This is a genomic window from Gordonia sp. PDNC005, from assembly GCF_016919385.1.
In the GTDB taxonomy this organism is placed as follows: Bacteria; Actinomycetota; Actinomycetes; order Mycobacteriales; family Mycobacteriaceae; genus Gordonia.
Genome location: NZ_CP070351.1, coordinates 969,260 through 1,026,930 on the forward strand (window position 1 = coordinate 969,260; position 57,671 = coordinate 1,026,930).

The following is a 57,671-nucleotide window of genomic DNA, read 5'->3' on the forward strand; positions in this document are numbered from 1 at the left end:
AAGGTGATGGGCTTCGGGCACCGCGTCTACAAGAACGGCGACTCGCGCGTCCCGACGATGTACGACGCGCTCGTCGAGGTGGCCGATCATCTCGACGACCACAAGTGGCTTGGCATCTATCGGGAACTCGAACAGGTGATGGTAGGCCGCACCGGCATCCGGCCCAATCTCGACTTCCCGACAGGCCCGGCCTACCACCTGATGGGCTTCGACATCGGTGCGTTCACGCCGATCTTCGTCATGAGCCGCATCACCGGGTGGACCGCTCACATCACGGAGCAGGCCGCGTCCAACGCCCTGATCAGGCCGCTGTCCGCTTACTCCGGACCACAGCAGCGCCCGCTTCCCGCCTGAGAGCGGCGTCCAGCCCACCTGCTCGAGAGAGGCAGCGAAGAGTTTCATGTTCGACAAGATCCTGGTGGCGAACCGCGGTGAGATCGCGGTCCGCGCCTTCCGAGCGGCGTACGAACTCGGTGCGAGCACCGTCGCCGTCTACCCCGCGGAGGACAGGCACTGCATCCACCGCGGCAAGGCCGACGAGGCGTATCAGATTGGCGAGCCCGGCCATCCGGTGCAGGCGTATCTGAACGTCGAGGAGATCGTGCGGGTGGCGCGCGAATGCGGCGCCGACGCGGTGTATCCCGGCTACGGGTTCATCTCCGAGAATCCGGACCTCGCGGGAGCCTGTGCGCGGGAGGGCATCACGTTCGTCGGTCCCAGCGCCGATGTCCTGCGCCTCACCGGCGACAAGCAGCAGGCGGTGACAGCGGCCCGCGCGGCGGGACTGCCGGTCCTGGCCGGATCCGCACCGTCGTCGAATGTCGACGACCTGCTCGCCGCTGCCACCGACATGACCTTCCCGGTGTTCGTGAAAGCGGTCGCCGGCGGCGGTGGCCGGGGCATGCGTCGCGTCGGCGAGATCGCAGAGCTCGCCGAGGCGGTCGGGGCGGCGTCGCGTGAGGCGGCCGCCGCGTTCGGCAATCCGACGGTGTTCCTCGAACAGGCGGTGGTGAATCCCCGCCACATCGAGGTGCAGATCCTCGCCGACTCGCACGGTGACGTCGTCCATCTCTACGAACGGGACTGCAGCCTGCAGCGCCGACATCAGAAGGTCGTCGAGATCGCGCCCGCGCCGAACCTCGACCCGGCGCTGCGTGAGCGGATCTGCGCGGACGCCGTCGCGTTCGCGCGCCAGATCGGCTACTCGTGTGCGGGCACCGTCGAGTTCCTCGTCGACGAACGCGGTCAGCACTTCTTCATCGAGATGAATCCGCGCATTCAAGTGGAGCACACGGTCACCGAGGAGATCACCGACGTCGACCTCGTCGCCGCGCAGTTGCGGGTGGCGGCGGGAGCGTCCCTCGCCGACCTGGGTCTGCGCCAGGACACGATCGCGATCCGCGGTGCCGCACTGCAGTGTCGCATCACCACCGAGGACCCGGCGGCGGGCTTCCGCCCGGCGACCGGGAAGGTCACCGCGTACCGTGCACCGGGCGGCGCGGGCGTCCGGCTCGACGGCGCCGCGGCCCTCGGCAGCGAGGTGACCGGACACTTCGATTCGATGTTGGTGAAGCTGACTTGCCGCGGCGCGGACTTCGACACCGCGGTCCGACGAGAACGTCGTGCGCTCGCCGAGTTCCGGATCCGCGGCGTCACCACGAACATCAGTTTCCTGCAGGCGGTGCTCGACGACCCGGACTTCCGTGCGGGCCGGATCACGACGGCGTTCATCGAGGACCGGCCCGACCTGCTCACCGCGCGCGTCGACGACGACAAGGGCACCAAGCTGCTGTCGTATCTGGCGGATGTGACAGTTCACAAGCCGTACGGCGAACTGCCGACGCCCGTCCACCCGCACACCAAGCTGCCCGCGCTCGACCGGTCGGTCCTCGCATCACCGCCTGCCGGTTCCAAACAGCGGCTCGACGGGCTGGGCCCCGCCGGATTCGCACGCGCGCTCCGCGAGCAGAAGGCCCTGGCCGTCACCGACACCACGTTCCGCGACGCTCACCAGTCTCTGTTGGCGACACGCGTCCGGACCAGCGGACTGTCGGTGGCCGGGCCGTACGTCGCGGCGACGACACCGGAGCTGCTGTCGGTGGAATGCTGGGGAGGCGCCACCTACGACGTGGCCCTGCGATTCCTGAAAGAGGACCCGTGGGATCGGCTGGCGCGCCTGCGGGAGGCGATACCCAACATCTGCCTGCAGATGCTGCTGCGCGGCAAGAACACCGTCGGCTACACCCCGTACCCCACGGATGTGACAACGGCGTTCGTGCGTGAGGCCGCCGATACCGGCATCGACATCTTCCGCATCTTCGACGCCCTGAACAGCGTCGACGCGATGCGTCCGGCGATCGACGCGGTCCTGGAGACCGGCACCACGGTGGCCGAGGTGGCGATGAGTTACACCGGAGACCTCGCGAACCCCGCCGAGGACGTCTACACCCTCGACCACTACCTGCGGTTGGCGGAGCACATCGTCGACGCCGGCGCGCACGTGCTCGCGATCAAGGACATGGCCGGTCTGCTCCGTCCGGCCGCGGCTCGCACCCTGGTGTCGGCGCTGCGATCGAACTTCGATCTGCCGATCCACCTGCACACCCACGACACGCCTGGCGGCCAGTTGGCGACGTATCTCGCGGCGTGGGAAGCCGGTGCGGATGCGGTCGACGGTGCGAGTGCCGCATTGGCGGGGACGACGAGTCAGCCGTCGCTGTCGGCGATCGTGGCGGCGGCCGCGCACACCGAGTACGACACGGGACTAGACCTTGGTGCTGTGTGCTCGATGGAGCCGTATTGGGAGGCGGTCCGTCGCGAGTATGCGCCGTTCGAGTCGGGCATCCCCGCGCCGACGGGCCGGGTGTACACGCACGAGATCCCGGGCGGGCAGCTGTCGAACCTGCGACAGCAGGCGACGTCGATCGGTGTCGGCAACCGCTTCGAAGCTGTCGAGAACGCCTATGCGGCGGCCAACGAACTGCTGTTGCGTCCGGTGAAGGTGACACCGTCGTCGAAGGTGGTCGGCGATCTGGCGATCGCATTCGTCGCACAGGGTGTGACCGCAGAGCAGTTCGCGGCCAACCCGGCGGCGTACGACATCCCCGACTCGGTAATCGGCTTCCTCAACGGGGAACTGGGGGAGCCGGCCGCCGGTTGGCCCGAGCCGCTGCGATCACTGGTCCTCGCAGGCCGCGAACGCCGCAGTGTCGTGACCGAACTGACAGTGGACGATCTCGATGCGCTGAACACGGGCGGAACCGTCCGCAGGCAGGCGCTGAACCGCTTGCTGTTCCCCGGCCCTACGGCCGACTACCTCGACCACCTGGCGAAGTTCGGCGACACGTCCAAGCTTCCGGCGCACCAGTTCTTCTTCGGGCTGCAGCCCGGTCTGGAGCATCGGGTGAAGTTGCGCCCGGGCGTCGACCTGCTGATCTCGCTGGAAGCGATCAGCGAGCCCGATGACACCGGCGTCCGTACCGTGCTGCTTACCGTCAACGGCCACCTGCGGTCGGTGTTCGTCCGGGACCGCGGTGTGGACGCGGTCGTCGCGGCCGCCGAACAGGCGGATAAAAACAATCCGAGCCATGTCGGCGCACCGTTCGCCGGTGTCGTGTCGGTGACGGTGGGCGTGGGGGACACGGTCGCCGCGGGGGCGGTCGTCGCGACGATCGAGGCGATGAAGATGGAGGCGTCGATCACGAGTCCGACGGCGGGAACCGTTCGGCGAGTCGTGTTCACCACCGCAACCGAGGTGTCGCCGGGCGACCTCCTGGTGGAACTCGGCTGAACTCCGTCCGCCGCGGTCCGGCTCACCAACGGACCGCGGCAGACGACGACTGTGGCCCGCGAGAATTCTCGCGGGCCGCAGTCGTCGTGTGGGCCGGTCAGCGCACGGCGGCCGCGGCCTGAACCATGTTGGTCAGCGCTTCGGTCACCTCGGCCGTGGTGCGGGTCTTGAGTCCGCAGTCGGGGTTCACCCAGAGACGGTCGGCCGGGACCGCGGCCAACGCCTCCCGCAGTGAAGCGGCGATCTCGTCGACGCCCGGCACGCGCGGCGAGTGGATGTCATAGACGCCCGGTCCCACCTGCGTCGCGAAGCCGATCGCGTTGAGGTCCGCGAGCACCTCCATGTGCGAGCGGGCCGCCTCGATGGAGGTGACGTCGGCGTCCAATCCCGCGATCGCGCCGATGACCTCGCCGAACTCCGAGTAGCACAGGTGCGTGTGGATCTGCGTCGCGTCGGCCACGCCCGCCGTCGACAGGCGGAACGACGTGACGGCCCAGTCGAGGTACGCCTCCCGGTCGGCGGCCCGCAGCGGCAGCAGTTCACGGAGGGCCGGTTCATCGACCTGGATGATCGTGGCACCCGAGCGTTCGAGGTCGACGGTCTCGTCGCGGATGGCGAGCGCAACCTGGTTCGCCGAGACGGCGAGCGGCTGATCGTCCCGGACGAACGACCACGCCAGGATGGTCACCGGACCGGTCAGCATGCCCTTGACAGGCTTGGACGTGAGCGACTGAGCGTAGGAGATCCAGTCGACGGTCATCGCGGCCGGGCGCACCACGTCGCCGAAGAGGATCGGCGGACGGACACAGCGCGAGCCGTACGACTGCACCCAGCCGTTCGCGGTGGCGAAGAACCCGTCGAGCTGCTCGGCGAAGTACTGCACCATGTCGTTGCGCTCGGGCTCGCCGTGCACGAGCACATCGAGTCCGATCCGCTCCTGCAATGCGATGACATCGGCGATCTCGGCGCGCATGCGCTCGACGTAGCCGGCCTCGTCGATCGCACCGGTGCGCAACGCCTGACGCGCCTTGCGGATGTCAGTGGTCTGCGGATACGAGCCGATCGTGGTGGTCGCGAGAGTCGGCAGGCCGAGCGCGGCGTCCTGGATCACGCGGCGATCGGCGGCGGCCGTACGGGTCGAGTCGGCGCTTGTCAGAGCAGCGAGGCGGCCGCGGACGGAGTCGACGTGCAGACGCGGATCGCCTGAGCGGGATGCCAGCGCGGCACGTGCGGCGTCGAACTCGGCAGCCTGGTAGGCCCGGCCGTGCGCGTAGGCCCGACCCAATGCGGTGACCTCGCCGACCTTCTCCTCGGCGAACGCCAGCCAGCCGTGCAGCGCCGGGTCGAGACCGTCCTCGCCGCGCAGCGTGTAGGGGACGTGCAGCGTGGAACAGGACGTGGACACCGCGAGCGTGCCGACGACTCCGCGGATCGACTCGAGGCGGCCCAGCGCCGCGTCGAGGTCGGTACGCCACACGTTGCGGCCGTCGACCACACCCGCGACGACGTGCTTGTCGTCGAGACCAGCAGCCAGCACGGTCTCGACGGACCCGCTCACCAGATCGACGCCGACACCTTCGACGTCGGTCCGTGCCAATGCGGCCAGGGCGTCGCCCGCATCGCCGAAGTACGTCTGCACGAGGATCGACGGGCGATCCGTCGCCGCGGCCAGTGTGCCGTAGACGCGTTCGGCCAGTTCAGCGAGACCCTCGTGGGAGTCGGTCACCAGGATCGGCTCGTCGATCTGCACCCATGACGCACCCGCGGCAGCCAAACGCTCGAGCAGGTCGACATACAGCGGGATCAGCTCGTCGATGCGCGACAGCGGGTTCGCATCGTCCGCCGTCGCGGGCTTGGACAGCCCGAGGAACGTGATCGGCCCGATCACCACCGGCCGGGCGGGGACGCCTTGCGCCCGGGCTTCGGCGAGCTCGGACAGCACCTTGGTCGGATCGAGTGCGAACGTGATGTCCGCGCCGATCTCCGGCACCAGATAGTGGTAGTTCGTGTCGAACCACTTCGTCATCTCCAGCGGCGCCACGCCGTGTGAACAAGGCCCGCTCGCTTCGCTTCCGGCGCCGTCTGAACCGCGCGCGGCCGCGAAGTACGCGTCTAGCGGGTCGTCGATCGACGCGACGCGTGTCGGAAGCGCTCCGAGGAGTACAGCGGTGTCGAGGATCTGGTCGTAGTACGAGAACGTGTTGACCGGGATCGAGTCGAGTCCGGCGGTCAAGAGTTGGCGCCATCCGTCGCGGCGAAGGACTGCGGCGACCGATTCGAGAGCGGCACGGTCGGACCGACCGGCCCAATAGGCTTCGACTGCGCGCTTGAGCTCTCGATTCGCTCCGATACGCGCCGTGCCCGGCACGGTCGCGTTGAAGGGGGATGTTGTCGGATGTGTCGTGTCGAGGGACATGACTGTTGTATCTCCTGCATGCGGTGCGGACGGCCGTCGCCCTGCGGGAGATGTCACGAATGGACGGTCCGTCGAACGACGACCGTGCACTCGGTGTCATCGCCCAATCCACGAGGCGGACAGCCACCGGGCGCGGCGCGCCCAGTACAACCGGCAGGTCTTCGGGCTCGTCGGCGGGCGCGTGGGCGCACCTACTGGCCGTCGCTTCCCAGACCCGGATGTTCACGGGTCCAGTGCGTGTGACGGCGGTCGTTCCGACATACCGCTGCGGGACAGCTCCGGTTTCTCACCGGATTCCCTCTTCGTGACGACGCCGGGGCGGCACCACGTCGACGCTCGACGGCGACACAGGGGCTCCATGGTGAGCGCTGCCGAGCGAACCGATTGCGGCCACAGTCTATCGACGTGCAATCGCGAATCCATCATCGAAGGATGACGTGGGTTTAACCCTGGCGTCATGGACGAAAGGTCATCCTTGGCGTGCCTTGAACCTGGGATTCAGCTTGTTGATGACGTACACGCGTCCGTGTCGCTTCACCACCTGTGCGCCGGGTTGGTTCTTCAGCGACCGCAGCGATGATCGGACCTTCATGGTTCCTCCTCTATAATGAAAATGACAATCATTACTATCACATGGAGCGTCGCCGCTGTGCTCCTCGTACCCAGGGAGGATGTCGAGATGCGACATCGTCCGTACGGTCGGGACCATGTCTACTCAAGTGATCGCATTCGAATGGACAGAAGCGAACCGCGCGTGGCTGATCGAGACGCCGGTCAGAATCGCCTGCTACGTCGTCGCCGCGTTGGTGATCAGATGGCTGCTCTTCCGGGTGATCGATCGAGCGACGCGGCCCAGATCGCGCACCGCGCCCGACGAACGTCCAGGGATGATCAAAGCCCTCCGGGATCGGACTAACAGGACCGCCCCCAGGGTGGTCGCCCGACGGGCGCAGCGCGCCAAGACCATCGGGTCGGTGCTCAAGTCGACCGTCTCGGTGGTCGTCGTGGTGTGGTTGGCGCTCTCGATCCTGTCCGAGCTCGACGTGAACATCGCCCCGTTCATCGCGTCCGCCGGAATCATCGGACTCGCGATAGGTTTCGGTGCCCAGCACCTCGTCGCCGATTTCGTGTCGGGAGTCTTCATGATGATGGAGGACCAGTACGGGGTGGGCGACATCGCGGACTTCGGCGATGTTGTCGGTGAGATCGAATCGGTCGGACTGCGGATCACCACCGTGCGCGACATGGACGGGACCCTCTGGTACATCCGCAACGGTGAGATCGAACGCGTCGGCAACATGAGTCAGGACTTCGCGGTCGCCCGCGTGGAGGTGCCGGTCGCGACCGACGTCGACCTCGACCGTGCCCAAGACGTCGCTCTTGCGGCGGCCGTCGACGCAGCAACTGAGGGGGCCGTGGTGAAGAACGTTCGCGGGGAGCCGGAGATGCTGGGCGTTCAGGAGGTCACTCCGTCACACGCCGAGCTGCGGCTCACCGTCAGGACCGAGCCCGGAGCGCAGTGGTCTGTGCAGCGTCACCTGCGCAGCAGGATCCTGCGCGCGTTCGACACCGAGGGGATACGACTGCCGCTCCAGCCGTGGGTCGCACCCGGGGCGCCGACACAGGCCTGACAGACGACGAGCGGCCCTCCACCGAAAGAGTGAAGGGCCGCTCCCGTCTGGCAGAGCTCCGAACTACGTCGTGATCGCGCCGATCAACTTCGGACGCAGTTCCGCCGCAGCGATGACCTCGTCGACCGAACCGACGCGGACCGCGCGGTTGATGTCGTGGACGGCGTCGAACTCCGCTGCCATCTCGGAGATCTTCTCGGCCCGCACCGAGGTGCGGAGTTCGTCGAGTTCGGCTGCCAGGGTCGCGCGGTCGGCGCCCGTGGCCTCGGTGACGCGTTCTGCGAGGGCCTCGACGCGGGGATCGTTCGCGGTACGTACGCCGACCTCGCCGGAGAACACGACGGCCGCGGCGGGTGCACCGCCGAGCACCGACGCGAACGAACCGTCGATGGCCAGAACGGTCATGTTCGGGTTCAGCGCCTTGGAGAACACGACGAACGCACCGCCGTGGTAGCGCGAGATTACGCAGAAGACGATCGGGCCGTCGAAGTTGATGATCGCGCGGCCGATCTCGGCGCCGTACTCGAGCTGCAGCTTGCGCAGCGACTCGGGCGAGCCGTCGAAGCCCGACAGGTTCGCCAGGACGACGACCGGACGGTTGCCGCTCGCCGCGTTGATGGCCCGGGCGGCCTTCTTCGAGGACTGCGGGAACAGGGTGCCGGCACTGAACGTGTCCGGACCGTCGGTCGGGAGGAAACCCCGACGGTTGATCGGCGTCGACTCGATGCCGATCAGGGTCACCGCGTGACCGCCCAGGTGGGTGTCCTGCACAACGACCGTCTCGGCGTCGGCCATGCCTGCCCACCGTTCCAGCGCGGGCATGTCCTGGTCGACCACCGCGCGCATGACGGACCGGATGTCGAAGGGCTTCTTGCGGTCCGGGTTGGCGGTCGCCGAGAAGATCTCGCCGACCGTCGCGAAGTCGCTGCCCTCCAGATCGTGCGGGAAGGCCGAGATGTCACGGTCGATCGGGTCGGAGCTCGTCGCACCGCGCGGTCCGGCCTCACCCGGCGCGACATAGGTGTGGTCGTAGTGGCTCATGACGATCTCGATGGCAGCGGCGGTGTTCGGCGCCCAGTACTGGGCCTCGCCATTCGGTCCCATGATGCGGTCGTACCCGCCGAGCCCGAAGTTGTCCTCAGCCGACACGCCACCGGAGAAGTCGAGCGCCTGCTTGCCGGTCAACACCATCGACGAATCGGGTGTCATCACCAGAATGCCCTTGGTGTGCATGAGCATCGTCGCCTCGGCGTTCCAATAGGCCTGACCCCCGACGTTGATGCCGCTGACGACGATGTTGATCTCGCCGCCGTCCTGCGTGAACTCGACGATCCGCTTGAGTGCGGCCGCCACCCAGTCGAGGTTCTCGGTGCCCGAGTCCATCTTGACTGCAGCACCGGACGAGATCGCGTACCACTCGACGGGAAGCTGCTGCTCCTCGGCGAGATCGAGAGCTGCGATGTAGCGGCGGCACTCGGGTTCGGTGAGGGCGCCGAGCGCCTTCGTCGGATCGCCGAGCATGACCACACGACGAACCCCTTCCGGGTACTTCGCCGTAGGCGTGCTCACCGTGCCGACGACGACTGCCGCGGTGTTGCGGCCCTTCGCACGATCGACCGGTTCGAGTGCGCCGTCGTCGTTCAGGTCGTACTCGGTGAAGTCGCCGAGCTGCTCGACGAGTTCGTACGGGTAGGCGGTGCCGCGGCTGGTGGCCTTGAGGACCTTCTGGCGGTACGCGTCGATCGGTTCGACGGGATCGTTGCTCGGATCGCCGACGGTGACCAACGGGCGGCCGTTGTCGTCGAACGTCACATGGATCGCGACCTTCGTCAGTTCACGCGTGTCCCGATCGCGCTGGCGGGCGATCAGCAGCACCTCTTCCAGGCCGGCGCCGTCGACGGACTGGGTGCGGACCGTGTGCGCGACGATCTTTCGGACCTGCTCGCGCGACACGTCCAACGGCGGCCAGATGTACATGACGATGCGGTTGGTGTTGAACCGCTTGCCGCGCGGGCGCTGGGCCTGCGCCGAGCGGATGGTGTCCACACAGGTGGCGAAGGTGGTCTCCGCAGTCGGCAGGGTCAGCAGCCCGTCGTCGTCGGTCACCGCGGTCAGGTCGCGGATCTGGGCGAACGCGATGAGCCGGTCGTCAGCCGGGTTGGCCTTGGCGACGGCGCGGAACAGGTACACCTCTTCGTCGTCCGACGACGACATGCGGGTCAGGTCGAACTTGCGGAGACGTTCCATCTGCATCCGGCGTGCGATGTGCGGATGGAGCCCGCGGATGAGACGGTCCTCGGCGAGACCGGTGGCCGCCGGACGGAACGTGAAGTGGTGGTGCATGGTGGCGCCGCGGGAGCCCGCGACGGTCGCGGTGATGCGGCGAACCCGCTCGGGCAGCAGCTGGGCGCTGATGACCTCGTACAGTGCGGTTGCGAGACCGTCGAAGTCGTCGGGCTGGTTCTCCCAGCGAACGTACACGTCGGCGTCCACGGACGGCGTCTGCGCTGACAGGTCGGCGAGACCGGAGAGCGCGGTCGGCAGGTTCTCGAAGCTCGTCGCGATCGAGGCGAGCGCCGATCCGTCACGTTCGGCGACGACGAAGGTGCAGCCTCCGTCGCGATGCGAACGGACATCGGTGAGGCCCTTGTTCCCGTAGTAGCGCCGCGTGAGGACCTCCAGCATTACCGTGTCGTCGAGGTCGTCGTGCTCAAGACGATCGGACAGGATGCTGACCAGTGGAACGGTGCTGCGGACCATCTCCGAGATGCGCTCGGCCCGGTCGGATGCGGCCGGGTTCGCGTCGAGGTGTGCAAGATCGGCGCGGACCTTCGCGTACACGTTCTCGCGGTCGCGGAGCAGTCGCGGCTGGCCGTACCAGGTGAACAGGACACCTCGCGCCAGGTCGGCGACGGCGGGGAACCGCACCTGCGTGGCGTCGACGAGACGTTCCAGGGCGCGGCCCGCCGATTCGACGTTGCCGTCGGCCGACGCCGGGGCCGGTTCGGTCAGCCACTTGCGCAACACAGTGGTGATCACCTTGACGGTGTCGGTGGGACGCTGCATTGCCAGGAAGATGCGGAAGACCGCCTCTTCGAGATCGGGCGTGCGGTCGAGCTCGTCCACGCCGTAGTGGCCGAGTGCGTACGAGAGTCGAGTCTGGAAGCGCGCGGGGACGCCTGCGACGTCGACGTCGAGACTCTGCAGGTAGGTGTGGAAGTTCTCGCGGGCGCTGTGGACACGATCCTCGCTGCCGACCGCGTCCGACGGTCGGCGCTCGCTCAGCGCGGCGATGTCGGCGAACACCGAGATCAGTTCGGTCTCGCCGTCCTGCGGCACATAGCCCGACGCGACGGCCGTTTCGCGGGCGGCCAGGTAGTCCGACAGCACCCGGCTGTTGTCGTCGGGGTCGACGTCGAAGCCGAGAAGCAGACTGCGCAGGTCCTCCAAGCCGCGGCCGAGGAGGTCGTCGGTCTCCACGAGTTCCGGTTACGCCGGAAGGTCGATGACGGCGGCGCTGCCGGTGTCGGCGGCCGCAGCATCGTCGTCCTGCAGTGGTTCCAGGCGGAGCAGGGGCGCGCCGGTCTCGACCTGTGCGCCGACGGACACGGCGCACTCCTTCAGTCGCGCCTTGAACGGTGCGCGGAGCACGGTCTCCATCTTCATCGACTCGAGGACGAGGATCGGGTCGCCGGCTTGGACTTCGGCGCCGACCTCGAGCGGTGTGGCGATGACGAGTGCGGGCGCGGGGGAGCGGACCACGCCGCCCTCGTCACGGCTCACCCGATGGGTCACACCGTCGACGTCGACGAGGTGGATCGGGCCGTGCGTGTCGGTGAGGATGCGGTAGCGGACGCCGTCGACGGTCACCTGGCCTGCGTGCTCATCGAAGCGTTCGAGTGCGACGTCGGCGGTCCGGACGTCGTCGCCCGCCTCGACGACCACACGGAAGCGGTGCGCGCCGATGCGGGCCACGCGGACGCGGTACGCCGCGCCGCGCAGTTTGAAGTCGAGCGGGCGTCCGCTCTCGTGCAGCACCTGCGGTCGGCCGCCGGCGGCGGTCACCAGGAGTCGGGTCCGTTCGGCGGTCTCCTCCTCTTCGTAGGCGTCGATGGCGGCTGCGGCGAGTGCGATCGTCGAGTGCCGGTGGGACACGAGACGACCCTCTTCACGAACGCGGTCGATCCATCCGGTGTCGGCGGACGCGTCGATCACCTCGGGCTGAATGAGCAGATCGAGCACGAAGCTCTTGTTGGTGGCACCGCCTTCGATGATCACGCCGGTTCGGCTCATGGCACGGCGCAGGCGGCCGAGGGCCTCGTCGCGGTTCCGGCCGTACGCGATCACCTTGGCGATCATCGAGTCGAAGTCGGCGGGGATGGTGTCGCCTTCACTGACGCCGGTGTCGACGCGGATGCCGGGGCCGGTGGGCAGGTCGAGGCGCGCGATGCGGCCGGGGGCGGGTGCGAAGTCGCGGTCGGGATCCTCTGCGTTGAGGCGGGCCTCGATGGCATGGCCGCGTTCGACCGGCTTCTCACCGTCGAGCTTGCCTCCAGAGGCCACGTGCAACTGCGCTCGGACCAGATCGAAGCTGTTGGTGAGCTCGGTGATCGGATGCTCCACCTGGAGACGGGTGTTGACCTCGAGGAACGCGAACAGCTTCTCGCCGGGGTGATACAGGAACTCCACAGTCGCGGCACCGCGGTAGCCGACGGCATTTGCCAGGCGCTCGGCGGATGCCTTGACCTCGTCGGCCTGCTCGGGGGAGAGAACCGGGGACGCCGACTCCTCGATGACCTTCTGGTTGCGACGCTGAACTGAGCAGTCGCGGACCCCGAGCGCCCACGCTGTGCCCTGGCCGTCGGCGATCACCTGGACCTCGACGTGCCGTGCACCGGTGACCAGACGTTCGAGGAAGACGACGCCGCTGCCGAATGCACGCTCTGCCTCGTCACGGGTGCGCTGGTAGGCGTCGACGAGTTCGGAGTCGTCGGTCACCTTGCGGATGCCTCGGCCACCGCCGCCCGCAGTCGCCTTCAACATGAGCGGGTAGCCGATGTGCGCGGCCGCGGTCTTCGCGTCTTCGAGGTTGTCGACAGGGCCGTTGCTCCACGGCGCGACAGGCACACCGACTTCTTCGGCGATGATCTTGGCGCCGATCTTGTCGCCGAGCTTGCGCATGGCCTCGGCCGACGGTCCGATGAACGTGACACCGACCTCGTCGCACAGTTCGGCGAATGCCGGGTCCTCGGCGACGAAGCCCCAGCCCACCCAGGCCGCGTCGACGCCGGTCTCGATGAGAGCGCGGCGGAGAACCGCGAGGTCGATGTACGGACGGTCTGCCGCTGCGCCGAGCTCGTAGGCGATGTCGGCTTCACGGACGTAGGTCGCGGTCCGGTCGACGTCGGTGTGGAGAGCGACCACTTCGATGTTCTGACCGGTCTCCGCGTTCAGGTCTCGTACGGCGTTGATGAGGCGCATGCCGGCCTCGCCTCGGTTCACGATCGCGATGCGGTTGAACACGCAGGGACTCCTTGAAGGTGTGGGGAAGGGCGCGGGTGAGCGCACAGTACTGCGTTAATTATCCCGGTTTCAGTGTGGCGGCAACCACCATTCGGGATGTGACAAGAATCCCGTACTCGCTGGTAGGTTCCGACAAATACGGCGAAATAGACGTACTGAGCGGTAGCTTTTCAGGCTTCGTTCGGACGAAACGCTCAGGGAGTCTGGAGGACCAATTCGCCGACGGTCAGACCGAGCGCGCCCACCGCGAAACGGGTGATCGGACCGACGGCTGCGTCGAGCGCGTCGGCGTGTCCGTCGCGGTGGATCCCGGCTAGGACGTCGCCGTCGACGCCGATCAATGCAACGGCTTCGCCGGTCGTGGGAATGCAGACCGCCCACACGAACCGCGTCTCGTCAGCCCAGCCGGAGTCGGTGCCCGCGATGTACGCCGCCGCGTCCTCGATCGACAACAGTTCGAGAGCCGGAACGTCAGAGAGCCGGTCGTCGTCCCGCAGAGCGCGCAGATACCACGCGCCCGCGTTGACTTCGACCGGCTCCATGAGTTCTAGAACTACTTGGCGTACTACTTGATCTCGAGGAGGGCGGTGCCCTGGGTGACGGCGGCGCCTGCCTCGACCGACAGTCCGGTGACGGTGCCGCTCTTGTGAGCAGTCACCGGGTTCTCCATCTTCATGGCCTCCAGGACGACGACCAGGTCGCCCTCGGCGACGGTGTCGCCTTCGTTGACGGCGACCTTGACGACGGTGCCCTGCATCGGTGCGGTCACGGCGTCGCCGGACGCTGCCTTGCCGCCGCCCTTGGTGCGGGTGCGGGCCTTCGGCTTACGACGCACAGCGCCGTTCGCCGAGCCGCCACCGAGGTTCAGGTCGCCCGGCAGCGACACCTCGACACGACGGCCGCCGACCTCGACGACGACCTTCTGACGCGGAGCGGAGTCGTCTTCCTCGATCGGCTGGCCACCGGTGTACGGCTCGATGGTGTTGTCCCAGTCGGTCTCGATCCACTTGGTGTAGACGTCGAACTTCTCGACCCCATTCTCGTCCGTACCGCCGATGAAGGCGGGGTTGGACACGATGTGGCGGTGGAACGGGATGACCGTGGCTAGGCCGTCGACCTCGAACTCGGCGAGCGCGCGACGCGAACGCTCGAGAGCCTGTTCGCGGTTCTCGCCGGTCACGATGAGCTTGGCGAGCATCGAGTCGAACTGGCCGCCGATGACATCGCCCTCGCGGACGCCGGAGTCGACGCGCACGCCGGGGCCGGTGGGCTCTCGGTAAACGGCGACGGGGCCGGGTGCGGGGAGGAATCCGCGACCGGCGTCCTCACCGTTGATGCGGAATTCGAAGGAGTGACCGCGCGGGGTCGGATCCTCGGTGATCGTCAGTTCCTTGCCTTCGGCGATGCGGAACTGCTGACGAACGAGGTCGATGCCCGCGGTCTCCTCGGTGACCGGGTGCTCCACCTGCAGGCGGGTGTTGACTTCGAGGAACGAGACGGTGTCGCCCTGGACCAGGTACTCGACGGTGCCCGCACCGTAGTAGCCGGCTTCGCGACAGATGGCCTTGGCTGAGCTGTGGATGCGGCCGCGCTGATCGTCGGTCAGGAACGGCGCCGGGGCCTCTTCGACGAGCTTCTGGAAGCGGCGCTGCAGCGAGCAGTCGCGGGTGCCGGCGACGACGACGTTGCCGTGCTGGTCGGCGATCACCTGGGCTTCGACGTGGCGAGCCTTGTCGAGGTACTGCTCGACGAAGCACTCGCCGCGTCCGAATGCCGCGACGGCCTCGCGGGTGGCCGACTCGAACAGTTCGGGGATCTCTTCGATGGTCTGTGCGACCTTCATGCCGCGACCGCCGCCGCCGAATGCGGCCTTGATCGCGACCGGGACGCCGTACTGCTCGGCGAATGCGACCACCTCGGCCGCGTCGGCGACCGGATCCTTGGTGCCTGCGGCCATCGGGGCCTTGGCGCGTTCGGCGATGTGACGCGCGGTCACCTTGTCGCCGAGGTCGCGGATGGACTGCGGCGACGGGCCGATCCAGGTGATGCCCGCATCGATGACGGCCTGAGCGAAGTCGGCGTTCTCCGAGAGGAATCCGTAGCCGGGGTGGATGGCGTCGGCGCCCGACTGGGCTGCGGCGTCGAGAATCTTGTCGAACACCAGGTACGACTCGGCGGACGTCTGACCGCCGAGTGCAAACGCCTCGTCGGCGAGCTGCACGAACAGTGCGTTCGCGTCGGGCTCCGCGTACACCGCGACGCTGGCGATGCCTGCGTCCTTGGCTGCGCGGATCACGCGGACCGCGATCTCGCCGCGGTTGGCGATCAGAACCTTCTTGATGGTCGTCTGTGCGATAGACACTGGCTCTCCTGTGGGCGGGCCCGCCTGCGGGCCGTCGTCGTAAGCGTGCGCGTCGCGCGCGGGATTCCTCCACGTGTGGCGCTCTGCACGGTGTCCGCGGGGTGTCGGACACCATGATTTCCGTCAGTGAGCGTAACCCACCGAGCAATCGCTCGGTCGACCGACACCTAGAAAACTTAGGACTCGTTCTACCTGTCGTCCGCCGTACTCGCGAGTAGATCGGCGAAGTCGTCGAGAAACGGCACGACTCGACCGGGCTGTTCGGCCGGGTACCGGGAGTGCATCCGCAGGCCCGACGGCGTCCGGTTGACCCACACGTACATCTCGTCGCCCGCGTACGAGTGGCTGCGCAACACTTGCGCACCACCCGCATCGGCGACATCGGCCGTCGGTGTGCCCCGCGAGTCCATGAACGACACGACGAACTTGGGCACAGGGGTCTCGCCGAGCAGTTCGGCCACACGAAGGAACGGGAGTGTGGCTCCGTGCCTTCCAGTCCGCAGCGCGTCGGACGCGAGGCGGGTCGCCTCGCTCATGTCAGTCTGATCGTCGATGGGAAACGCGATCGGCGCCAGACCGACGAACCATCCGAGGGAATGCTGCCATCGGAGGTCGCTTCTGGTGTGCCGCGGCATCACACAAGAGAACTCTGAATCGGGTGCCCTGCGGTGGTAAGCGAGGGCCAGCGCCGCGAGAACGCCGGCGACGAGGTTGCCGCCGGCCGCCGCACACGCCGTCTCGAAACGGCGGGTCGACGCGTCGTCGAGCAGACGCGCGGTACGCGACGCCTGCGCAGGGTGCTCCACCATGAACGGGTCGGGTGAGTCGCCCACCGTGGGACGCAGTGGAGCGAAGAACGGCGCACCATGGACCTCGATGAACCTGCGCCAGGTCTGTACGGCCGGATGCGAGGCGCCGGCGTCGTCGGCGGCTCGCCGCTCGGCATCGGAGAAGTCGATGTAGCTGCCTGTGTCCGGGAGCACCGCGGTGCGTCGGTCGCGTTCGGCGCGATACAGCTCGGTCAGTTCGTACTGCGCCGTGACCAGGGAGTAGCCGTCGACCAGGGAATGGTCGGCGGCGAACAGCAGGGTGAACGAATCGCCGCGAGCGACGGTGGCGAAACGGTACGCGGGCCAGTGCAGGGGAGCGGTCGCACGGTCGAACGATCCGGCCACCTGTTCAAGCAGCATCGTCGATTCGGTGTACCAGCCGATGCGAGTCATCTTCAGCCGAACGGTCTCGGGTGGCGTCGAGTACCGTTCAGTGCCGTCACGTTTGAGGACCACGTGCGTGCGCAGCACCTCGTGTCGGGAGATCCACGCGATCAGCGCGGCACGAATCGCCGGAACCGACATCGGTTCGTCGAAGTTGATGGACAGGCCGAGCCACGACTCGCGGCCGCCCTCGCGTTGGGTTCGTGCCCGATGTTCGAACGCGTCGCGCAGGTGCTGCTCGTGGTTGTGCGAGGTCTGCCGGTCGTCGCGCTGCCAGTTGCCGAGCCCGCCCTCGACGGTGGGAATCCACTCGACGAGTCCGCCGGGTTCGACGGGCGCGTCGAGGATCTGGAGAAAATCCATTCGTCTGTGCGGCCCTTCGTCTCGCTCCGCTCGTCAGGTCGGCGCTCAGGCGCCGGTCTGCTCGGCCACCTGACGCTTGATACGCGCCAGCATGCCTGCCATTCCTCGGAGTCGAAGCGGACTGATCACCGATGCCAGACCCAGATCGTGAAAGAAGTCCGACGGGACGTCGGAGATCTCCTGTGCGGACGCGCCGTCCAACCCCTGATGCAGGATCGAGGCGAAACCGCGGGTGGTCGGAGCCTCCGGCGGAGCGCTGAAGTACAGCTTGACCGACGACGAGTCGGCTGCATCGACCGAAAGGAAGATCGGCGACTGACACTCGGGGACCGGTTCCATCGCCTCGGTCTGCATCGACTCGGGGATGTCGGGCAACTCGCTCGAGAACTCCAACAGCAGCGTCACCTTGTCGGAATCGGCGAGCGCTGAGAAGTCGTCGACGATCTCGGCGAGCGGAGCTGGCAGCGTCATCTCGGCGGCTCTCCTGTCAGCGCGCGGGTGCCGCGCCGGGCTCTTCGCCCTGCACGATCGGGACGCGGACACGGTTGCCCCACTCGGTCCAGGAGCCGTCGTAGTTGCGGACGTTGTCGAAGCCGAGCAGGTGCGTGAGGACGAACCAGGTGTGGCTCGAGCGCTCGCCGATGCGGCAGTAGGCGATGGTCGGTGTCGCAGCGTCGAAGCCGGCGTAGATCTCTTCGAGCTCGGGGCGTGTGCGGAAGCGACTGTCCGGCGCAGCGGCCTTGGCCCATGGGATCGACACCGCGGTCGGGATGTGGCCGCCGCGGAGTGCGCCTTCCTCCGGGTAGTCAGGCATGTGCGTGCGCTCGCCCGTGTACTCCTGCGGCGATCGCACGTCGATCAGCGGTGTCCTGCCGAGCTCGGCCAGCACATCGTCGGCGAACGCACGGATCGATGCGTCATCGCGCTCCACCACCGGGTAGTCGGTGGCCGGGTAGGCGGGCACGTCGAACGACGTCTCCCGCTGCTCGTCCATCCACGCATCACGTCCGCCGTCGAGGAGACGGACGTCTTCGTGGCCGAAGAGTGTGAACACCCAGAGGGCGTATGCGGCCCACCAGTTGTTCTTGTCGCCGTAGATCACGACGGTGTCGTCGCGGCTGATGCCCTTGTCGCTCATCAACTTCGCAAACGCTTCACCGTCGATGTAGTCGCGCGTCACCGGATCGTTGAGGTGCAGGTGCCAGTCGACCTTCTGCGCGGTCGGGATGTGGCCGATGTCGTACAACAGGACGTCTTCGTCCGACTCGACGATCTTCAGTCCGGGAGCTCCGAGGTGCGCCGACAGCCATTCAGTGCTGACGAGGCGTTCGGGGTGTGCGAACGAGGCGAAAGCCGGATTGGATTCGTATTCCACAGGCATGCGAGGGTCTCCCGAGTTCTGGTGCGCAGCAGTCGGAGCCGACTGTCGGTTCCCAGCATACGGTCGCACGAATGACGGTGTGGTGACGGTAGGCAACTCCTCGGTGTTAGCGTCTGCGCATGCAGGTGCAAACCACGTCTCGCCGACGATCCTCCCGACTCGCCTCTGCGGTCGCCGTCATCGTGGTCGGAGTCCTCGCTCTCGCCGGCTGCGGAGGCGGCACGGACGGCACGGCGAAACGCGCCGCACCGCAACCGCCCAAGCGCTGCACCGCTGTCGAATGTCCCGAGCTTCCCGTCTATTCGCAGAAGCGGCTCGACCCGAGCGGAGTGACCGCTGCCAACTCGAACGAGACCGTCCCCGCCTACATGACCGAGGTGCTCGACGACCTCGACGCCACCTGGCAGGAATGGTTCGCCGAACTCAACATCGAGGGCATCTCGCCTGGACGAGAACTCATCGCCCCGGGCTCGTCGTTCACCAGCCAATGTGCGGAACCCGGCGAACCCGCTCTGCCCAGCGACTTCCCGAACGCGTTCTTCTGCCCGGTCGAGGAGCTGCCCGACGGTGCCGGTGTGAAGCGGAAGGGGTCGATCATCCTGCCCGTCGAGACGTTCGCCGAGATCTGGCAGGGCAGGCTCCTCGGTTCGAAGGGCGTCATGCTCGGCGACTTCACTGCGGCGACGATCATCGCCCACGAGTACGGCCACAACGTGATGTGGCGTCTGATGGACGCGTACAAGATGAGCGAGTCGCAGCTCCCGACCGGGAACGACCCCGAACTGCTCGCCGACTGCTTCGCAGGCAATTGGGCGGCGACGGTCTTCGCCCGCAAGGACCTCTCGCTCAAGGAGATCGCTCAGGCTGCGGCATTGGTGATCAGTGTCGGCGATCCGGCTCCGAACCAGGGGCACGGCACGTCGTTCGAGCGAATTCGAGCTCTGACTCGCGGATTCATGGAGAACTTCTCCTCCCAGGGACAGCCGGTGACGTGCCTCAAGAACTACTGGCCCGGCGTCCTGGGCGGCTGATAACGCAGCACGTCTCTTCCGCGCAGAACGTTGGCGGCGATTTCCGGTCTCAGACCCGAGATCGCCGCCAAAGTTGCATCGTCAGCGCCAGAGGTCGGCGACGTTCACACCGACGCGGGTGAGCAGGCGGCGGGTGAGCGGGAGGCTGATGCCGATCACGCTCGACGGGTCGCCGTCGATGCCGTCGAGGAGCCAGCCGCCGAGGCCGTCCAATGTGAACGCCCCGGCGACCTTCAACGGCTCGCCGGTCGCGACATAGCGTTCGATCAGCTCATCGGAGATGTCCGAGAAGCGGACAGTCGTCGACTGATGGTCGGCGACGACCGCGTCGACCGCACCGTCGCGCAATCGGGTCACGCAGTGGCCGGTCATCAGATGCCCGACGTTGCCGCGCATGCGACGCCACTGCGCAACGGCGATGTCGGGGGAGTGCGGCTTGCCCGACAGTTCGCCGTCGAGCAACAGCATCGAATCGCAGGTCAGTACAACGCCGTCGACGGCAGCCGAGGCGAACGTGGGATCAGAGCTGCCGAGGATCGCCGCGACGACCGCCTCTGCTTTGGCCTGCGCGAGTGTGGTCACGACCGTCTCAGGGGCCGCGTCGCCGAGTTCGGCGATCATCGCCTCCTCGTCGACGTCCGACACGAGGACGGACGGATCCAGGCCGGCGTCGCGCAGCACACGAAGTCGTGCAGGCGACGCCGAACCGAGAACGGTCGCGATCATCAACCGCGGTTGGTGAACGAGGTCGGCATGCCCCACGCGGGACGGTGCATGTCGATCGGACGACCCCAGTCGTTGCGGACAGTCTGCCCGTTGTCCGAGTCGCCGCCGCCCGCTGCCGACAGGACGCTGACCAGAACGGCCACGTCCTCGTCGGAGGGGTTGCCGGAGACGACCGTCAGAAACGGCTTGGCATCGGCGGTGTCGGCGGGCTGCTGATCGGCGGTCACAGTGGGATGTTCCCATGCTTGCGCGGGGGCAGCTGGACGAGCTTGCGCTCGAGCAGACGGAGTGCGTTCGCGATCTGGCCGCGCGTATGGCTCGGCGGGATCACGGCGTCGACGTAACCGCGCTCGGCGGCGACGTACGGGTTCACGAGAGTGTCCTCGTACTCCTGCTGCAGTTCCAGGCGCAGCGCGTCGACGTCTTCGCCGTTGGCCTCGGCGTCCTTGAGCTTGCCGCGGTACACGAAGCCCACGGCGCCCGAGGCGCCCATGACGGCGATCTGCGCGGTCGGCCACGCGAGGTTGACGTCGGCGCCCATGTGCTTGGAGCCCATGACGTCGTATGCGCCGCCGTACGCCTTGCGGGTGATGACGGTGATCTTGCCGACCGTCGCCTCGCCGTACGCGTACAGGAGCTTGGCGCCGCGGCGGATGATGCCGTTGTACTCCTGATCGGTGCCGGGTAGGAAGCCCGGGACGTCCACCAGGGTGATGATCGGGACGTTGAACGCGTCGCAGGTGCGGACGAAGCGTGCGGCCTTCTCCGATGCGTCGATGTCCAGGCATCCCGCGAACTGGGTGGGCTGGTTGGCGACGATGCCGACGCTGCGTCCGTCGACTCGACCGAAGCCGACGATGACGTTCATCGCGCGCTCGGCCTGCACCTCGAGGAACTCGTCGTCGTCGAGGATCCGGCGGATCACTTCGTGCATGTCGTACGGCTGGTTCGGCGAATCCGGGATCAGCGTGTCGAGTTCGAGGTCTTCCTCGGTGAGGTTGTCCTCGATGCCGCCGGTGGTGGCGGGCGCGGGCAGACGCGGTGCGTCGGCGCGGTTGTTGCTCGGGAGGTACGACAGCAGCTCCTTGACGTACTCGAGCGCGTCTTCCTCGTCCTGCGCGACGTAGTGCGCGACACCCGACTTCGCCATGTGGGTGTGGGCGCCGCCCAGGTCCTCCATGGTGACGTCTTCGCCGGTGACGGTCTTGATGACGTCGGGGCCGGTCACGAACATCTGACTGGTCTGGTCGACCATCACGACGAAGTCGGTGAGCGCGGGGGAGTACACGTGGCCGCCGGCCGCCGCGCCCATGATGAGCGAGATCTGGGGGATCACGCCGGACGCCTTGACGTTGCGATGGAAGATCTCGCCGTAGAGGCCGAGCGAGACGACACCCTCCTGGATGCGTGCACCCGCGCCTTCGTTGATGCCGACCAGCGGACGGCCGGTCTTGAGGGCGAGGTCCATGACCTTGACGATCTTCTCGCCGTAGACCTCGCCGAGGCTGCCGCCGAAGACGGTGACGTCCTGGCTGAACACACAGACCTCACGGCCGTCGACCGTGCCGTAGCCGACAACAACGCCGTCGCCGACGGGACGCTTCTCCGCGAGTCCGAAGTTGGTGCTGCGGTGGCGTGCCAATGCGTCGAGTTCAACAAACGAACCCTCGTCGAGCAGATGGGTGATGCGCTCACGTGCGGTGAGCTTGCCCTTGGCGTGGATCTTCCGGGCGGCGGTCTCGCCGACGGGGAACTCGGCGTCGGCCAGACGATTCCGCAGGTCGGCGAGCTTGCCTGCCGTGGTGTGGATGTCGGGAGCTGCGCTGTCGTCGCGCGAAGCAGTGGTCATGAACATCGATGCTAACGAGAAAGGTGTGAGCCGCGTCAACCGCATCGAATGTGAGAATATCCTCACATTCGGATCTCGGGGTGCGGATAGGGTTGGTGATCGTGACCGACCTGCCTGATGTCAACGCCCTCCGCGAGCAGCTCGTGGGCACCCGCTGGACCTCGATCGAGGTGGTCCCCGAGACGGGGTCCACGAACGCCGACCTCATCGCTCGAGCCGCGGACCTGGGCGCAGATCTGGATGGGACCGTCCGGATCGCGGGGTTCCAGTCTCAGGGCCGAGGGCGTCATGCGCGCGTCTGGAAGACACCCCACGGCCAGCTGGCGGTGTCGGCCGCCATCGCGGTGACCGCGGGCGACACCGACCGGATCGGCTGGCTCTCGCTGCTCACCGGCCTCGCGGTGCGCGATGCCTTGAGTGAGGTGACCGGTGTCGACGTCGAGCTGAAATGGCCGAACGACGTCCTGTCACCGTCCGTCGACGGCCAGGCCGGCGGCAAGCTTTCGGGCATCCTCTGCGAGTTTCGGCCGAACGCCGACGGCGGCGGCGTCGCGGTCATCGGCACCGGGATCAACATCGACGTCGATCGAGAGGTGGCGGCCGGGGCGAACGCGGCGTCGGTCCGTGGCATCTCGACGCGTTCCGCGTCCGAGTTCGAGCCGACCGAAGTCGCCGCAGCGTACCTGCGCGCACTGTCCACACGGGTCTCCGCGTGGCCGTCGCACATCGACGACCTCGTCGTCGACTATCGTGCCGCCAGCGCCACCCTTGGAAAACGCGTGCGTCTCATCCTTCCGGGCGACGTGGAGGTGATCGGCGACGCCGTCGACATCGACGACGAGGGACGCGTGATCGTCCAGACCGAGTCCGAGCGGATCGTCGCGTCAGCGGGCGACGTCACTCACCTGCGCCCGGTGTGAGCCAGGCCCCGGGTCAGCGCTGATCCTTCCGTCGCGATGCGTTCGCCATCGTCGGGATCAGGGTGAGCACGGGGAGACCGATGATGAGGTGCATGACCGCTGTGCCGATTCCGGTTGAGATCTCTGCGGACATCGTCAGCGGGATGACGACGGCACAGGCGATCAGCAGTCCGACGATCCACCGGTAGAACTGGTCGGGCGCGGGGGTTCCGACCTGCAGTAGATACCAGAGGGCTCCGCCCAGCAGTGCGACGATGAAACCGACGAGGGCGAACCACAGCTCGTCCTGCGACAACGGGTTCCACACGCCGAACTGGCCGGAGTCGTTCACCTTCTGAGTGATCGTGCGGATGATCCAACCGACCAGCCACGCGGCGAGGCCCGTGACGACGCCGGTCATGAGGACACCGCCGCAGAACATGACGGGATCGACGTCGGGTCCTCGACGCTGTGCCGGACGTCGTCTTTGCTGCGGCTGCTCGGCGTACTGCGGCTGCGCGTACTGGGGTTCCGCGTATTGGGGTTCCGAGTAGTACTGCTCGGTGTACCTGGGCTGCGTGTAGTCGCCGTAATCGTTCGCCTGGCTGTAGGCGCGGGTCTGCGGATTCTGATCGCCGCGGTTCCGCGGGTCGCGTGGGTCGTAGTTCGTCATGATGCAAGCCTTCGCCGGTCGCGTACAGAGATCCTGGGTCACTCCCAGTCGCCCAAGTGTACTGACGCACCCGGCTGAGCGGCTCGACCCACTAAGCTCGGACAACATGGGATACCCACGCGAGAACCTCGCACCCGGTGAACATGTCGTGATCCACCGCCATCCGCACTGGAAGTGCCTGATCGTGCCGGTGCTGATCTTCTGGGTGGTCACCGCGATCGCCGGTGTCGCTCTCGGCTACACGCGGACGGCGGACTCCATGTCCGACGGTGTGAAGCTGTGGCTCACCGTGATCATCGTCGTCGTGTGGCTCGCGGCCACCGGATACTGGCTGGTCCGACCGCTGCTGTCGTGGCGGACGACGCACTTCGTCGTGACCGATCGTCGAGTGATCTACCGCAACGGAATCGTCACGCGTTCGGGCATCGACATCCCGATCCGTCGGATCAACACGGTCGAATTCCGGCACGGACTGATCGATCGGATGCTCAAGACCGGCACCTTGGTGATCGAATCCGCGTCCGACGACCCGCTGTCGTTCGCCGACATCCCCAACGTCGAGGCCGTTCACGCGCTCCTGTACCAGGAGCTCCTCGACGAGGAGGACGGCGAGATGGATGATTACGACCCCAGGGGTCGTCGCCGGTGACGGGCGCACGAGCGATCCTCCTGGCCGAGGACGACGCCGCGATCGCAGAACCGTTGGCTCGCGCGTTGACCCGCGAAGGTCATGAATGCGTCATCGCGCCCACCGGCACGGAGGCTCTGGAGAAGGCGCTGTCGGAGGAGTACGCCCTGCTCATCCTCGACCTGGGCCTGCCCGGCGTCGACGGTCTCGAAGTGTGCAGGCGGGTGCGTGTTGAACGTCCGCAGCTCGCGGTGCTGATGTTGACCGCGCGCACGGACGAGGTCGACTTCGTCGTCGGCCTCGACGCGGGCGCGGACGACTACGTCGGAAAACCGTTCCGCCTCGCCGAGCTTCTGGCACGCGTCCGAGCGCTCATGCGCCGCAGCGCGACTGAACCGGACGATGTTGTGATCGACTACGGGGACATCCAGTTGGACGCCAGGGCACGGCGCGTCGTCGTCCGTGGGGAGGATCTGACCCTGGCCAACCGCGAGTTCGATCTCCTGCAGTTCCTGATGGCGCGACCCGGTCAGGCGCTGTCTCGCGACGAGATCATGACCGAGGTGTGGGGATCGGTAGATCTGCGGTCGTCGAAGACCCTCGACATGCACATCTCCTGGATCCGTCGGAAGATCGGCGACGACCGACCGGGCCACGGCAAACACATCGTCACCGTCCGCGGCGTCGGCTTCCGATTCGACCCGTAAGCCGTCACCATGCGTCGCCGGATACTCAAGATGATGATCGCCACTCTGGCGGCGATGGGCCTCCTGCTGGGCGTGCCGATGACGGCACTCACCTGGCAGTGGATGTCGCAGGAGGCGCGCGACAACCTTTCGCAGAGCCTCAAACGCATGTCTGAGCACGTCATCGCGGAGGAGGCGGCGGGGCGGGGCGTGTCGCCGGAACAACTCGACCTCGATCAGTTCAGGCTCCTCATCCCGGCCGAGGGGCGTCTGACCCTCACCACATCGCGGATCGATCCGTCCGGTGCGGCCGTGTACAGCGAGCGCCAGCTCGGCGACCCGCAAGCCGGGAGCACCATCGCCGAGTCGGTGAGCCTCGGTCCGCGCGCACAGCTGACTCTCGAGATTCCGGACGAAGACGTGCGGCCGCAGCAGTTCCTTGCCATCGGAATCCTGTTGGTCGTGATCACCGGGGCAGTGTCCGGCGGCGCAATCGTCGCAGTGGTCACCGCACGGCGGATGACCGACCCGCTCACCGACGTCGCCGCGAGGGCCGAAGCGATGGCACGTGGTGACTTCTCGTCGGAATGGCCTCGCTACGGCATCGACGAACTCGATCGTGTCGCGGAGGCGCTCTCCGACGCGAACAAGGAGATCGCGTTGAGGCTCGAGCGGGAAGGCGAGATCGTCGGTGACGTGTCGCATCAGCTTCGGAGCCGGCTGACGGCCGTTCACCTGCGGTTGGACGAGTTGACGCTGCACGCCGACGAGGCCGTTGTCGTCGAGGCCGAAGCGGGACTGGAGCAGGTCGAACGGCTCTCTCGAGAACTGGACGAGCTCGTCGCGGCGTCGCGGGAGGATTCCGTAGGCAAGGGAGCGATCGATGCCGAGGTGGTGGTCGCTACCTTGATCGGCGACTTCCAGCCTGCGTTCCGCGCCCACAATCGTGTGTTGACGTCCGAGGCGGTCGATGCGATTCCGCTCATCGCGGGCAAACCCGGTCGCCTGCGCGAGGCGCTGAGTGTGCTCATCGACAACTCGCTGCAGCACGGGGCGGGGACCACGACGGTTCGGTTGTCGAATCTTCCGGCGGCCGAAATGGTGCGTGTGACGGTGGCCGACGAAGGGGAGGGCATCCCGGATGACATCGCGATCTCGGTGTTCCGGCGCGGTTTCTCCGGGGGCAGCCGCAGCGGTGTCGGATTGTCGCTGTCTAGAGCGCTCATCGAGGCAGACGGTGGTCGCCTCGACCTCACTCTGCGACGACCGGCAGTCTTCTCGATCGTGGTCCCGACTCTCGCCAGGACGTCACCGAACGATCCGGCCCTCAGGCGTGACCGAGTTCCTCATCGGTGAGTTCGTCGGCGTTCGGGTGGATGTCGGTGGACCCGCCGTCGCCGCCCATCGGCTCCTCTTCGGGGAACGCGAACCGACGCAGAGCCCAGAAGCGGAAACCCATGCCGATCAAGTTGCCGATGATGAAGGCGAGCACGAAGTCGAGGACGACCAGTTCAAGGCCGTTGATGTTCTCGCGCATGCCGAACACGTTGTTCGCGAGCCAGAGGGGCGCCGCGGTCAGGAGGACCGCGATGCCGCTGATTCCGAAGAACAGCATCGCCTCGTGGTGTTTCTCACGGCCGCCGCGGTTCTTGAACGCCCACTCGCGGTTCAGAACGTAACTGAGAATGGTCGCGACGACACCGGAGATGATCCTGGCGACAACGGGCTTCGGCTCGAGGACGGTGAAGATCAACGTGTAATAGATGATCGTGTCGACGACGAATGTGGTGCCGCCGACGATCGCGAATTTGATGAGCTCGTTGTGTTTCAGCACGAGCCGATGAAGGGGCCCCGGCAGCTTGGAGACCACTCCGTCGATTGTCAGCACAACGTTTGAGTGTACGGAATCTTCATGCGCACTCCACATTCCTGCGGTCGATGCGGCGTTTCGAGGCGGACATGGGACCATGGACGCCGTGAGTTCTGTACCGCGTCGAGGAGAATCAGGCATGCCGACCGTCACGATGATCGGCGGTGGTCAGCTGGCCCGCATGACCCACCAGGCAGCGATCGAACTGGGGCAGTGCCTGCGCGTTCTGGCCGCGTCTCCCAGTGATCCGGCGGCTCAGGTGAGTGCCGACGTTGTACTGGGGTCGCACGACGAACTCGACGACCTGCGCACCGCCGCAGAAGGCGCGGTCGCCCTGACGTTCGATCACGAGGGCGTCCCGCTCGAACATCTCCGCGCCCTGGAATCCGAAGGTGTCGCGGTCCGACCGCCGTCGAAGGCTCTGCAGTTTGCGCAGGACAAGCTCGACATGCGCAATCGTCTGACGGATCTAGGTCTGCCGGTTCCGGCGTTCGCCGATCTGTCGGGCGACGTCGCCGCAGCCCGCACCGCACTCGTAGAGTTCGGCGTTGCGAATCACTGGGCGATTGTCATCAAGGCGGTGCGCGGTGGCTACGACGGCCGCGGAGTCTGGCTGGTCGACGGTGAGGCGGAAGCCCTCGCGGTGTTCGACGCGCAGGCCGGTGGTGACACGGTCCTGATGGCCGAGCAGAAGGTGACGATGCGTCGCGAACTGTCGGCGATGATCGCGCGGTCGCCGTACGGACAGGGCGCGGCTTGGCCCGTCGTCGAGACCGTCCAGCGCAACGGCCAATGCGCGGTCGTCCTCGCGCCTGCACCCGACCTCGACCCGGAGGTTGCAGAGAAGGCACAGCAGATGGCGTTGCGGCTCGCTGACGAACTCGGTGTGGTCGGCGCGATGGCGATGGAGCTCTTCGAGACGCAGGACGGTGAACTCGTTGTCAACGAGCTTGCGATGCGTCCCCACAACAGCGGCCATTGGACGATGGACGGGGCCGTGACTTCGCAGTTCGAACAGCATCTGCGAGCCGTCCTCGACTACCCGCTCGGCGACACGTCGGCGCGGTCGGACGTGACTGTCATGGCGAACGTGCTCGGAGCGTCGGAGACTCCGGAGATGTGTGTCGACGAGCGTCTTCACCACCTGTTCGCGCGTATGCCCGATGCGAAGGTCCACATGTACGGCAAGGGTGAGCGCCCCGACCGCAAGGTCGGACACATCAACGTCGTCGGACGTGTCGGGGAGGGCGTCGAGACCGTTCGTGAGCGCGCAGAGCGTGCCGCGCACTGGATGAGTCACGCGGTCTGGACCGACGGCTGGAACCCACACGACTGAACTCGTTCGTAGAATCGTCACCTATACGGGCTGAATGCCTCCATATAGGCCGATCAGGCCGTATGGGGAGCATTTTTACGACATACCTGAAGTGAAACGGAGAATCGACATGACCGCAGGACCCCGCGTCGGCCTGATCATGGGCAGCGACTCGGACTGGCCGACGATGGAGGCGGCGGCCGAGGCGCTGGCCGAGTTCGGCGTGCCGTTCGAGGTGGGCGTCGTGTCAGCGCATCGCACGCCGCAGCGCATGCTCGACTACGCGAAGGATGCGGCCGGACGCGGAATCTCCGTGATCATCGCCGGTGCAGGAGGGGCGGCGCACCTGCCGGGAATGGTGGCGTCGGCGACCCCTCTGCCGGTCATCGGTGTCCCAGTGCCGCTGAAGTACCTCGACGGCATGGATTCGCTGCTGTCGATCGTCCAGATGCCCGCGGGCGTGCCGGTCGCCACAGTCTCCATCGGCGGCGCCCGCAACGCGGGTCTGCTCGCGGTCCGCATCCTCGGCGCAGCCGACCCGTCGCTGCAGTCCGCGATGACGTCGTTCCAGGCGGGGCTTGAGCAGATGGTGCTGGAGAAGGACGAGAACCTGCGCCGCACTCTTCTCGAAGACTGACCTCAGGCGGTCCGGCGTCGGCGTCGAACGACAACCCAGGTGACGACGCCGACCAGGAGGAGCCCGAGAGCAGTCGAAGCGCCGGTGACGATCCCGCGTCCGATGCGATTCGCATGGTCGAACACGTACGCGGGCTGCTGCGACTCGTCGGACATCAACGATTCGTCGGCGGACGAGAGATTGTTCGAGACGAGTGACAGGGCGCCCTTGAGCTGCGTGATGCCGGACGACAACGAGTCGGCGGCCTTCTCGGTGTCACCCTTGGCCGATGCGAGTCTGGTCAGACCGTCTTTGAGTTCGGTGGCGGCGGTCCGCGCCTGAGCGAGGGCTCCGTCGATCTCTCGCGCGGCCGGGCCGGCCGCTGCGGTCGTCCGATCGAGCTCGCCGCGGAGTCCACCGAGATCTCCGAGCGAGGACGCTATGTCGCGGCTCGCGACCTGAAGTGACTTCAGCTGGGAGATGGTCTTGTCGGCGCCGGGGACGTCGCTGCGGGAGAGACCGTCGATGATCGGTGTGACGAGGTCGTCGACGTCTTTTGCCGAGGCCGCGAGCTTCTGAGCTTCGCCGAGTCCGCTGGACACGCTCGACCCGAGCTCGGTGATCCGCGCCGCCGCGGCCTGCAGATCGGGAGCTGCGGCCAAGCCCGCGGCCATCTGGTCGGCCGCCGATGCTGCCGTGTTGATCGACGCGAACGTCGGCTCGATGCTCGAGACGACCTTGTCGATGCCCGCGGTTCCGCTGGAGACTGCGGTGGACAGCATGTCGATCATCATCTTCGCCGACGACACCGACTCCTGCGCAGACTCGACATCGTCCGGGCTGAGGTTCACGGCCGGGGGACGCACCGCGGGCGCCGTGTTGAGGAAGACGAATCCGCCTGCGACCACTCCGGTGAGGAGAACAGCCGCGCACGCGACAACGGGTGCGAGTACACGCGTCGCAGTCCGCCGGGAGGGGACGGGCCCGTCGGCGGGCTCGTCGTCCGACTCGAGCGCGGCGGTGTGGATCTCGTCGTGCTCGTCGTCGTCGATGATGGCGTGGCGTGGTGGCTGCGTCAGCGTCATCGGGGGTCCCTTCGGTGTCGGCGAGGTCCGGCTTGTCGACAGACCCCGGCCGAGGCTACTGACCGAACCTGTTCGGAGCCTGAGGGGTCAGCCCGCTGATCACCTCGGCGACGGACACGGCGCGAGCCTCTCGGAATCCGGAACCCGCCCACAGGTTGATCACGTCGGCATCTGACTCCGAGGCTTTGCGAATCCCGCCTGTGAGGGTATTCACCTGCGGATATGCCAGCGGTGCGTGGCCGTCATTGGTTCGGATGAAGTCATTCTCCAGGCCGCGTGCAAGCCGCCCCGAGTAGGCGCGCGTGGTGACGGTCCGAGTGAAACGCGGATCGGCGAGGGCGTCCTTGTGCGCCTGCCGTGTGCCCGCTTCCGGTGTGCGGAGAAGCAAGGTGCCGACCTGTGCGGCGACGGCGCCCGCCTCGAGGATCGCCTCGACGTCGAGCGGTGTGGCGACTCCGCCTGCCCCGACGACGGGGAGACCGAGTGGCACGACGGCCCGGACGAGATCGAGTGTGTCCACCTGCGGGTCGGCGTCGTGGATCCGGAACATCGCGCGGTGTCCGCCTGCGGAGAAGCCCTGTGCGCAGAGCGAGTCGACGCCGCGTTCTGTTGCCGTGTGGGCTTCGTCGATGCTGGTCACTGTCGACGAGGCCGCGATCTCCGCGTCGTGCAGTCGGTCGATCGTGTTCCGGTCGGGCAATCCGAACGTGAACGACACGACGGGTACCCGCTCGGCGATCAGCACGTCGATCTTGGCGTCGAACGCGTCGTCGGTGAACGGCACAGACTCGGGCAGGTCGACGCCCGCGCGCTCGGCGAGCGGCGTGAGGCGCTCTCGGTACGCGGCGAACTCCAGGTCGTCGACGTCGACCTGCTCGGGAACGAAAAGGTTGACGCCGAACGGCTGATCGGTGAGTTCGCGGATCGAACGCACATCCGCGCGAAGAGTCTCCGGTGAGACATACGCGCCTCCGTGGAATCCGAAACCGCCTGCCTCCGACACAGCAGCGGTCAACGCCGGTGTGCTGGTTCCGCCTGCCATCGGCGCACCGACGATCGGCACGCGGAGGTCGTCGGTGAAGCTGTACACGGTCAATCTCCCGTCACTCGAACGATCTCCAGGTCGACTTCGCTGCGCAGGACGAACCCCATCGATTCATACAGTCGCGCCGCGGGATTGTCGGCGGTGGTGTGCAGGAACGGCCGGTCGCCTTCGTCGACGATCACGTCCGCAACGGCCGCCACCAGACGACGTGCAAGGCCTCGTCCCCGAGCCTCGGGGTGGGTGCAGACCGCACTGATCTCGGTCCATCCGGGGAGGTGGCGACGCTGGCCTGCCATAGCCATGAGGCGTCCGTCGGCGTCTCGCCACCCGAGATACGTACCCATCTCGATGGTTCGCGGCAGGAAGGGGCCGGGCTTGGTCAGTTCGACGAGCGCGGTCATCTCGGCGATGTCGGACGGCCCGAGAACAAGCATCTCGGGATCGTGTGCCGGCGTGACGTTCGATCCGTCGTACTGGACGAGGTCGAACTTGTCCACCAACCGAAGACCCCGCGCGGGCAGCGGGGTTCGGCGGTCTCGCAGTGACGCGGTCCTGCCCATCCCGGTCAGGGTCGCCATGTCGGAGTAGTCCTGGTCGGTCATCTCGCGAGGATGCCCGTAGAAGACGGAGACCTCCGGGTCGAAAGTCGAGATCCGCCCGAGTCTGCGGGCGAAGTGGCTCTGGGGCCCCGCGAGCGCCTCGGTGAATGGGTCGTCGAGGACAGAGGCGTCGACCGAGGTCATACGGCTGTCAGCTTCCGCTGGAAGAACGCGATGATCTGATCGAGTGTGTCGCGGGTCGGTTCACCCGGTTTGTCCACCAGGTGCTCGGTCACGACCGAATGGGGCGGGAGCAGAGCGTCGGGGTTGGCCGCGGAGTCGGGAAGCTCAACACCGATGAAGGCGTCGCCGAGTTGTTCTCGAAGGAAGGCGAAACGGTCGCTAGGGACGAGCATGTCACCGGTGAATCGAGCACCCATCACCTCGAGGCCCTCCTTGGCACACCGGTCGCGGACGCATGCCAGGTCGCCGGGGGAGATGTCGATGTTCTTGCGGCGGGTCGGGGAGATGCCGAGGGGAAGCGAGGGCTGCGACAGGACGGGTGCCAGCATCCGCTCGTCGATGGCCATGCTGAGGGCGAAACCGCCGCTGACGCACATCCCGATCGCGCCGACGCCGGGGCCGCCGCATTCGTCGTGCGCGACTCGCGCCAGCGCCCGCAGCCAGGTGACCACCCGTGAACTGCGACCGGTGGCGAAGATCGTGAACTCACGGCTGACGCAGACCTTGGTCAGTGTGCCGACTGAGGTCGCGAGCGACGGTCCGATGCCGCGGATGCCGTCGGGCATGATGCCAACGCCGTCGATTCCAAACAGTGAGGGCATGAACACGGTGAACCCCGCGTCCACGACTCGCTGAGCGAACTCGACGACTTTCGGCGTCACACCGGGCACTTCGGGGATGACGATGACGGCCGGACCCGATCCGCTGCGGTAGTAGTGATGGGTGATGCCGTCGTTGGTGAACTCGTGGCGTTCGAACGAGTCGAGACCACTCATCACGCGATGCGTCCATACAGGACGGAATCGGCGACCATTGCCGGGATGCGGGCGGACTTGACGACGTCGGGGGAGTCGGACGGAAGCACCCGCGCGCCTGCCACGTCGAGTCGGTCGCCACCCCGCACGAGAGTGAAGCGACCGGCGGCGAGCACGTTGCGCACCCAGTCCGCGTCGGCGCCGTAGGGCAGCACGATGCTGATGCGATCATCGTCGACAAACGCGAGCACGGGCGTCGAGTACGACTTGTTCGACTTCCGTCCCACGTGTTCGACGACGGCCCACGGGGCGATACGCCCAGCCCAGAGGCCCTGAATCGGGTTGGTGACGACCTTGTTCGCGTGCGCCACTGCGCGGGGAATCTTCACCCCACCAGCTTGCCTCATCGATGAGGGGTTCCGATACTGGACGCATGAGCGCAGACGCCGCGGACGGCGATCCGGTCGGCTTCCGCATGCAGGTGGTGGCCGAATCCATCCGCCTGTTCGCCGAACACGGGTACGAGGCCACGCCGGTCGACGCGGTCGCCGCTGCCGCGGGCGTGTCGCGGCGGACATTGTTCCGACAGTTCAGGTCGAAAGAGGACTTGATCTTCGCCGACCACGAAGAGCTGCTGGCCAGGGTCGCGTCACGGCTCGAGGTGAACGACGACGATCCCTGGTGGGCGGTGTGCGCGGCGGCGGAGGAGGTCTTCGCCCATTTCGCCGATCACCGTGACCTGGCGGTCGGGCGGTATCGGGTCGTCGCGCAAGTCCCCGCCCTGCGTGACCGCGAACTCGTCACCACGTACCGTTACCAGCGGTTGTTCGAGGAGTCGCTGCGTCGGCGGATGCCCGACGTCCCCCGGGTGCGGGTGGTGGCGTACGCGGCCGCGGTGACCGGCGCGCACAACCATCTTCTCCGGCAGATGGTGCGTGGGGATTCGGCTGCGACGGCGGATGTGCTGCATGACGAACTCCGCCGAATCCACGCGACGACACAACCTCGCGCGCGTGCAGAGGCCACAGCGGTCACAGTCGTCACGCACGGTGCTGACCTCAGCCCGGATGAGATAGCCGACATCGTTCGGAAACGATTGACGTGGCACGCAGTGCCGTGATGAACTCAACCAGAACCAAGACAACGGCACTCGGTGACACTGGGTGTCAGTAAAGGAGTCACCACGATGGGCAAGTTCGGCAATCCCGATTTTGATCTGTTCCAGCTGCCGGAGGAGCACGAGGCACTCCGTGAGGCCATTCGCGCTCTGAGCGAGAAGGAGATCGCCCCCTACGCCAAGGAGGTCGACGAGAAGGCCCGCTTCCCCGAGGAGGCTCGAGCAGCTCTCGTCGCCAACGGTTTCAACGCCGTGCACGTGCCGGAGCAGTTCGAAGGCCAGGGCGCCGACTCGCTCGCCGCCTGCATCGTCATCGAGGAGGTCGCACGCGTCGACGTCTCCGCGTCGCTGATCCCGGCCGTCAACAAGCTCGGCACCATGGGGCTGATCCTGTCGGGCTCCGACGAGCTCAAGGCGAAGGTCCTCCCGTCGATCGCGTCGGGCGAGGCGATGGCCTCGTACGCACTGTCCGAGCGTGAGGCCGGGTCGGATGCGGCGTCGATGAAGACCCGCGCCCGCAAGGACGGCGACAGCTGGGTCCTCAACGGTTCCAAGTGCTGGATCACCAACGGTGGACAGTCTGCGTGGTACACGGTCATGGCCGTCACCGACCCCGACAAGGGCGCCAACGGCATCTCCGCGTTCATGGTCCACAAGGACGACGAGGGCTTCACCGTCGGACCGCTCGAGCACAAGCTCGGCATCAAGGGCAGCCCCACCGCCGAACTGTACTTCGAGAACTGCACCATCCCCGAGGACCGGATCATCGGGGATGAGGGCACCGGCTTCAAGACCGCCCTCGCGACCCTCGACCACACCCGCCCGACCATCGGCGCACAGGCCGTCGGCGTTGCGCAGGGCGCCCTCGACGCCGCGATCGCGTACGTCAAGGAGCGCAAGCAGTTCGGTAAGACGATCAGCCAGTTCCAGGGCGTCGAGTTCATGATCGCCGACATGGCCATGAAGGTCGAAGCCGCTCGCCTGATGGTGTACTCGGCCGCATCGCGCGCCGAGCGCGGCCAGGGTCAGCTCGGATTCATCTCGTCGGCCTCGAAGTGCCTGGCGTCCGATGTCGCGATGGAGGTCACCACCGATGCTGTTCAGCTGTTCGGCGGCGCTGGTTACACCACCGACTTCCCGGTGGAGCGCATGATGCGCGACGCCAAGATCACCCAGATCTACGAGGGCACCAACCAGGTCCAGCGCATGGTCATGGCTCGCGCACTCCTGCGCGGCTGACCCTCCCGCTGCCCCTGGGGAGTTCGCCTCTCTCAGGGGTGGCGACGGCCGCCGGCTCAGGGGCCGGAACTCCGCCTCGCTCCAGGAGCGAGGCGGTCGGTTCGCTCACACGCACCGGCCGGACGTCTCGGACAGACCAGTCAGGTCGAGAACGAGACGATTCCGGCCGGTGCGTTTTGCGTTGTAGAGGGCTGCGTCGGCGCGGGCCATCAGTGCGCTCAGATCGTCGTCCTGGCAGGCCACGGCCAGTCCGGCAGAAACAGTGACCGGCCTATCCGGATCGGCCGATTCGATGCCTTCGGCAGCGACAGCATCCACCATCGCCTGTGCGGTGGCCTCGGCGTCGGTGATGGTTCCGGTGGTGATCAGTGCAGCGAACTCTTCTCCGCCGAATCGGTACAGCGTCGCCGTCTCCGATGGGTTGACAGCGGCCACCGCAGTGGCGATCCGCTGAAGGCAACGGTCGCCCGCCGGATGCCCGTAGGCGTCGTTGTACTGCTTCAGATAGTCGACGTCGAGCATGACTGCGGCGACGGAGGCGTCGGGCAACTCGCGCAGGAGTAGTTCCAGGTTCTCGGTGAACTGCCGGCGGTTGGGCAGACCGGTCAGCGCGTCGACCCGAGCCGCGATCCGGAGCTCGTGCGACCGCTGCCAGTTGCGGTAGGCGACTGCCTGGAGTCGGTAGGCCGCCTGAATCACGACGGCCACCATGCTCGACGCCGCAAGAAGTGTCAGAATCCGTTCGCCGTTGATGCCGAACGCCACCACTTCGGCAATGGTGACCAGGGAGAAGAGCCCGACCATCGTCGGGAGCATCCATCGGAAGCGGATCTGCACAACTCCGAGGCTCAGGATCACCGAGATCGGCATCAGCACGGTGAGAAGGTCGTCCACCGCGGGCATCGGAAACACACGCAACGTGGTCTGCAAAGCCACGATGGCGATGACACAGCACACTTGGACCGCGCCGGACCGAGGGCGGAGCGCGGGCGCCGTCGACCACACGACAGCGATCACGGCGAGTGGAATCAGTCCTGCCGCGATGAACCATCGGCTCACGGTGAGGCTGTAGTCAGGCATCGGGAGTGCCCGTCCGGCAGCGGCGAGCACCACGAGATCGATCACGAACACTCCCGCCATGATCACGCGTCGCGCGCGGTGACCCGACGCGTCGAAATCGGCGAGGAACGATCCGTCGTGTTCACCGAGAGACTCCTCGATCGCCGACGGCCAGAGAGCCCGGGAACGCTTGTGGTCGATCGGATCCTGCCGTCGTGAGACCGAGCCGTTCGTGGGCGCCTCGGAGATCACGAGCCGATCGCGTCCGGCTCGCTTGGCGCCGTAGAGTGCCTGATCCGCCGCCTGGAGCGCAGTGTCGACGTCGCGATCGGGGTCGTCGGGGGAAGACGGTGCCAACCAGACGACACCGGCCGACACCGTGACTCCCACGCCGACCCGACCCGACGGTAAGCCCAACGCGCCGATTCCGCGTCGGAGACGCTCGGCGTCGTCGATGGCGGCCGACCGATCCGAGCCGGACCACACCACGGCGAACTCTTCGCCGGATAGGCGTGCCGCCAGCACCCGCTCATCGGTGATCGAGTCGGTCAAGAACTGTCCGATCGCCCGGAGTGTGTCGTCGCCTGCGGCGTGTCCGAGGGTGTCGTTGAGGACCTTGAACTCGTCGACGTCGAGAACCGCGAGAGCGACCGGCGAGTCCTGGGCCAGCGCGTCTGCGATGCGGGAGTCGAAAGCCCGCCGGTTGGCCAGACCGGTCAGCGCGTCTGTCGTCGAGAGTTCATCGAGTCGACGCTCGCGTTCCCAAGTGAGGCGGGTCTGCCGTTCGTGGAACCTCGCGGAGATCAACGGGACCACAATGATGGCGCCACTGGTCATGAGGTCGAACATGCCCGGCCCGCTGCTCGGAACAGCGGTCAGTTCGACGGCCGCGATCATGACGAATCCTGTCAGCATCGCAGGTACCAGAATCACGTAGCGAATGTGGACGATGAGCAGGCTGGCGAGAAACGCGACCGGCACGATGATCGGCAGAACGTCATGTCCGCCGTTCACCGCTACGGCCCGAATGACCATGAGCCACACGACGTCGATGTACACGGATGTGATGAAGAGCGCCGTGGACCAGGTCGGGACTGCCCACCTGAGGCAGCTGGCCAGTCTGAGCACGTTGGCGAGCCCAAAACCGATCACCACCGACGGCCACGAGTTGACCATCGGCGCCGGGTCGTCGAACAACAGCCGTTCGAACATGTACAGCCCACCGACGGCGCCGAACATGATGATCGCGATCTCCGCCTTGTACCAGCGGCCGGCGTCGACGAATGCGGACACGAACGCGTCCGAACGGGGGTTCACAGCACGGCGCAACATCACGAACGTGGACTTTCTGGAGGGAGGGAGTCGCGGTTCGGACGGACCCGAGCCTCCGACACACTTTACGAGCCGCGCCGTGGCACTGCTCCTGGAAGTCTCAGGTTCGTGCCATCGAGTGAATTCAGCGCAAGGGGACCAGCTCAGGTCACGATCGGAGCAAGAGTCTCGCCGAGCAGACTGACACGGCCCGGAACGTGACCGTTCGCCATCAAGTTGACCGAGAAGCCGTCGACGCCGGACTCCTTCAACGCCTCGAATCGTGCGTGGACCTCGTCGGGGTCGCCGACGATCATTCCCGCGCGGCGCGGAGCGGCCTGCGGAGTGCGTTCGATGAATGCGTCGGCCTCGGCCACGGCCTGGTCGTGCGTCGGCGCGATGCAGGCGTACGTCTGCAGGCTGACAGTGATCTCGGACCGATCTCGTCCGAGGCGATCACAGTGTTCGTCCAGCGCAGTGAGTTTGCGTCCGATGTCCTCCGGTGCGCAGATCAGATTCGACTCGTCGGCGTACTGCGCGACCATTCGCAGCGTCTTACGTTCGCCGCCACCGCCGATCATCACCGGGATGCGGGAGAGGGGAGCAGGTGAGTTGATCGCATCGCGGACGGTGTACCACTTGCCGTCGAGCGACGGGCGCTCACCGCGCAGCATGCCGAGCACGATCTGAAGCGACTCCTCGAGTCGTTCGAATCGATCCGTGAACGTGCCGAAGGTGAACCCGAGTGCGTCGTGCTCGTGCTCGAACCATCCGGCCCCGATACCGAGCTGAGCGCGGCCGCCGGACACGACGTCGAGTCCGGTCACAGTCTTTGCGAGGAGCGCAGGCTCACGGTAGGTGTTACCGGTGACCAGTGCGGACAGTCGAACCTTCGACGTGTGCTGAGCGAGCGCCGACAGCAGCGTGTAGCACTCGATCATCTCCTGGTCGGGTGTCCCGATCATCGGCAACTGATAGAAGTGGTCCATCACGAACACGGTGTCGAAACCCGATTCTTCGGCTTCGACGGCCTGCGCGACGATTGTCGCGAACAGTTCCTCCGCGGGAATGTCGGGGTAGGTGAAGTTCGGGATCTGGTATCCGAGCAGCGTCATGCGACCACGTTACTCACCGAATGCGCTACGTGAGGGTGACGTCGGCCTTCTCGGTGGAGGCGATGTCGGTGAGGCGTGCGTCGTCGGCGCCGCGCACCCAGACCAGAGACGCTCCCGCGAGAAGCGGTGCGGCGAAGTTGTCGACGATCCCGTCGGCGGTGGACCACGATCGTGTCGACACCACGCGTTGTCCTTCGGAGACGGGCGTCGGGGCCGACGCGACGGACTTGGTCGTCCGATCGTCGACGGCGAGGGGACCGGCCCCGGCGGGACGGTACTGGTCGCCGTGAGTCCTGACGGCGTCGCCGAAGTCGCTGACTCCGATGGGCAGATCGCGGACGCCCATCGCGAACGGATCGAGAGGTACGACCACGATCTCGTCTGCGTCGTGGGCGTCCATTCCGTCGCGGGTCACGAACGCCACGAGCGGCTCGCCGTCGGCGTCTCCGATGAGGACGTGCGCGCCGGCCCACCACGCACCGAGGAGGACTGCGGCGGTCTGCCAATGTTCCGGGAGGTCAACGCGCACGGCGTCGCCGGGGGTCACGCCGATCTCGTCCCTCAGATAGTTGGCGATCTTCGCGGCCCAATTGCCGAGCGTGGCGCCGGACAGCTCGGTGCGCTCGCCTGTGCCCTCGTCATAGAAGGTGAACATCGGCCGCGCGTAGTCGGTGATGCGTGCGAGAACGAGTCCGGTGACGGTGTCGGTCATGCCACCATCTTGGTGGACGCCCGTCAGTTGACGCAGACCGGCCCGTCGGTGTCGGCCTTGATCACGGGGCTGGTGTTCGCCGTCGACGACGTGGTCGGTGACGCGGACTGGTCGTCCTGCCCCTGGTCGCCGGTCTGCACGATGGATCCGGCACCGGCGTACGTGTTGGTCAGCACGGCCCGAAGCTGGTCGTCGCCGAGGGACGAGTCCTCACGGATCTCGATGTTTCCGCCGAGGTCTTTGACGAGTTGTTTGGCGGCGTCGCTGTCAGTGGAGTTCGCGAACACGATCGAGTCGAACTCGTTGATCGGCTTGGACGACGTCGCACCCTTGGAGTACCCGAGCCTTCCCAGGACGCCCGCGACGTTCGACGCCAGGCCGTCTACTGTGCCGGCGTTCACCACGTCCACCTTCACGCCGTTGCGCGGGTTCGAGGGCGTCGACGGAGACGTCCGACCGAGAAGCTTGCTGATGTACGTGTGCACCGCATCGGTGTCGACGCCCAGAACACTCTGAGTGCCGTCGTCGCTCCACGCTTGATCGTCGGCGATCGGTATGGTCGTGAACTTCACGTTGCCGCCGGAGAGGTCCTTCAGCTGCTCGGCGAAGCTGATGATGTTCCAGCCGTCGTCGATCATCACCGACCGCGAGACGGCGTCCTGCAGTTCGCCGAGCTTGCCGGGGTCGGTGAGTGTCTGCGACGACAGGATCTTCTGGGCCAGCGACGCCATGTACACCTGCTGGCGAGTGATGCGATCGAGGTCGCCGCGCGGGAGATCGTGGCGCTGCCGGACGAAACTGAGAGCTTCCGGACCGCTCAGCGTCTGGCGTCCCTTGCGGAAGCGCGCACCCGAGAACGGTTCGTTGACCCGGTTCTTGAGGCAGACTTCGACGCCTCCGACCGCGTCGGTGAGCAAGGCGAAGCCGAGAAGGCCGACTTCGGCGTAGTGGTCGACGGTGACCCCGGTCAGGTTCGCGACCGAGTCGATGAGGGCCTGTCGGCCCGCTTTCGCGCCTGCGGCCTCAGCTGCCTCCTCCGAGGAGCCCGACTCGACTTCGCGGATGCGGACCTCCTCGCGGGTGGCGCCGTAGGCCGCGTTGATCTTGCTCTTTCCCAATCCCGGGACCTCCACGTAGGAGTCGCGAGGAATCGACACCGCGGTGGCGGCGGATCCATCGGTCGGGATGCGGATCAGGAGGATGGTGTCGGTGCTCGTTGTGATGTCGCCCGCCACCCGAAGCCACTTGAGCTCCTCGTCGGAGAGCGGGTTGCCTTTGGCGTCGGTGCGCGAGTCGGTGCCGACCAGAAGCACGTCGATCGCGCCGTCGTCACCGCCCTTACCGAGTTCGATGTCGTCCAGAAGTGTCACGGCAGAGTTCAGCGAATTGACGCGGCTCCAGCCGAACCCTGTCACTCCCAGCACGATCACGGTGAGCAGTGCGACGAATGACCGCCCGATGTGCTTCGGTTTCACCCCTGCAACCGGTCGAGTGGCCCACGTCGTGACCGCGTCGCGGAACGATCCGGGAGGAGTCTTCTTCGGCGCGGGATCTCGGGCGTCGGAACTCTTGGGTTTGCGCCCCGCATGTTCTGCGGTGGGACGCCGACGGGGACGAGTGTGGATCTCCTCGGATGTCCGACGACGTTTCGCGCCGGTGTCGACCGGTGCGGGCCGCCGTCGTTCAGGGCGCGACCCGTCGTGGGGTCGAGGGCGCGCGTCGTCTCGGGACGGTGTGTCCCGGGCGTCTTCGCGTCGTTGATCCACGTGCTGAGCTGTCCCTTCGATTCGGTGTGCCGTGTGTTCCCGCGGCTCCACTGCAGAGGATACGTGCGGCCACCGCCGGCGGTGCGGAGGCGGTACCGGCGTGGTCGCCGTCGCCCGGCTGTGGCATGCGGCACGATGGACCGCGTGAACTCGCCAGTCGTCTACGTCACCGGTGCCGCCGGGCAGCTCGGTTCGGCCCTGCTCGCCTCACCCTCGATTCCGCCGGAAGTCGAAGTGGTCGGGTTGACCTCCTCCGACATCGATCTGACGTCCGACACTTCCGTCAACGGGGTGCTTGCGGGCCTGGTGGAGGGGGACATCGTGATCAACACGGCGGCATTCACCGACGTCGACGGGGCCGAGATCGCCAGAGACGATGCTTTCGCGGTGAACTCCGACGGGCCGCGCAGGCTCGCCGAACGGACTGCGGCGGTTGGAGCCCGATTGATCCACGTGTCCACCGACTATGTGTTCGGCCCCGACGTGCCGCATCGTCCGCTGACTGCAGAGGACCGCGGCGATGCGCCTCGCACCGTGTACGGAGCGTCGAAACTCGCAGGTGAGCGCGGGACAACCGCCACCGATCCGTCGGCGATCGTTGTTCGGACGGCATGGGTGTTCACCGGCAGGCCGCCGGTCCGCGACTTCGTGACGACCATGCTGGCTCTCGAGGCGCAGCGCGAGACGTTGACCGTTGTGGACGACCAGACCGGCTCGCCGACATACGCTCCCGACCTCGCGTCCGGCCTGTGGGAGATCGTTGTTCGGTTGAATGACGATCCGGCCTCGATCGGCGGCGGAGTCCTGAATGCGACCAATGCGGGCCAGGGGACGTGGTGTGATCTCGCCCGCGCCGTCTTCACCGCAGTCGGCGCCGATCCGGACCGCATCCAACCCTGCACAACGGACGAATTCCCACGTCCCGCACCGCGTCCGGCCTACTCGGTGCTGTCCGGGAAGGCGTGGTCGGATGCGGGACTGACGCCACTCCGTGACTGGCACGCCGCACTCGTGGACGCGCTCAGCGGGGCGCGATCGGGTTAGTCTGACGCGGTGACTGCTCCTTTCGGGGTGGTGACCGTGACCTATTCGTCCGGTGACTACCTCCACAACTTCCTGCGCACGCTCGCCGAAGCGTCGACGCACACCGTGCCCGTCGTCATCGCCGACAACGGCTCCGACGACGGCGCACCCGAGAAGGCCGCCGCCGAGCACGACAACGTCACGCTCGTCGACAGCGGCGGCAACATCGGTTACGGCGCGGCGATGAATCGTGGTGTCGCCGAACTGGATCCAGATATCGAGTTCATCGTCATCGCGAACCCCGATGTCGAATGGTCGCCCGGATCGCTGGACGAGTTGCTCGCCGCTGCCGCCCGTTGGCCGCGCGCGGGGAGCCTCGGGCCGCTGGTCACCGAGGTCGACGGTTCGGTGTATCCCTCGGCACGCGCGGTGCCCGACCTGGTGTCGGGAACCGGCCACGCGATTCTGGGTACCGTCTGGAAATCGAATCCGTGGACCAGGGCGTACCGGGACGGCGGCGTCGAGCCGGGCTCGACGACTGAACGGCCCGTCGGCTGGCTGTCGGGCTCGTGCCTGCTCGTGCGCCGCAACGCGTTCGAGAGCATCAACGGATTCGACTCCCGGTACTTCATGTTCATGGAGGACGTCGACCTCGGTGACCGGCTCGGCCGTGCCGGATGGCTCAACGTCTACGTTCCGTCGGCTCGTGTGCTGCACGCGAAGAGTCATTCGGTGAGCAAGCATCCGGAGAAGATGATTCCCGCCCACCACGCGAGCGCGTACCGGTTCAACGCCGATCGGAATCCGGGCCCATTGCGGGCACCGCTCCGGTTGGCCCTGCGGGCCGGACTCGCGGTCCGCTCGAAGGTCGCCGTCGCCGCGGCTCTACGCGAACAACGCCGCGCCGCCAAGTCTTGATCGACCCCACCAGACTTCTGATGGAAGGAACACCACTGTGACCCCGTCTGTTCAAGCCCTCGTCCTCGTTGGAGGAAAGGGCACGCGGCTGCGGCCGCTCACTCTGTCGGCGCCCAAGCCGATGCTTCCGACCGCAGGCGCGCCGTTCCTGACCCACCTGCTGTCGCGGATCCGCGAGGCGGGCATCACCGACGTCGTGCTGGGGACGTCGTACCAGGCGCAGGTGTTCGCCGAGCATTACGGCGACGGTTCGTCGCTCGGCCTCAACCTGACGTACATCACCGAGGAGCAGCCGCTGGGCACCGGCGGCGGCATCCGCAACGTGTACGACGCGTTGACCGCCGACACAGTGCTGGTGTTCAACGGGGACGTCCTCGGCGGCACGGACATCCGTGACGTGGTGCAGACTCACCGCGAGTCGGCGGCCGAAGTGACGCTCCACCTGGTGCGAGTCAAGGACCCGCGTGCATTCGGCTGCGTGCCGACGGACGCGTCCGGTCGAGTCACCGCGTTCCTGGAGAAGACGCAGGATCCGCCGACCAACCAGATCAACGCGGGCACCTATGTGTTCAACCGAAGCGTGATCGGCGAGATCCCCGTCGGCCGTCCGGTGTCGGTGGAGCGCGAGGTGTTCCCGTCGTTGCTCGCACAGGGACGCCACATCCACGCGCACGTCGACGACGCCTACTGGCGTGACATGGGCACCCCGGAGGACTTCGTCCGCGGATCGGCGGATCTGGTGCGCGGCATCGCTCCATCGCCTGCACTGGACAAGGCTTGTGGCGAATCGCTGGTCCTCGACGGAGCGAACGTCGGCCGTGGCGCCGTCTTGATCGGTGGAACGGTCGTCGGCCGAGGAGCGACCATCGGTGCTGGCGCCCGCCTCGACGGTGCCGTGGTGTTCGACGGCGCGAGCATCGACGCCGGAGCTGTGGTCGAGCGCAGCATCGTGGGCTTCGACGCTCGTGTCGGTGAAGGTGCTCTCGTTCGCGACACCGTCATCGGCGATCGCGCATCGATCGGCGCACGCTGCGAACTCCTCCGCGGCGCACGCGTGTGGCCCGAGGTCACGATCCCCGAGAACGGAATCCGTTTCTCCACCGACGTCTGATCGTCGGGCTCCGACGCCCCGCGACGACGACTTCTGTCAGCGTGCCTTGGCAGCGGCGAGCAGGCCCGATCCGACTGGGATGACGGCAGGCAGGAAACGGTCGTCTTCCGCGACGATGCTCGCCGCCTCCCTGGCGGCGAGCGTCCGCGGGTCCTTCGCGGACGGATCGTCGATGGTGCCGCCTGCTGAGGCGTTGTTGACCACGAGCAGTCCGCCCGGGCGGAGGATGCGGACCGCCTCGGTGATGAATGCCGGATACGACAGGAGGGGACCGTCGACGAACACCAGGTCGTAGCTGGTGTCGGCGAGCCTGGTCAGAACATCGGAAGGTGCGCCGTTGATCAGGCGCGTTCGGCCGGGCGCGATGTCGGCGTCGGCGAACGATTCGCGTGCCGCGCGGTGATGCTCCGATTCGGGGTCGATGGTCGTCAGGATCCCGGTCGACGGCATGCCTGCGAGCAGCCACAGCCCGCCGACGCCTGTCCCGGTCCCGATCTCGACGACGTGCTGGGCGCCCGCGGTGCGGGCGAGCAGCGACAGCAGTGCGCCGGTCGCCGGGCTGATCGCGGTGGCGCCGAGTTCCTCTGCGCGCAGCCGCGCGCCCACGAGTGCGTCGTCTTCGATGATGGCGGCCTCGGCGTAGGAGTTCAGGCGCGCGACAGGATCGGGCGAGCTCGTGTCAGTCATGTGAATGAGGGTGCCACACCGCTTGTCGGCCGCTGTCACACCACGCCGGACCAGGGAATTCGGGTTCCTCAGGAAACACTCAGCCGCCTCTGGGGTCGCCCACATTCCGATGAGACAGGCTCATAGCCAATGGTCCGGAATATTGATCGCCCCACCGACGTTGCAGAGTCGTACCAGACGACGTCTGCCGGTGTTCCCGCGAAGAAAGGAACTGGCACCAACCCGATGAGCCTTCCTCCGAGCACTTCCACCGATTCGGCGCGTGATTCATTCCGCGGCACGGCGGGATTCGATGCGACCGGCGACAAGAACTTGATGCCGTCGTGGGATGAACTCGTCACCGAGCACGCGGACCGCGTGTACCGCCTCGCGTACCGGCTGTCGGGCAATCAGCACGACGCCGAAGACCTCACGCAAGAGACGTTCATCCGCGTCTTCCGTTCGTTGACCAGCTACAAGGCGGGCACGTTCGAGGGTTGGCTGCACCGCATCACCACGAACCTGTTCCTGGACATGGTCCGTCGCCGCAGCAAGATCCGCATGGAGGCGCTGGAGTCGACGTACGACAAGATCCCAACCGACACGCCCGACCCGCAGCAGGCCTACGCAGACGCGAACCTCGGTCCTGATCTGCAAGCCGCCCTCGACTCGCTCGCTCCGGAGTTCCGCGCGGCGATCGTTCTGTGCGACATCGAAGGATTGTCGTACGAGGAGGTCGGCGCGACGCTGGGCGTAAAGATGGGCACGGTCCGTAGTCGCATCCACCGCGGCCGCCAGGGCATCCGCGAGTTCCTCGCGGCGCGCGGGCAGACCGACAGCCGCTCGGTCGCCGTCGCCAGTGAGGTCTGATCGCGTAAGCTGGGCCCGAACAGATCAGGTTGGGCCGCGCGAGCGGCTCCTGTCGGGAAGGGCGGCGCTCGTGGGCCTTGGTCACGCACGACGTTCCTCCGGTGATAGGTGGGCTCCGATCGGCTCGTCGATCGCTCCGAACCCGAATCACCGGCCGTCGGCGGAGTTCGCTTCGACCGAGCACCTCGCAGTGGAGGCCGTCGTCGCGTATGTGGACAACGAGTTGACTCCGGCTGCGGCGGGTCGCGCCGATGCGCATCTCTCCGTGTGTCCGCGGTGTTCTGACGAGGTGGCGAATCAGGCACGGGCGCGGTCTATGCTGCGCGCCGGGAACGATGTGACCGCACCTGCGTCCCTTCTCGGGCAGCTCTGCCAGATCCCGACGCAGGAGATCGACATGCGTCGTGCAGGCCGCTTCAACCGCCGGGGCCGCTGACTCGTGACCGACCCCACATCGCAGTCGCGTGATGAGGCTGTCTTCGGACGGCCGTCCGGCGTCACCGGCTCATTTGACCAGGCTCCCGCAGGGGAGCGTCCGCAGCCGACGATCGCACCCCCGGATCCGGTCTTAGGGGAGGCGTTCGGCCGCCCGGACGGCGAAACGCAGACTCTCCAGCGCGATCCTCATGCACTGCCGATCGACGAGACGCCCGACGAGCCGGCCGACCCGTGGCGGGACCCGAGTGCCGGTGCGTCGTTGGAAGCTCCAGCTCTGCAGCCGGCGGCGGTTGCCGAACCGTCGACACCCGGGCCGAAGCTCGGGATCCGTGACCTGCTTTCGGGTGGGCATGTCCACGGTTGGGCGCTTGCCACTCTCGCGATGGTTGCGCTGCTGATCGGCCTCGGCGGTGGTCTGATCGGGCGATGGACCGCTGAGGTCGTCACACCGCTGAATTCCGATTCGGTGAAGCTGAACGTCGACGACTCGTCGAACGACAACAGCGATGGCGCGACTCGCGTGTCACGCGTGGCCGAAGCGATGGCGAAGGCCGTCGTGACGATTGAGGTGCGCACCGCGACGAGCGGCGAGACCGGATCCGGCTTCGTCCTCGACAAGTCCGGGTACATCGCAACCAACAATCATGTCGTCACCAGCGCGGCCACCGACCGCAGCGCGAAGTTGGAAGTCGTGTTCGCGGACCGTACGCGCATCCCCGCTCGGCTGGTCGGGCGCGACCCGAAGACCGACCTGGCTGTGATCAAGGTCGACAACGTCCAGAATCTGACGGTGTCGACTCTCGGTGACTCGTCGAAGCTCGAGATCGGGGAGGATGTCGTCGCGTTCGGCGCGCCGCTCGGTCTGGCGAAGACGGTCACGTCCGGAATCGTGAGCGCCGTCGATCGCCCGGTTCCACTGCGTCCTGACGCGACGTCGGACACGGACGCGGTGATCAACGCGATTCAGACCGACGCGTCGATCAACCCCGGCAACTCGGGTGGCCCGCTCGTGGACTCGAAAGCGCGCGTGATCGGTGTGAACACCGCGGCTCTCGCTCCGAGTGGCACGTCGATCGGTCTGGGTTTCGCGATTCCGATCAACGAGGCGAAGCCTGTCATTGAATCGTTGATCAAGAACGGCAAGATGAACCACCCGACGATCGGTGTCTCTGCTGCGACCGTTCGCAACGACCGCGTCTTCGGCGCGGCTGTCCGTGACGTTGCGCAGGGGAGTGCGGCGGCCCGTGCGGGACTGCGCGAGGGGGATGTGATCACGAACTTCAACGGCCGCGCCATTGAAGGGGCGGACGAGTTGACGGTTGCCGTTCGTACCTCGAAGATCGATGATGCGGTGAAGTTCACCTACTGGCGTGACGGTCGGACCTTCAATGGTTCGATCACGCCGGTCAGCGACTAGACGATGATCGGGCGTTAGCGATGTTCAGCAGTATCGGTTGGGGCGAGATCGTTGTGCTCTTGGCCGCCGGCCTGATCATTCTCGGTCCGGAGCGTCTTCCCGGCGCGGTGTCGTGGACGCTGCAGTCGATCCGAAAGGTCCGCGACTACGCCACCGGCGCGTCGGGCCAGCTCCGCGATGAGATGGGCACCGACTTCGATCAGTTCCGCGAACCGATCCAACAGATCAACGAGCTTCGCCAGATGACTCCCAAGGGCATCGTGACCAAGCACCTCTTCGGCGGGGACTCGACTGCGGTAGACGACCTCGGCCGATCGGTCCGCGACACGCTCGACATCCAAGGAATTGGTCCCGCGTCGCAGCCGTCCGCCCCTGCCCCCTCGGACTCGGCGGGCCCCGACCTGACCAAGCTCGGTTCATCGGAGACCCCGTCCGGGACGTCGGGTTCATCAACTGTGAAGCGGACCCACGACTACACCGACTGGGACGCAACCTAAATTACTCCGGCATCCGACCGATCGTCGCCCTCGTGAACGCGATCGCGCGGTCACACAGAGCCGATAGTGGTTGTTCTGCGCGCCCGATGTGCATCACAAGGGTTGTAACCGCTGCTTTGCCGGATTGGACGTAAGTATCACATTGTATGTTCGGGGCAATGGCGTGTAGACCGACCGTGCGGCCATCGGCTGTTTGGTCATCGAGCCAGATGTCCCGAGTGGTCGACTTCATACGTTTATCGTTAGCCAGACCGGTGGAGTTGCCTACGATCTGACTTAGCATCCAGTGCTCAGTGCGGATATCCCCGACGTAGTCCCAGCTGCATCCGCGCAGCGTCTGTCCGTTTGTTCCCGCTGCATCCTTCACTGAATGAGGGTCGATCCCATGCGCTTCGAGTTGGGTGGCGGCGAGTGCCGTGCATGGTTCGTATGTGGTGCCGTCGTTAGCGGCGTTCCAGCGGCGACTGTGGACGGTCGAAAACGGCAGGCGAAGGCCGTTATCGTCGATCTGGCGGATGCCGTGGTCGTGAACAGGACTACCTTCTGTTCGGCATGAAGCGAGAGGAGAACAAATGGCAATCACTAATGCAGTCGCCGCAACCTTTGAGTACTTCACTTCTTCCGCTACTTAGGATCGCTCGTGAATTTCGCAGAATCGGCAAGGGCAAGTTCTGTGGCTCCGACAAGTAGGCTCTCGTGAACTGTGCGGGATTCCGTTGCGCACGCTTGGAGTTCAGCTGCCGCCGAGACGACTAACTTCCGCAAGGCTGTGTACAACTCTCCGCCTTCTTCGCACGACTCTCCAAAGTAGTTTCGCGCGACGAGGCCGCTCAACGACGTACTGAGTCCGTCCAGCTGTGATGCTGCATCGGTGGTTGCATGGGTTCTGGTAAGCCAAGCGGCGTTCTCGTAGGCGAAGGTGCTCATCAGGTGGCTCCCGGGGCGCGTTGAACTTGGTTGTCCTCTATTAGTTAGACGCACAGAACGTTAGTTCGGTTCCATCGACACGCAAGGTCGAGTGGGGGGCTACAAGCCGAGGGCTTGGTGGTTGCGACATGGAAGTACATGGCGAGCGTACAGAGGGTTTCGCGGTTGCCGCTCGGACCTACTGCTCTTGTGCTCACGAGTGCTGCGTTGTGTGTGAACTGTGCTGCGCAGGAAATCTCGGAACCACTGTCAGAGCCGTCGGGCGGCGCGTTGGTCAGCTTAGGGCTCGCACTGTCCTGCCACGACCTGTTGGTTGGTGACCAGGTCGCGGAACTCTGGGATGCTGTACGTCCAATGGCAACCCGCGATCCGCCGGCGACAGTTCGATCATGAGTCCCCGAGATCCTCCGCCGTGAGCCCAGTGCACGGTGCACGGTTCGAATGTCGCACCGTCGGTCTGACGAGCCGCACATACGATTGGACGCGCGAAAGCGACAGTCGGTTCCAGAGCACGCCACTTGATCATGAATTGATCGACACCTATCGAGGGCACTGCAAAAGTCAGCACGCGAAACGACCTTCGAGGGAATATTGCCCTCGAAGGCCGTTCTGAGTACTGAGTTTTGAGTGCCGGGTGCTCAGCGCGGGTTCAGTGGCGCGTGGTGTCGATTCCCAGGCTCATGCCTGCCAGGCCGCGGCGTCGGACTGCGAGTTTGTCCGCGATCGCGCGGAGCGCGGAACCGGAGGCGGAGTCGGGCTTGGCGAGGACAACAGGGTTTCCGGCGTCTCCGCCTTCGCGGAGGTCCTGCTCGAGCGGGACCTGGCCGAGAAGCTCAACCGGGGCGCCGACTGCGCGGGTCAGCCGCTCGGCGACCTGCGCGCCTCCGCCGGAGCCGAACGGCTCCATACGTGACCCGTCGGGCAGTTCCATCCACGACATGTTCTCAACGACACCCAAGACCTTCTGGCGCGTCTGGAGGGCGATTGCACCGGCACGTTCGGCGACTTCGGCGGCAGCCTGCTGAGGAGTAGTGACGACGAGGATCTCGGCACCTGGGATCAGCTGCGCGATGGAGATCGCGACGTCGCCGGTGCCCGGCGGGAGGTCGAGGAGGAGGACGTCGAGGTCGCCCCAGTACACGTCGGCGAGGAACTGCTGGAGTGCGCGGTGCAGCATCGGTCCACGCCACGTGACCGGGGTGTTTCCGTCAGTGAACTGCCCGATCGAGATGAACTTCACGCCATGGCTCTGCGGCGGCATGATCATCGACTCGACCTGCGTCGGCTTGGCGTCGCTGCCGAGCATGCGAGGCACGCTGTGGCCGTAGATGTCGGCGTCGAGAACACCGACCGACAGCCCGCGATCGGCGAGTGCGGTGGCAAGGTTGACCGTCACACTCGACTTGCCGACGCCGCCTTTGCCCGACGCGATCGCGTAGACACGGGTCATGTTGCCGGGCTTGGCAAACGGGATCTCGGGCTCGGCCTTGTCGCCGCGGAGCTTCTTACGGAGTTCGGTGCGCTGCTCGTCGTCCATCACGTCGAGTTCGACGCGCACGGCGCCCACGCCGGGGACGTCCGACACCGCGTTCGACACCCGATCGGAGATCTCGGTGCGCAGCGGGCAGCCTGACGTCGTCAGGTAGATGCCGACGTCGACGCTGCCGTCGTCGGCGATGGCGACGGATTTCACCATGCCGAGATCGGTGATCGGCTTCCCGATCTCCGGGTCGGAGACCTTGCTGAGCGCCGAACGGACGGCTGATTCGGTTGGCGTACCGGCTGTAGTCACAACACCCACTCTAGTTCCCGGCCGTGAGACAGATCAGGGCGGCTCACACGGCGGCGAACTGGGTTCGGTACAGCTCCGCGTAGCGGCCGTCAGCGGCAAGCAGGGTGGCGTGGTCGCCGCGTTCGACGATCCGGCCTCCTTCGACGACGGCGATCTCGTCCGCCTCTCGAATCGTCGACAGCCGGTGGGCGATCACCAGCGACGTGCGACCGTGCAGGGCCTCGCCGAGGGCCTCGGCGACGGCAGCCTCCGACGTCGAGTCGAGGTGGGCGGTGGCCTCGTCGAGAATCACGACCGCAGGTTTGGCCAGCAGGAGCCGAGCGATGGTCAGCCGCTGACGTTCTCCGCCGGAGAGGCGATATCCGCGCTCGCCGACAACGGTGTCGAGCCCATTGGGCAGGGACTCCACCAACTCGTCGAGCCGGGCGCGGCGCAGCGCGGACCACAGCTCGTCCGTGGTGGCTTCGGGCCGGGCGAGCGTGAGGTTCGCGCGCACCGTGTCGTGGAACAGGTGACCGTCTTGGGTGACGAGTCCCACCGCTCGGTGGACAGAAGCCGCGGTGAGGTTACGGACGTCGACGCCGTTGAGAGTGATCGAACCGGAGTCGACGTCATACAGGCGAGTCGCGAGAGATGCGATCGTCGACTTTCCGGCTCCGGAGCTGCCCACGAGGGCGACCATCGACCCGGCACGGACGTCGAGGTCGACGCCGTGCAAGATCTCCGATCCGCCACGGGGATCGAGTTGGGCGACCTCCTCGAGCGAAGCCAGCGACACCTTGTCGGCGGAGGGGTAGGTGAACGACACGTCGGTGAACCGGAGGCTGACACCGTCGTCTCCGGCCGGCACCGGAACGGCGTCGGGAATGTCTGCGATGAGCGGTTTGAGGTCGAGGACCTCGAAGACGCGTTCGAAGCTGACCAGCGCACTCATCACCTCGACGCGCGCATTCGCGAGCGCGGTCAGTGGTGCGTACATGCGGGTCAGCAGCAGCGCGAGCGACACAACGGCCCCTGCCGAGAGGTGCTGGTGCACGGCGGGCCAGCCGCCGAGTCCATAGACCAGAGCCAGCGCGAGGGACGACACCAGCATCAACGCTGTGAAGAAGTAGGTCTGCAGCATCGCCTGTCGCACGCCGATGTCGCGGACGGCATCGGCCCGTTCGGCGAACTCCGCGGACTCGCGGTCCGGGCGTCCGAACAGCTTGACCAGCGTCGCCCCGGGGGCGGAGAACCTCTCGGTCATCTGCGTCGACATCCGCGCGTCGTACTCGGCGCTCTCGCGTGCCAGTCCGGCCATCCGGCGTCCCATGCGGCGTGCGGGTATGACGAACACCGGCAGCAAGACGAGGGACAGCACGGTGATCTGCCAACTGATCGCGAACATCACGCCGAGGGTGAGGATCAACGTGACGATGTTCGACACGACTCCGGACAACGTGTCGCTGAAGGCGCGCTGCGCTCCGATGACGTCGTTGTTGAGGCGGCTGACCAGTGCGCCCGTCCGGGTCCGGGTGAAGAATGCGACGGGCATCTTCTGCACGTGGTCGAAGACGGCTCGCCGCAGATCGAGGATCAGGCCCTCGCCGATGTTGGCCGACAGCCACCGGGTGCCTATGCCGGTTGCGGCTTCGGTGACCGCGATGACCGCGATCATGGCGGCGAAGAAGACGATCGTTCCGGCGGCTGCGGGATCGGCGTCGGTGATGAGGTTGACCACTCGCCCCGCGAGGAGCGGCGTAGCCACGGTGAGGAGAGCAGTGACTACCGAAAGTGCGAGGAAGACGATGATTCGACGGCGGTGGGGGCGTGCGAAGTCGAGTATCCGCCGGAGCGTCGCCCGACGATCGGCTTTCGACCGGGCGTCGGGTGTGTGCATCGACTTGTACATGACGTCCCACGCCACTGATTCCATGCTCATGGAACCGATCTCACTACATCAAGTGCACTTGAGGTCAAGAAATGGTGGGGACGGAGTCAGTTGGCCTTCGCGGACGGTTTGGGCGCGGGCTTCTTCGGCGACGCCTTCGGTGCCGGGGCAGGCATCGGCGGAAGGCAGATGACGCCGAGGCACTGCTGTGTCTGCTTGGGCTTCGTCGTGGACGGGGGAGGGGACGGCTTCTTCGACGACGACGGGCCGGTCGACGGCTTGTCGTCCTTCGCCTTGTCCTTGTCTTTGTCGTCCTTCTTCGGCTTCGGCGGGGTTGCCATGTCCGGAATCGGCGTGGTCGGCATGACCCCTACCGCGTAGGCCGCGGCCCACCCGAGGACGTTGTTCGCGTAGGCGGCGGAATGGTTGTACCGCATCACGTTCGAGACCTTGGTCGCATCTGCCATGAAGTCGGTGACGCCCGAGCACAGGTAGCGGCCTGCGGACAGGGTTGCGTCGAAGATGTTGTCGGGGTCGGCTTTCCCGTCACCGTTCGCGTCGGTGCCCCACGACTTCCAGGTGCTCGGAATGAACTGCATCGGTCCCATGGCGCGGTCGTGGCCGCGATCGCCGTCGAGCGCTCCGCCATCGGAGTCGGTGATCACGGCGTTGCCTGCAAGCGATCCGTCGAGCACCGGGCCGCGGACGGCGGTGAGGGAGTCGCCGTACGCGTTGACGTTGCCGTTGCCCGCGTGCCCGGACTCGATGCGCCCGATCCCCGCGAGCAGGAACCACGGCAGCTTGCACGCCGGAGTTTCGGAGGCGACACGCGTGGCGGCCAGCTTGTACGCCTTCAGGACGATTCCGGGGATCCCCAATGGGCCCGCAGGCAGGTTCGCGGCGATTCGGAACTGGGCGGCGGCGTCGGCTGCCTGATCGGCGGGGTCGGCAGGTGGCGCGAAGCCGATGAGGCGGGTCTCGGCGCCGGGGACCGCACGGGCGACGTCGTCCGTAGCGAGAGTCTGTGATTCGGAGGTGAGCATCGAGGGACCGAAGTTCACCGGAGTGGACGCCGACACGCCTGACGGCGAACCCGCACTGACCCCACCCAACAGCACTGCGCCGACGGCGACCGCACCGACTCCGACCGCCAGACCGCGACGCGGCACGTGCACGCCGTCAGGTCCGCTTCGCAGCAAACTCATCCCCAGGTCCCCACCATCGTGTGTCGTTACCGTGGAAACGGGCGATCATGTGACACGATCCACCCCCACGACTGTGAGTCAGCATACAGGTGCGCGGTAGGCGGGTGCCGACCTAATCGCGCGAACGCTCAGCATCGTTCTGCATCTTCACGACGATGCGGTCCGCGATCTCGTCGACGAGGTCGTCGAGCTCTCGGCGCAGGTAGTCGCGTGTGACGGTGTCGCCGACCGCCAGCCGGACCGCGGCGAGTTCCCTGGCGAGGAACTCGGTGTCGTCCTTCGTCTGGGCGGCTCGTCTGCGGTCTTCGTCGAGCGAGATGCGGTCTCGGTTCTCCTGTCGGTTCTGGGCGAGAAGGATCAGCGGCGCCGCGTAGGCGGCCTGCGTCGAGAAAGCCAGGTTCAGCAGAATGAACGGGTAGGGATCCCATTCGAACGCGAATACGCCGATGTTCAGGAAGATCCAGACGATCACGATCACGGTCTGAATCAGCAGGTACCGACCGGTGCCGAGGAATCGCGCAACACGTTCGGCGTACACCCCGACGACATCGGAATCCAGATTGAAGTGGAACCGGCTGCGGGTCTCGGCCGGTGTGTCGATCTGACGAGGGCTCACTGGGCCTGCCCTTCCGGATCGTTGTCACGCCAGTCTGCGGGGAGCAGCGCGTCGAGGAGGTCGTCGACGGCGACCGCGCCCAACAGATGCGACGCGTCGTCGACCACGGGCGCCGACACCAGATTGTAAGTGGCGAAGAAGCGGGTCATCGTCTCCAAGGAGTCGCCTGGGTGCAGTCGGGGCATCTCGGTGTCGAGGATGCCGCCGATCAAATTCGCGGGTGGTTCGCGCAACAAGCGTTGCGTGTGGACACAGCCGAGGAACTTGCCGGTCGGAGTATTGGTCGGCGGTCGGACGACGAACACCATGCTGGCGGCCGCCGAATTGATGTCAGGGTCGCGGACGCGGGCCAGTGCCTCCGACACCGTCGCATTCGCCGTCAGGATCAGCGGCTCGGGGGTCATCACGCCACCGGCTGTGTCGGGGGAGTGTTGAAGGAGGCGGCGCACCGACTCGGACTCCTCGGGGTCCATCTGGGACAGCAGTGCCTCGGCCTCGGACACGGGTAGATCGGCGACGAGATCGGCCACGTCGTCGGGGTCCATGGCCTCGAGGACGTCGCCGGCGCGTTCGGGTTTGAGGCTGGCGAGGACCTCACTCTGATCGTCGGTCGACATCTCTTGCAGAACGTCGGCGAGGCGCTCGTTGTCCAGGGCCGCCGCGATCTCATTGCGTCGCTTGTCCGGGAGTTCGCGCAAGGCGTTCGCGACGTCGGCCGCGCGCATCTTCTCGAATTGGATGAGGGCGCGTTCCACGCCCTGACCGGGCCTGGCCAGTTCGAGGCGGGTCATGCCGACGATGTGCCGCCAGTCGATGACGGCCGTCTCGCCACGCCGCCGGAAACCTTTACGTGTGGAACGGACCGCCACGCGGGAGACCATCCAGTCGCGGTTGCGGTTCCGTTCGATCCCGATGTCGGTCACCGTGAGGTCCACGTCGTGCAGGTCGGGATGGTCCGGGTCGTCGGTCCGGACGCGGCTGTCGAGGACCTGCCCGACGGCCAGCGCCTCGTTCGGCCGCATGCTGAGTTTGCGGAGGTTCACGTGGCCCGTCGTCAGCGTCACAGCATCGGGCTCGATGCTCGTCACGCGCAGCATCGGAACGAAGATCCGACGGCGCGTCGTCAGTTCGACGGCCAGCCCGAGCGCCCGCGGCTGTTGGCCGGGTAGATGCATGGATATGACGACGTCGCGCACGCGGCCGATCGATTCACCATCCGGACCGAGGACTGCGAGGCCGACTAGTCTGGCAACGAAGACCTTCTGGGGGTGCGTCATGCACCTAAGCCTAGAAGGAACTGCGCACCAGCACAGTCGAGGAGGACTCACATGACCGGCCCGATGCGTCAGACGCCCGGATTGCCGACCCCACCGAAAGGTTGGCCGGTCGGTTCGTACGACACCTACGAACAGGCCCAGCGTGCTGTCGACTATCTCTCGGACAACGAGTTCCAGGTGGAGAACCTGACGATCGTCGGTGTGGATCTGATGCAGGTTGAGCGAGTCCTGGGACGTCTGACCTGGGGAAAGGTCGTCACCGGCGGGCTGGTGTCCGGTGCGTGGCTCGGTTTGTTCTTCGGTGCCTTGGTCGGCTTCTTCTCGCAGGGCGACAACGGTTGGACGCCGATCCTGTTCGGTGTGATCGCGGGCATGGTGTTCGGCCTGATCTCTGCGTCGATCCCGTACGCGGCGAGTCGTGGGCAGCGCGACTTCACCTCGACGATGCAGCTCGTGGCGGGCCGCTACGACGTCCTCTGCGACCCGAAGAAGGCCGAACAGGCGCGCGACATGCTGGCAAGGCTCGCGATCTAGGACACCACCCGGATGCTTACGACACGTCGACCGATGTGCGATGTGTCACTACCGCGTGCGATACCCTAAGGCGCACATCGGCTTTCAAAGCTGATTCTCAGGTGCGCGCACCTCGTGGTGTCACGAGGAGGTAGGAGGGTTTGCGGGACATGCGACCAGAGGAATCCTCCGGGGTCCGATTCGGTGGTCCACCACCGCGTCGTCGACGTCGGATGCGAACCAAGATGGGGGTCGCGTGTGTCGCGGCCGCCGCAGCGGTGACGCCGTTGCTCGCCGCGTGCGGCTCCGACTACGAAGCCGGCGTCATCAACATCTACGCTCCGGCCGACGGCTTCGACTTCATCAGTGAAGTGGCGGCCACGTGCAGCGCCGACTCGGGCGGCGAGTACCGCATCGAGCCGCACATGCTGCCAAAGGAAGCGGACATGCAGCGCCTCCAGCTGGCGCGACGACTCGCGGGCAACGACTCGGGAATCGACCTGATGGCGATGGACGTCGTGTGGACCGCAGAGTTCGCCGACGCGGGGTGGGCGGTTCCCGTGCCCGAGGAGATGACGGCCGACATCCGCGACAGCAACCTCGCCGGACCGCTCGCCACCGCGGAGTGGAAGGGTGAGTCTGATTCCGACAAGCGGCTGTATGCGCTTCCGATCTGGGCCAACACTCAACTTCTGTGGTTCCGGCCCGACGTCATGAAGGACACCTTCGGCGCCAAGCGGAAAGCCCCGACCACGTGGCAGGGCATGCTCGACGACGCGGCCGAGATCGGCGCGAACGGCGGACCGACCCAGATCCTTCTGCAGGCCAAGCAATACGAGGGTCTGATGGTGTGGTTCAACTCGCTGGTCCAGTCGGCCGGCGGACAGATCCTCGACCCGAACGACCCGACGAAGGTCACGCTCACCGACACTCCGGAGCACCGAGCCGCGACGGTCAAAGCGCTCACCACGATGCGTGACGTCGCCACCGCTAAGGGCTCCGACCCGTCGATCTCGAACTCGGACGAGGGCACGGCGCGCACCGGCATGGAGGCCGGCGACGGAGCCTTCGAGATCAACTGGCCGTTCGTCTTCGCAGGCATCCGCGAGAACGGAAGCAAGGGTGAGGCCAAGATCATGGGCGACACGATCACTCAGTTCGCCGACATCATCGCCGCGACCTCGGACGACCCGACCAAGCCGGACATCGAGAAGGTCAACAACGTCGTCCGCAAGCGGTTCGACTTCGCCGCGTTCCCGGGCATCGAGAAGGGGCTGACTGCTAAGGCCACACCCGGCGGTCTGAACATCGCCGTAGCGTCGACGTCGAAGCAGCAGGACCTCGCGTTCAAGGCTGCAGGCTGCCTGACTTCGGAGGACGCGCAGAAGATCTACGCCATCCGAGGCGGGACTCCGCCGACTCTGTCGTCCCTGTACGACGATCCGGACTTCAAGATCGCGTACCCGATGGGCGAACTGATCCGAAAGCAACTCGACGAGGGCGCCGCACCGCGTCCGGCGACGCCGCGCTACCAGGACATGTCGACCGCCATTACCGCGACTCTCAGCCCGG

Annotated in this window: 49 protein-coding genes, 1 pseudogene and 1 riboswitch (2 of these 51 running past the window's edge); of the genes and pseudogenes, 21 read left to right on the forward strand and 29 right to left on the reverse strand. The window is 66.4% G+C overall.

Translation table 11 applies throughout. The features are described 5' to 3' along the window. Together JVX90_RS04610 and JVX90_RS04615 are read left to right on the forward strand one after the other, a co-directional pair. On the forward strand, nucleotides 1-354 hold the end of the coding sequence (locus tag JVX90_RS04610) for a bifunctional 2-methylcitrate synthase/citrate synthase (RefSeq protein ID WP_205331259.1). The gene continues 786 nt to the left of window position 1, outside the view; 354 of the gene's 1,140 nt are visible here — the last part of the coding sequence; its start codon lies beyond the left edge, outside the window; its stop codon occupies nucleotides 352-354. Nucleotides 355-400: 46 nt separating this feature from the next. Next, nucleotides 401-3,790, forward strand: coding sequence for a pyruvate carboxylase (locus JVX90_RS04615; protein ID WP_205331260.1), 3,390 nt, complete (start codon nucleotides 401-403; stop codon nucleotides 3,788-3,790). Between the two features lie 97 nt (nucleotides 3,791-3,887). On the opposite strand, the gene metE is transcribed toward JVX90_RS04615, so the two are convergent. Both metE and ykgO read right to left on the reverse strand, forming a co-directional pair. After that, on the reverse strand, nucleotides 3,888-6,206 hold the full coding sequence (metE, locus tag JVX90_RS04620) for a 5-methyltetrahydropteroyltriglutamate--homocysteine S-methyltransferase (RefSeq protein WP_205331261.1): 2,319 nt from the start codon (nucleotides 6,204-6,206) through the stop codon (nucleotides 3,888-3,890). A gap of 134 nt (nucleotides 6,207-6,340) precedes the next feature. Beyond that, nucleotides 6,341-6,539: riboswitch (cobalamin riboswitch) on the reverse strand. A 136-nt stretch (nucleotides 6,540-6,675) separates the two neighbouring features. Beyond that, nucleotides 6,676-6,798 carry a type B 50S ribosomal protein L36 gene (ykgO, locus tag JVX90_RS04625; RefSeq protein WP_040520188.1) on the reverse strand — a complete coding sequence of 41 codons (123 nt, stop codon included), beginning with the start codon at nucleotides 6,796-6,798 and terminating at the stop codon, nucleotides 6,676-6,678. Between the two features lie 115 nt (nucleotides 6,799-6,913). On the opposite strand from ykgO, the gene JVX90_RS04630 reads away from it, so the two are divergent. Beyond that, complete coding sequence (locus JVX90_RS04630; protein ID WP_205331262.1) at nucleotides 6,914-7,837, forward strand: mechanosensitive ion channel domain-containing protein; 924 nt, start codon at nucleotides 6,914-6,916, stop codon at nucleotides 7,835-7,837. 63 nt (nucleotides 7,838-7,900) lie between these two features. On the opposite strand, the pseudogene JVX90_RS04635 reads toward JVX90_RS04630, so the two are convergent. From JVX90_RS04635 to JVX90_RS04660, 6 genes and pseudogenes are all read right to left on the reverse strand, one after another. Beyond that, nucleotides 7,901-13,360: pseudogene (locus tag JVX90_RS04635) on the reverse strand (carboxyl transferase domain-containing protein). A 194-nt stretch (nucleotides 13,361-13,554) separates the two neighbouring features. Then, nucleotides 13,555-13,902, reverse strand: coding sequence for a hypothetical protein (locus JVX90_RS04640; protein ID WP_205331263.1), 348 nt, complete (start codon nucleotides 13,900-13,902; stop codon nucleotides 13,555-13,557). A 23-nt stretch (nucleotides 13,903-13,925) separates the two neighbouring features. Then, complete coding sequence (locus JVX90_RS04645) at nucleotides 13,926-15,722, reverse strand: acetyl/propionyl/methylcrotonyl-CoA carboxylase subunit alpha (RefSeq protein WP_205331264.1); 1,797 nt, start codon at nucleotides 15,720-15,722, stop codon at nucleotides 13,926-13,928. 188 nt (nucleotides 15,723-15,910) lie between these two features. Then, on the reverse strand, nucleotides 15,911-17,299 hold the full coding sequence (locus JVX90_RS04650) for a condensation domain-containing protein (RefSeq protein WP_205331265.1): 1,389 nt from the start codon (nucleotides 17,297-17,299) through the stop codon (nucleotides 15,911-15,913). A gap of 45 nt (nucleotides 17,300-17,344) precedes the next feature. Next, nucleotides 17,345-17,770, reverse strand: a complete 426-nt coding sequence (locus tag JVX90_RS04655; protein WP_205331266.1) for a SufE family protein — start codon at nucleotides 17,768-17,770, stop codon at nucleotides 17,345-17,347. 16 nt (nucleotides 17,771-17,786) lie between these two features. After that, on the reverse strand, nucleotides 17,787-18,680 hold the full coding sequence (locus tag JVX90_RS04660; RefSeq protein WP_205331267.1) for a sulfurtransferase: 894 nt from the start codon (nucleotides 18,678-18,680) through the stop codon (nucleotides 17,787-17,789). 119 nt (nucleotides 18,681-18,799) lie between these two features. Here JVX90_RS04660 and JVX90_RS04665 point away from each other — a divergent pair, with 119 nt between their 5' ends. Further along, the gene (locus JVX90_RS04665) at nucleotides 18,800-19,711 is read left to right on the forward strand and encodes a neutral zinc metallopeptidase (RefSeq protein ID WP_205331268.1); all 912 of its coding nucleotides are present in this window, start codon (nucleotides 18,800-18,802) and stop codon (nucleotides 19,709-19,711) included. A gap of 81 nt (nucleotides 19,712-19,792) precedes the next feature. On the opposite strand, the gene JVX90_RS04670 is transcribed toward JVX90_RS04665, so the two are convergent. Genes JVX90_RS04670 through JVX90_RS04680 form a run of 3 tightly spaced genes read right to left on the reverse strand, consistent with a single transcriptional unit; the run spans nucleotide 19,793 to nucleotide 22,286 of the window. After that, nucleotides 19,793-20,437, reverse strand: a complete 645-nt coding sequence (locus JVX90_RS04670) for a nucleoside triphosphate pyrophosphatase (RefSeq protein ID WP_205331269.1) — start codon at nucleotides 20,435-20,437, stop codon at nucleotides 19,793-19,795. Beyond that, on the reverse strand, nucleotides 20,437-20,664 hold the full coding sequence (locus tag JVX90_RS04675) for an acyl-CoA carboxylase subunit epsilon (protein ID WP_205331270.1): 228 nt from the start codon (nucleotides 20,662-20,664) through the stop codon (nucleotides 20,437-20,439). Before JVX90_RS04675 ends, JVX90_RS04670 begins: the two co-directional genes overlap by 1 nt. Next, nucleotides 20,661-22,286 (reverse strand): acyl-CoA carboxylase subunit beta, encoded by a 1,626-nt coding sequence (locus JVX90_RS04680; RefSeq protein ID WP_205331271.1) that lies wholly within the window; start codon nucleotides 22,284-22,286, stop codon nucleotides 20,661-20,663. The genes JVX90_RS04675 and JVX90_RS04680 overlap by 4 nt, the downstream gene beginning before the upstream one ends. A 95-nt stretch (nucleotides 22,287-22,381) precedes the next feature. On the opposite strand from JVX90_RS04680, the gene JVX90_RS04685 reads away from it, so the two are divergent. After that, nucleotides 22,382-23,206, forward strand: a complete 825-nt coding sequence (locus JVX90_RS04685) for a biotin--[acetyl-CoA-carboxylase] ligase (RefSeq protein WP_205331272.1) — start codon at nucleotides 22,382-22,384, stop codon at nucleotides 23,204-23,206. 13 nt (nucleotides 23,207-23,219) lie between these two features. On the opposite strand, the gene JVX90_RS04690 is transcribed toward JVX90_RS04685, so the two are convergent. After that, nucleotides 23,220-23,858 (reverse strand): DUF6069 family protein, encoded by a 639-nt coding sequence (locus JVX90_RS04690; protein WP_205331273.1) that lies wholly within the window; start codon nucleotides 23,856-23,858, stop codon nucleotides 23,220-23,222. A gap of 106 nt (nucleotides 23,859-23,964) precedes the next feature. Between JVX90_RS04690 and JVX90_RS04695 the strand changes: the two genes are divergently transcribed. Genes JVX90_RS04695 through JVX90_RS04705 form a run of 3 tightly spaced genes read left to right on the forward strand, consistent with a single transcriptional unit; the run spans nucleotide 23,965 to nucleotide 26,528 of the window. After that, a complete protein-coding gene (locus JVX90_RS04695) occupies nucleotides 23,965-24,507 on the forward strand; it encodes a PH domain-containing protein (protein WP_205331274.1) in 543 nt (180 codons plus the stop codon). Then, nucleotides 24,504-25,193: a response regulator transcription factor gene (locus JVX90_RS04700; protein ID WP_205331275.1), complete on the forward strand. Its 690-nt coding sequence runs from the start codon at nucleotides 24,504-24,506 to the stop codon at nucleotides 25,191-25,193. Before JVX90_RS04695 ends, JVX90_RS04700 begins: the two co-directional genes overlap by 4 nt. 9 nt (nucleotides 25,194-25,202) lie before the next feature. Further along, nucleotides 25,203-26,528: a HAMP domain-containing sensor histidine kinase gene (locus tag JVX90_RS04705; protein WP_205331276.1), complete on the forward strand. Its 1,326-nt coding sequence runs from the start codon at nucleotides 25,203-25,205 to the stop codon at nucleotides 26,526-26,528. Here JVX90_RS04705 and JVX90_RS04710 read toward each other — a convergent pair. Continuing rightward, nucleotides 26,500-27,060 carry a GtrA family protein gene (locus JVX90_RS04710; RefSeq protein ID WP_205331277.1) on the reverse strand — a complete coding sequence of 187 codons (561 nt, stop codon included), beginning with the start codon at nucleotides 27,058-27,060 and terminating at the stop codon, nucleotides 26,500-26,502. The two genes, JVX90_RS04705 and JVX90_RS04710, sit on opposite strands and share 29 nt — an antisense overlap. Before the next feature lie 79 nt (nucleotides 27,061-27,139). On the opposite strand from JVX90_RS04710, the gene JVX90_RS04715 reads away from it, so the two are divergent. Both JVX90_RS04715 and purE read left to right on the forward strand, forming a co-directional pair. Further along, nucleotides 27,140-28,378, forward strand: a complete 1,239-nt coding sequence (locus JVX90_RS04715) for a 5-(carboxyamino)imidazole ribonucleotide synthase (protein ID WP_205331278.1) — start codon at nucleotides 27,140-27,142, stop codon at nucleotides 28,376-28,378. Between the two features lie 109 nt (nucleotides 28,379-28,487). Continuing rightward, nucleotides 28,488-28,994, forward strand: coding sequence for a 5-(carboxyamino)imidazole ribonucleotide mutase (gene purE / locus JVX90_RS04720; protein ID WP_205331279.1), 507 nt, complete (start codon nucleotides 28,488-28,490; stop codon nucleotides 28,992-28,994). A gap of 2 nt (nucleotides 28,995-28,996) precedes the next feature. Here the strand turns inward: purE and JVX90_RS04725 are convergent, their stop codons facing one another. Genes JVX90_RS04725 through JVX90_RS04745 form a run of 5 tightly spaced genes read right to left on the reverse strand, consistent with a single transcriptional unit; the run spans nucleotide 28,997 to nucleotide 33,029 of the window. Continuing rightward, the gene (locus JVX90_RS04725) at nucleotides 28,997-30,058 is read right to left on the reverse strand and encodes a hypothetical protein (protein ID WP_205331280.1); all 1,062 of its coding nucleotides are present in this window, start codon (nucleotides 30,056-30,058) and stop codon (nucleotides 28,997-28,999) included. Nucleotides 30,059-30,113: 55 nt separating this feature from the next. Then, nucleotides 30,114-31,148: a nitronate monooxygenase gene (locus JVX90_RS04730; protein ID WP_205331281.1), complete on the reverse strand. Its 1,035-nt coding sequence runs from the start codon at nucleotides 31,146-31,148 to the stop codon at nucleotides 30,114-30,116. Between the two features lie 2 nt (nucleotides 31,149-31,150). After that, entirely contained in the window at nucleotides 31,151-31,846 is a 696-nt protein-coding gene (locus tag JVX90_RS04735; RefSeq protein ID WP_205331282.1) for a GNAT family N-acetyltransferase, read from the reverse strand. After that, complete coding sequence (locus JVX90_RS04740; RefSeq protein ID WP_205331283.1) at nucleotides 31,843-32,661, reverse strand: dienelactone hydrolase family protein; 819 nt, start codon at nucleotides 32,659-32,661, stop codon at nucleotides 31,843-31,845. Before JVX90_RS04740 ends, JVX90_RS04735 begins: the two co-directional genes overlap by 4 nt. After that, nucleotides 32,661-33,029 carry a nitroreductase family deazaflavin-dependent oxidoreductase gene (locus JVX90_RS04745; RefSeq protein WP_205331284.1) on the reverse strand — a complete coding sequence of 123 codons (369 nt, stop codon included), beginning with the start codon at nucleotides 33,027-33,029 and terminating at the stop codon, nucleotides 32,661-32,663. Before JVX90_RS04745 ends, JVX90_RS04740 begins: the two co-directional genes overlap by 1 nt. A gap of 44 nt (nucleotides 33,030-33,073) precedes the next feature. On the opposite strand from JVX90_RS04745, the gene JVX90_RS04750 reads away from it, so the two are divergent. After that, nucleotides 33,074-33,760 (forward strand): TetR/AcrR family transcriptional regulator, encoded by a 687-nt coding sequence (locus JVX90_RS04750; RefSeq protein WP_205331285.1) that lies wholly within the window; start codon nucleotides 33,074-33,076, stop codon nucleotides 33,758-33,760. A gap of 66 nt (nucleotides 33,761-33,826) precedes the next feature. Beyond that, nucleotides 33,827-34,996 carry an acyl-CoA dehydrogenase gene (locus tag JVX90_RS04755; RefSeq protein ID WP_205331286.1) on the forward strand — a complete coding sequence of 390 codons (1,170 nt, stop codon included), beginning with the start codon at nucleotides 33,827-33,829 and terminating at the stop codon, nucleotides 34,994-34,996. A 105-nt stretch (nucleotides 34,997-35,101) separates the two neighbouring features. Here JVX90_RS04755 and JVX90_RS04760 read toward each other — a convergent pair whose 3' ends face one another. The 4 genes from JVX90_RS04760 to JVX90_RS04775 all read right to left on the reverse strand — a co-directional run bounded on the left by JVX90_RS04760 (nucleotide 35,102) and on the right by JVX90_RS04775 (nucleotide 40,959). Continuing rightward, complete coding sequence (locus JVX90_RS04760; RefSeq protein ID WP_205331287.1) at nucleotides 35,102-37,372, reverse strand: GGDEF domain-containing protein; 2,271 nt, start codon at nucleotides 37,370-37,372, stop codon at nucleotides 35,102-35,104. A 158-nt stretch (nucleotides 37,373-37,530) separates the two neighbouring features. Further along, on the reverse strand, nucleotides 37,531-38,481 hold the full coding sequence (locus JVX90_RS04765) for an LLM class F420-dependent oxidoreductase (RefSeq protein ID WP_205331288.1): 951 nt from the start codon (nucleotides 38,479-38,481) through the stop codon (nucleotides 37,531-37,533). A 25-nt stretch (nucleotides 38,482-38,506) separates the two neighbouring features. Then, nucleotides 38,507-39,193, reverse strand: coding sequence for a TIGR03089 family protein (locus tag JVX90_RS04770; protein WP_205331289.1), 687 nt, complete (start codon nucleotides 39,191-39,193; stop codon nucleotides 38,507-38,509). Between the two features lie 23 nt (nucleotides 39,194-39,216). Next, nucleotides 39,217-40,959 carry an LCP family protein gene (locus JVX90_RS04775; protein ID WP_205331290.1) on the reverse strand — a complete coding sequence of 581 codons (1,743 nt, stop codon included), beginning with the start codon at nucleotides 40,957-40,959 and terminating at the stop codon, nucleotides 39,217-39,219. Nucleotides 40,960-41,094: 135 nt separating this feature from the next. Here JVX90_RS04775 and rfbD point away from each other — a divergent pair, with 135 nt between their 5' ends. The 3 genes from rfbD to JVX90_RS04790 are packed head-to-tail and all read left to right on the forward strand — an operon-like array spanning nucleotide 41,095 to nucleotide 44,011. Then, nucleotides 41,095-42,003 carry a dTDP-4-dehydrorhamnose reductase gene (gene rfbD / locus JVX90_RS04780; protein ID WP_205331291.1) on the forward strand — a complete coding sequence of 303 codons (909 nt, stop codon included), beginning with the start codon at nucleotides 41,095-41,097 and terminating at the stop codon, nucleotides 42,001-42,003. Nucleotides 42,004-42,012: 9 nt separating this feature from the next. Further along, entirely contained in the window at nucleotides 42,013-42,900 is an 888-nt protein-coding gene (locus tag JVX90_RS04785; protein ID WP_205331292.1) for a glycosyltransferase family 2 protein, read from the forward strand. Nucleotides 42,901-42,937: 37 nt separating this feature from the next. Next, nucleotides 42,938-44,011, forward strand: coding sequence for an NDP-sugar synthase (locus tag JVX90_RS04790; RefSeq protein WP_205331293.1), 1,074 nt, complete (start codon nucleotides 42,938-42,940; stop codon nucleotides 44,009-44,011). Nucleotides 44,012-44,047: 36 nt separating this feature from the next. Here JVX90_RS04790 and JVX90_RS04795 read toward each other — a convergent pair whose 3' ends face one another. Continuing rightward, on the reverse strand, nucleotides 44,048-44,698 hold the full coding sequence (locus tag JVX90_RS04795; RefSeq protein ID WP_205331294.1) for an O-methyltransferase: 651 nt from the start codon (nucleotides 44,696-44,698) through the stop codon (nucleotides 44,048-44,050). 129 nt (nucleotides 44,699-44,827) lie between these two features. On the opposite strand from JVX90_RS04795, the gene sigE reads away from it, so the two are divergent. The 4 genes from sigE (at nucleotide 44,828) to tatB (ending at nucleotide 47,899) form a co-directional block, all read left to right on the forward strand. Continuing rightward, entirely contained in the window at nucleotides 44,828-45,547 is a 720-nt protein-coding gene (gene sigE, locus JVX90_RS04800) for an RNA polymerase sigma factor SigE (protein WP_275889942.1), read from the forward strand. Between the two features lie 190 nt (nucleotides 45,548-45,737). Continuing rightward, entirely contained in the window at nucleotides 45,738-45,983 is a 246-nt protein-coding gene (locus JVX90_RS04805; protein WP_240194058.1) for a zf-HC2 domain-containing protein, read from the forward strand. Between the two features lie 3 nt (nucleotides 45,984-45,986). Next, the gene (locus tag JVX90_RS04810) at nucleotides 45,987-47,402 is read left to right on the forward strand and encodes a trypsin-like peptidase domain-containing protein (protein ID WP_205331296.1); all 1,416 of its coding nucleotides are present in this window, start codon (nucleotides 45,987-45,989) and stop codon (nucleotides 47,400-47,402) included. 20 nt (nucleotides 47,403-47,422) lie between these two features. Then, a complete protein-coding gene (gene tatB, locus JVX90_RS04815) occupies nucleotides 47,423-47,899 on the forward strand; it encodes a Sec-independent protein translocase protein TatB (RefSeq protein WP_205331297.1) in 477 nt (158 codons plus the stop codon). A gap of 1 nt (nucleotide 47,900) precedes the next feature. Here the strand turns inward: tatB and JVX90_RS04820 are convergent, their stop codons facing one another. The 6 genes from JVX90_RS04820 to JVX90_RS04845 all read right to left on the reverse strand — a co-directional run bounded on the left by JVX90_RS04820 (nucleotide 47,901) and on the right by JVX90_RS04845 (nucleotide 55,586). Continuing rightward, complete coding sequence (locus JVX90_RS04820) at nucleotides 47,901-48,515, reverse strand: DUF3558 family protein (RefSeq protein ID WP_205331298.1); 615 nt, start codon at nucleotides 48,513-48,515, stop codon at nucleotides 47,901-47,903. A 960-nt stretch (nucleotides 48,516-49,475) separates the two neighbouring features. Then, nucleotides 49,476-50,618, reverse strand: coding sequence for an Mrp/NBP35 family ATP-binding protein (locus JVX90_RS04825; protein WP_008381251.1), 1,143 nt, complete (start codon nucleotides 50,616-50,618; stop codon nucleotides 49,476-49,478). 43 nt (nucleotides 50,619-50,661) lie between these two features. Then, complete coding sequence (locus JVX90_RS04830; RefSeq protein ID WP_205331299.1) at nucleotides 50,662-52,539, reverse strand: ABC transporter ATP-binding protein; 1,878 nt, start codon at nucleotides 52,537-52,539, stop codon at nucleotides 50,662-50,664. 56 nt (nucleotides 52,540-52,595) lie between these two features. Beyond that, nucleotides 52,596-53,693 (reverse strand): lytic transglycosylase domain-containing protein, encoded by a 1,098-nt coding sequence (locus tag JVX90_RS04835; protein ID WP_205331300.1) that lies wholly within the window; start codon nucleotides 53,691-53,693, stop codon nucleotides 52,596-52,598. A gap of 112 nt (nucleotides 53,694-53,805) precedes the next feature. Further along, nucleotides 53,806-54,309, reverse strand: coding sequence for a DUF1003 domain-containing protein (locus JVX90_RS04840; RefSeq protein WP_205331301.1), 504 nt, complete (start codon nucleotides 54,307-54,309; stop codon nucleotides 53,806-53,808). Next, a complete protein-coding gene (locus JVX90_RS04845; protein ID WP_205331302.1) occupies nucleotides 54,306-55,586 on the reverse strand; it encodes a CBS domain-containing protein in 1,281 nt (426 codons plus the stop codon). The genes JVX90_RS04840 and JVX90_RS04845 overlap by 4 nt, the downstream gene beginning before the upstream one ends. A 51-nt stretch (nucleotides 55,587-55,637) precedes the next feature. On the opposite strand from JVX90_RS04845, the gene JVX90_RS04850 reads away from it, so the two are divergent. Further along, nucleotides 55,638-56,120 (forward strand): general stress protein, encoded by a 483-nt coding sequence (locus tag JVX90_RS04850; protein ID WP_205331303.1) that lies wholly within the window; start codon nucleotides 55,638-55,640, stop codon nucleotides 56,118-56,120. A 212-nt stretch (nucleotides 56,121-56,332) separates the two neighbouring features. Continuing rightward, nucleotides 56,333-57,671: the 5' portion of an extracellular solute-binding protein gene (locus tag JVX90_RS04855; RefSeq protein WP_240194059.1), read on the forward strand. The gene runs 86 nt beyond the window's last position; only the first 1,339 of its 1,425 coding nucleotides appear in the window; it begins with the start codon at nucleotides 56,333-56,335; the stop codon falls past the right edge of the window.

Coding starts and splice junctions, on each gene's coding strand:
- ykgO (WP_040520188.1), bottom strand. CDS start 6,798: ATGAAGGTCCGATCATCGCTGCGGTCGCTGAAGAACCAACCCGGCGCA.
- JVX90_RS04740 (WP_205331283.1), bottom strand. CDS start 32,661: ATGAGTGGTCTCGACTCGTTCGAACGCCACGAGTTCACCAACGACGGC.
- metE (WP_205331261.1), bottom strand. CDS start 6,206: ATGTCCCTCGACACGACACATCCGACAACATCCCCCTTCAACGCGACC.
- JVX90_RS04665 (WP_205331268.1), top strand. CDS start 18,800: ATGCAGGTGCAAACCACGTCTCGCCGACGATCCTCCCGACTCGCCTCT.
- JVX90_RS04845 (WP_205331302.1), bottom strand. CDS start 55,586: ATGACGCACCCCCAGAAGGTCTTCGTTGCCAGACTAGTCGGCCTCGCA.
- JVX90_RS04705 (WP_205331276.1), top strand. CDS start 25,203: ATGCGTCGCCGGATACTCAAGATGATGATCGCCACTCTGGCGGCGATG.
- sigE (WP_275889942.1), top strand. CDS start 44,828: ATGGTCCGGAATATTGATCGCCCCACCGACGTTGCAGAGTCGTACCAG.
- JVX90_RS04755 (WP_205331286.1), top strand. CDS start 33,827: ATGGGCAAGTTCGGCAATCCCGATTTTGATCTGTTCCAGCTGCCGGAG.
- JVX90_RS04655 (WP_205331266.1), bottom strand. CDS start 17,770: ATGACGCTGCCAGCTCCGCTCGCCGAGATCGTCGACGACTTCTCAGCG.
- JVX90_RS04735 (WP_205331282.1), bottom strand. CDS start 31,846: ATGACCTCGGTCGACGCCTCTGTCCTCGACGACCCATTCACCGAGGCG.
- rfbD (WP_205331291.1), top strand. CDS start 41,095: ATGGACCGCGTGAACTCGCCAGTCGTCTACGTCACCGGTGCCGCCGGG.
- JVX90_RS04750 (WP_205331285.1), top strand. CDS start 33,074: ATGAGCGCAGACGCCGCGGACGGCGATCCGGTCGGCTTCCGCATGCAG.
- JVX90_RS04615 (WP_205331260.1), top strand. CDS start 401: ATGTTCGACAAGATCCTGGTGGCGAACCGCGGTGAGATCGCGGTCCGC.
- JVX90_RS04725 (WP_205331280.1), bottom strand. CDS start 30,058: ATGACGCTGACGCAGCCACCACGCCACGCCATCATCGACGACGACGAG.
- JVX90_RS04795 (WP_205331294.1), bottom strand. CDS start 44,698: ATGACTGACACGAGCTCGCCCGATCCTGTCGCGCGCCTGAACTCCTAC.
- JVX90_RS04695 (WP_205331274.1), top strand. CDS start 23,965: ATGGGATACCCACGCGAGAACCTCGCACCCGGTGAACATGTCGTGATC.
- JVX90_RS04830 (WP_205331299.1), bottom strand. CDS start 52,539: ATGAGCATGGAATCAGTGGCGTGGGACGTCATGTACAAGTCGATGCAC.
- JVX90_RS04765 (WP_205331288.1), bottom strand. CDS start 38,481: ATGACGCTGCTCGGATACCAGATCCCGAACTTCACCTACCCCGACATT.
- JVX90_RS04715 (WP_205331278.1), top strand. CDS start 27,140: ATGGACGCCGTGAGTTCTGTACCGCGTCGAGGAGAATCAGGCATGCCG.
- tatB (WP_205331297.1), top strand. CDS start 47,423: ATGTTCAGCAGTATCGGTTGGGGCGAGATCGTTGTGCTCTTGGCCGCC.
- JVX90_RS04680 (WP_205331271.1), bottom strand. CDS start 22,286: ATGACCACTGCTTCGCGCGACGACAGCGCAGCTCCCGACATCCACACC.
- JVX90_RS04650 (WP_205331265.1), bottom strand. CDS start 17,299: ATGGATTTTCTCCAGATCCTCGACGCGCCCGTCGAACCCGGCGGACTC.
- JVX90_RS04630 (WP_205331262.1), top strand. CDS start 6,914: ATGTCTACTCAAGTGATCGCATTCGAATGGACAGAAGCGAACCGCGCG.
- JVX90_RS04690 (WP_205331273.1), bottom strand. CDS start 23,858: ATGACGAACTACGACCCACGCGACCCGCGGAACCGCGGCGATCAGAAT.
- JVX90_RS04835 (WP_205331300.1), bottom strand. CDS start 53,693: ATGAGTTTGCTGCGAAGCGGACCTGACGGCGTGCACGTGCCGCGTCGC.
- JVX90_RS04850 (WP_205331303.1), top strand. CDS start 55,638: ATGACCGGCCCGATGCGTCAGACGCCCGGATTGCCGACCCCACCGAAA.
- JVX90_RS04660 (WP_205331267.1), bottom strand. CDS start 18,680: ATGCCTGTGGAATACGAATCCAATCCGGCTTTCGCCTCGTTCGCACAC.
- JVX90_RS04770 (WP_205331289.1), bottom strand. CDS start 39,193: ATGACCGACACCGTCACCGGACTCGTTCTCGCACGCATCACCGACTAC.
- JVX90_RS04640 (WP_205331263.1), bottom strand. CDS start 13,902: ATGGAGCCGGTCGAAGTCAACGCGGGCGCGTGGTATCTGCGCGCTCTG.
- JVX90_RS04670 (WP_205331269.1), bottom strand. CDS start 20,437: ATGATCGCGACCGTTCTCGGTTCGGCGTCGCCTGCACGACTTCGTGTG.
- purE (WP_205331279.1), top strand. CDS start 28,488: ATGACCGCAGGACCCCGCGTCGGCCTGATCATGGGCAGCGACTCGGAC.